This is a genomic window from Candidatus Pseudomonas adelgestsugas, from assembly GCF_004124255.1.
Taxonomy (GTDB): Bacteria; Pseudomonadota; Gammaproteobacteria; order Pseudomonadales; family Pseudomonadaceae; genus Aquipseudomonas; species Aquipseudomonas adelgestsugas.
This window is the reverse complement of sequence record NZ_CP026512.1, coordinates 865073-922743: the sequence shown is the minus strand read 5'-3', so window position 1 is coordinate 922743 and position 57671 is coordinate 865073. Positions and strand designations below refer to the sequence as shown.

36 protein-coding genes, 1 tRNA gene and 1 pseudogene (1 of these 38 cut by a window edge) are annotated in these 57671 nt (G+C 40.9%); 25 read left to right on the top strand and 13 right to left on the bottom strand.

What is annotated here, in order from left to right; translation table 11 throughout:
• Nucleotides 1-591 precede the first annotated feature (591 nt).
• The 5 genes from C3B55_RS02490 (at nt 592) to C3B55_RS02470 (ending at nt 17420) form a co-directional block, all read left to right on the top strand.
• Nucleotides 592-665 (top strand) — tRNA-Cys (locus C3B55_RS02490).
• Between the two features lie 6817 nt (nt 666-7482).
• The gene (locus C3B55_RS02485; protein ID WP_129211177.1) at nt 7483-8262 is read left to right on the top strand and encodes a sulfite exporter TauE/SafE family protein; all 780 of its coding nucleotides are present in this window, start codon (nt 7483-7485) and stop codon (nt 8260-8262) included.
• Between the two features lie 2823 nt (nt 8263-11085).
• Nucleotides 11086-12672 (top strand): peptide chain release factor 3, encoded by a 1587-nt coding sequence (locus tag C3B55_RS02480; protein WP_129211893.1) that lies wholly within the window; start codon nt 11086-11088, stop codon nt 12670-12672.
• 2559 nt (nt 12673-15231) lie between these two features.
• Nucleotides 15232-15570, top strand: a complete 339-nt coding sequence (locus tag C3B55_RS02475) for a hypothetical protein (protein WP_457912694.1) — start codon at nt 15232-15234, stop codon at nt 15568-15570.
• 122 nt (nt 15571-15692) lie between these two features.
• Nucleotides 15693-17420, top strand: coding sequence for an ABC transporter ATP-binding protein/permease (locus C3B55_RS02470; protein ID WP_129211175.1), 1728 nt, complete (start codon nt 15693-15695; stop codon nt 17418-17420).
• A gap of 174 nt (nt 17421-17594) precedes the next feature.
• Here the strand turns inward: C3B55_RS02470 and C3B55_RS02465 are convergent, their stop codons facing one another.
• Entirely contained in the window at nt 17595-18011 is a 417-nt protein-coding gene (locus C3B55_RS02465) for a Z-ring associated ZapG family protein (RefSeq protein ID WP_129211173.1), read from the bottom strand.
• A gap of 733 nt (nt 18012-18744) precedes the next feature.
• Between C3B55_RS02465 and C3B55_RS02460 the strand changes: the two genes are divergently transcribed.
• The 5 genes from C3B55_RS02460 to C3B55_RS02440 all read left to right on the top strand — a co-directional run bounded on the left by C3B55_RS02460 (nt 18745) and on the right by C3B55_RS02440 (nt 25427).
• Complete coding sequence (locus C3B55_RS02460; protein WP_129211171.1) at nt 18745-20115, top strand: tryptophan--tRNA ligase; 1371 nt, start codon at nt 18745-18747, stop codon at nt 20113-20115.
• 61 nt (nt 20116-20176) lie between these two features.
• Complete coding sequence (gene zapE / locus C3B55_RS02455) at nt 20177-21271, top strand: cell division protein ZapE (RefSeq protein WP_129211169.1); 1095 nt, start codon at nt 20177-20179, stop codon at nt 21269-21271.
• A 754-nt stretch (nt 21272-22025) separates the two neighbouring features.
• Complete coding sequence (gene rplM, locus C3B55_RS02450; protein ID WP_129211166.1) at nt 22026-22454, top strand: 50S ribosomal protein L13; 429 nt, start codon at nt 22026-22028, stop codon at nt 22452-22454.
• Between the two features lie 14 nt (nt 22455-22468).
• Nucleotides 22469-22861, top strand: a complete 393-nt coding sequence (gene rpsI / locus C3B55_RS02445) for a 30S ribosomal protein S9 (protein WP_129211164.1) — start codon at nt 22469-22471, stop codon at nt 22859-22861.
• A 2125-nt stretch (nt 22862-24986) separates the two neighbouring features.
• The gene (locus C3B55_RS02440; protein ID WP_129211162.1) at nt 24987-25427 is read left to right on the top strand and encodes a ClpXP protease specificity-enhancing factor; all 441 of its coding nucleotides are present in this window, start codon (nt 24987-24989) and stop codon (nt 25425-25427) included.
• A gap of 3165 nt (nt 25428-28592) precedes the next feature.
• Here C3B55_RS02440 and gatB read toward each other — a convergent pair.
• Genes gatB through gatC form a run of 3 tightly spaced genes read right to left on the bottom strand, consistent with a single transcriptional unit; the run spans nt 28593 to nt 31804 of the window.
• On the bottom strand, nt 28593-30038 hold the full coding sequence (gene gatB / locus C3B55_RS02435; protein ID WP_129211160.1) for an Asp-tRNA(Asn)/Glu-tRNA(Gln) amidotransferase subunit GatB: 1446 nt from the start codon (nt 30036-30038) through the stop codon (nt 28593-28595).
• A gap of 10 nt (nt 30039-30048) precedes the next feature.
• A complete protein-coding gene (gene gatA, locus C3B55_RS02430) occupies nt 30049-31500 on the bottom strand; it encodes an Asp-tRNA(Asn)/Glu-tRNA(Gln) amidotransferase subunit GatA (RefSeq protein ID WP_129211158.1) in 1452 nt (483 codons plus the stop codon).
• Between the two features lie 16 nt (nt 31501-31516).
• Nucleotides 31517-31804 (bottom strand): Asp-tRNA(Asn)/Glu-tRNA(Gln) amidotransferase subunit GatC, encoded by a 288-nt coding sequence (gene gatC, locus C3B55_RS02425; RefSeq protein WP_129211156.1) that lies wholly within the window; start codon nt 31802-31804, stop codon nt 31517-31519.
• Nucleotides 31805-32011: 207 nt separating this feature from the next.
• Here gatC and C3B55_RS02420 point away from each other — a divergent pair, with 207 nt between their 5' ends.
• From C3B55_RS02420 to pmbA, 7 genes and pseudogenes are all read left to right on the top strand, one after another.
• Nucleotides 32012-33049 carry a rod shape-determining protein gene (locus tag C3B55_RS02420; RefSeq protein WP_129211154.1) on the top strand — a complete coding sequence of 346 codons (1038 nt, stop codon included), beginning with the start codon at nt 32012-32014 and terminating at the stop codon, nt 33047-33049.
• Between the two features lie 137 nt (nt 33050-33186).
• Nucleotides 33187-34168: pseudogene (mreC, locus tag C3B55_RS02415) on the top strand (rod shape-determining protein MreC).
• On the top strand, nt 34168-34656 hold the full coding sequence (gene mreD / locus C3B55_RS02410) for a rod shape-determining protein MreD (RefSeq protein ID WP_129211150.1): 489 nt from the start codon (nt 34168-34170) through the stop codon (nt 34654-34656). The pseudogene mreC and the gene mreD overlap by 1 nt, the downstream one beginning before the upstream one ends.
• Nucleotides 34657-35282: 626 nt before the next feature.
• Entirely contained in the window at nt 35283-36740 is a 1458-nt protein-coding gene (gene rng / locus C3B55_RS02405; protein WP_129211148.1) for a ribonuclease G, read from the top strand.
• A gap of 73 nt (nt 36741-36813) precedes the next feature.
• Nucleotides 36814-40617: a YhdP family protein gene (locus tag C3B55_RS02400; RefSeq protein ID WP_129211146.1), complete on the top strand. Its 3804-nt coding sequence runs from the start codon at nt 36814-36816 to the stop codon at nt 40615-40617.
• A gap of 713 nt (nt 40618-41330) precedes the next feature.
• Nucleotides 41331-42770, top strand: a complete 1440-nt coding sequence (tldD, locus tag C3B55_RS02395) for a metalloprotease TldD (RefSeq protein ID WP_129211144.1) — start codon at nt 41331-41333, stop codon at nt 42768-42770.
• Between the two features lie 435 nt (nt 42771-43205).
• Nucleotides 43206-44552, top strand: coding sequence for a metalloprotease PmbA (gene pmbA, locus C3B55_RS02390; RefSeq protein WP_129211142.1), 1347 nt, complete (start codon nt 43206-43208; stop codon nt 44550-44552).
• A gap of 864 nt (nt 44553-45416) precedes the next feature.
• Here the strand turns inward: pmbA and C3B55_RS04675 are convergent.
• The 9 genes from C3B55_RS04675 to C3B55_RS02345 form a co-directional block, all read right to left on the bottom strand.
• Nucleotides 45417-45548 carry a hypothetical protein gene (locus C3B55_RS04675; protein ID WP_457912693.1) on the bottom strand — a complete coding sequence of 44 codons (132 nt, stop codon included), beginning with the start codon at nt 45546-45548 and terminating at the stop codon, nt 45417-45419.
• A gap of 17 nt (nt 45549-45565) precedes the next feature.
• Nucleotides 45566-46423, bottom strand: coding sequence for an RNase adapter RapZ (gene rapZ, locus C3B55_RS02380; protein ID WP_129211140.1), 858 nt, complete (start codon nt 46421-46423; stop codon nt 45566-45568).
• Nucleotides 46424-46426: 3 nt separating this feature from the next.
• The gene (gene ptsN, locus C3B55_RS02375; protein WP_129211138.1) at nt 46427-46891 is read right to left on the bottom strand and encodes a PTS IIA-like nitrogen regulatory protein PtsN; all 465 of its coding nucleotides are present in this window, start codon (nt 46889-46891) and stop codon (nt 46427-46429) included.
• 12 nt (nt 46892-46903) lie between these two features.
• Nucleotides 46904-47044, bottom strand: a complete 141-nt coding sequence (locus C3B55_RS02370; RefSeq protein ID WP_457912698.1) for an HPF/RaiA family ribosome-associated protein — start codon at nt 47042-47044, stop codon at nt 46904-46906.
• 324 nt (nt 47045-47368) lie between these two features.
• Nucleotides 47369-47467 (bottom strand): hypothetical protein, encoded by a 99-nt coding sequence (locus C3B55_RS02365; protein WP_129211891.1) that lies wholly within the window; start codon nt 47465-47467, stop codon nt 47369-47371.
• A 1111-nt stretch (nt 47468-48578) separates the two neighbouring features.
• Entirely contained in the window at nt 48579-49304 is a 726-nt protein-coding gene (gene lptB / locus C3B55_RS02360; protein WP_129211134.1) for an LPS export ABC transporter ATP-binding protein, read from the bottom strand.
• Nucleotides 49304-49879, bottom strand: coding sequence for a lipopolysaccharide transport periplasmic protein LptA (lptA, locus tag C3B55_RS02355; RefSeq protein WP_129211132.1), 576 nt, complete (start codon nt 49877-49879; stop codon nt 49304-49306). Before lptA ends, lptB begins: the two co-directional genes overlap by 1 nt.
• The gene (gene lptC / locus C3B55_RS02350) at nt 49866-50438 is read right to left on the bottom strand and encodes an LPS export ABC transporter periplasmic protein LptC (RefSeq protein WP_129211130.1); all 573 of its coding nucleotides are present in this window, start codon (nt 50436-50438) and stop codon (nt 49866-49868) included. The genes lptA and lptC overlap by 14 nt, the downstream gene beginning before the upstream one ends.
• A gap of 552 nt (nt 50439-50990) precedes the next feature.
• On the bottom strand, nt 50991-51965 hold the full coding sequence (locus tag C3B55_RS02345) for a KpsF/GutQ family sugar-phosphate isomerase (protein ID WP_129211128.1): 975 nt from the start codon (nt 51963-51965) through the stop codon (nt 50991-50993).
• Nucleotides 51966-52266: 301 nt separating this feature from the next.
• On the opposite strand from C3B55_RS02345, the gene C3B55_RS02340 reads away from it, so the two are divergent.
• The 8 genes from C3B55_RS02340 to hisG form a co-directional block, all read left to right on the top strand.
• A complete protein-coding gene (locus C3B55_RS02340; protein ID WP_129211126.1) occupies nt 52267-53076 on the top strand; it encodes an ATP-binding cassette domain-containing protein in 810 nt (269 codons plus the stop codon).
• Nucleotides 53076-53873 carry a lipid asymmetry maintenance ABC transporter permease subunit MlaE gene (gene mlaE / locus C3B55_RS02335; RefSeq protein ID WP_129211124.1) on the top strand — a complete coding sequence of 266 codons (798 nt, stop codon included), beginning with the start codon at nt 53076-53078 and terminating at the stop codon, nt 53871-53873. The genes C3B55_RS02340 and mlaE overlap by 1 nt, the downstream gene beginning before the upstream one ends.
• The gene (gene mlaD / locus C3B55_RS02330) at nt 53873-54340 is read left to right on the top strand and encodes an outer membrane lipid asymmetry maintenance protein MlaD (RefSeq protein WP_129211122.1); all 468 of its coding nucleotides are present in this window, start codon (nt 53873-53875) and stop codon (nt 54338-54340) included. The genes mlaE and mlaD overlap by 1 nt, the downstream gene beginning before the upstream one ends.
• An 11-nt stretch (nt 54341-54351) precedes the next feature.
• On the top strand, nt 54352-54978 hold the full coding sequence (locus C3B55_RS02325) for an MlaC/ttg2D family ABC transporter substrate-binding protein (RefSeq protein WP_129211120.1): 627 nt from the start codon (nt 54352-54354) through the stop codon (nt 54976-54978).
• A 20-nt stretch (nt 54979-54998) separates the two neighbouring features.
• The gene (locus C3B55_RS02320) at nt 54999-55304 is read left to right on the top strand and encodes an STAS domain-containing protein (RefSeq protein WP_129211118.1); all 306 of its coding nucleotides are present in this window, start codon (nt 54999-55001) and stop codon (nt 55302-55304) included.
• Between the two features lie 124 nt (nt 55305-55428).
• Entirely contained in the window at nt 55429-55668 is a 240-nt protein-coding gene (locus tag C3B55_RS02315; protein WP_129211116.1) for a BolA family protein, read from the top strand.
• Nucleotides 55669-55691: 23 nt separating this feature from the next.
• Nucleotides 55692-56957, top strand: coding sequence for a UDP-N-acetylglucosamine 1-carboxyvinyltransferase (gene murA / locus C3B55_RS02310; RefSeq protein WP_129211114.1), 1266 nt, complete (start codon nt 55692-55694; stop codon nt 56955-56957).
• Nucleotides 56958-57129: 172 nt separating this feature from the next.
• A protein-coding gene (hisG, locus tag C3B55_RS02305; protein WP_129211112.1) for an ATP phosphoribosyltransferase crosses the window boundary here: on the top strand, nt 57130-57671 show its 5' portion. The gene runs 76 nt beyond the window's last position; 542 of the gene's 618 nt are visible here — the first part of the coding sequence; the start codon lies at nt 57130-57132; the stop codon falls past the right edge of the window.

Genomic DNA, 57671 nt, shown 5'->3' with positions numbered 1-57671 from the left:
CATTAGTACACAATCACCGTGTGCTATCAGCTCAAAAAACCTGCAAACCTCGGCATGCATCTTGTATGGCATCCTGAATGACTACATCACCTTGACCACCAATGACTATAAAAACATCAAGCTCTGTACATGAATATTTCAAGTATACCTAACGTCAGCATTGAGCTTCGCTCTAGTTACCTGTAAATCGTTATTTTTAGATAACTACGCCCACTTTTAACCACACGTTATGTATTTGTGGTCTTGTAATACAGGAATATCAAATCAAAAAGCATGCTAACGGCAGACCAAAAGAGTGGTCCGAGCAAAAAAAACTATGTTTACTGTCTTTTACTAAGATTATCGCTAAAGTTAACTGGCAGTATCAATGGTAGCATATAAAAAACTCACAAAGATATGTACCTGCTTGATATTCCAGTTAAATATTTTTTGCAATGAAGTATTGCAGACAAAAGCAAACACGTGTAATCTAACTTAGATTAAATACTGTAGGCAAGTTTAAAATTAAACCAATTGATTTTATGCAGGATTTATGGTTTCACACAATTTTTATGCAATAAGCGTAAAAATAAATACCCCCTAATCATTGCAGGCCGAGTAGCAAAATGGTCATGCAGCGGATTGCAAATCCGTTTATGCCGGTTCGATTCCGGCCTCGGCCTCCACTATTGGAAACCATGTAGATACTGATCTACAGGATTTTTATTGATTATTAAGTATAATGTATCCTGTTATCAGATTACAAACCAACTAGCTATGTAATTTGTAGAGATGATATTACGTTTTTGCTGGATCAATAAATTATTGTTAATAAAAAATTATATGTCAAAGTAGCTAGGTACTGTATACATTTGCTTTATTTCTGGCAGATAACTTTCGTCATACTCAAGATGACTTATAATTAAAGTACAAAAACATGCAGCTATAATTCAATACAGCAGATATAAATTGATTAGCGCTAATACATAGGCTATTATCTTATGTATTATAATTTGTATATTGATAATAATAAAAAAGATTGCTTCTTATAAGCACTTTTCGGGGACTTTCTTTAATGCGTCTAGTACTTTAATTTTATCTTGAAAAGATTATTGAAAACTTGACTTCTTGGTATCGCTGGCCTTTATCGCTAGGCGCATATGTAACGACTATTTCCTAAGAAGAAAGTTATTATTACCGTAATTAGTAAACGATCAGACAATCTTGAATATTGTAGCCCCTATCTAGCTATGTATAAGTTATTATGCATGTTGAGCTGCTTGACTGAACAAGCAGAAATCATTTCTTAAAAATTAAATTTTGGTATGTTGCGTCGTTTCTAGACACCTAAATCTACTGGCAGCAAATCTGCAATTTGCTTTGCAAGCAAATATGACGCAGTCAAATAAATAGTTCTATTTAGCATGTTTATGTGCTAAGGCTTATATAGAATTATATAATATAATAAGCATTATCTATATGTTTAGTTTTACCTAAAGCAAATTGCAATCCTGGGGATGGTGATTATTTTGTAGATATGCTGAACGCAGCAACCTGAAGCTCTATACTGGCTGTTTAGCAGTTAACTAAAATAAATTTATGGTATTAAACCAATAGGATAGATTGCGGATAACCATAATTATGGTGCTACTTTGGGCGGCTGCTAAGTTATTACTAAAGTAAAAACAGCGAGGAAATTTACCAGAACAGTGACAGTAAATAAAGGAATAATGTCACCTAATTAAAAAATATAAAGTGATGATAGTTATTAATTAATAGAGCTGGAAACATGATAGGTTGAACTATTATGCTAGCATCGCTTCAGAAGTGATAACAAAATTATGGCAGAAGAGTGTATAAGCATTTAATATGTTCGAACCGAAAAATTTTTGCATAACTAGAAAACTGTAATATGCGGTTATATCTAGAATAACCTGGATAGTATACTGGTTAACTTTTAACTAATTACCTAGCCAAGCAATGCAGTTTTATGTATGGGAGCGATCATCAATACTGACAACAATATGAGTTGAAACCGTGTTAATAGGTATAGTGTATCCCTCAGTACCCATGAAACTTTTTCAAGATCATTTGGATACTGCTAAACCTTAGAAATATATTGATTATAAAGAATTTATTCGTCAAAAAATAGTATTTTGACTTGATATACTGTAAAGCTTGATATTTGAGATACTATTTAGCTAATTTTTTTGGAATGCGTGAAGCATATTAAATAATTTCCAGATTGAATTTTATTCAAAGACATTTACTAGCAGTAGCATATTTCATATTTAAATAGTATAAATGAAAAATTAATACTTAATATGTTGTATCAGTTAAAGTCGGTCACAGTCTAGCTTCACGCGAAAGTATTTAGCTCTAAAATAATTAAGTGGTGATCACGAGCTACAGATACTTGTTTCATTATAAAAAATAATATACAGATGAATGATAATCGCCAAATGTCTATGTCTTATCTGAAGCATTTTGCTAATTTAGGCATGCCTTTTAATAATTTTAAATTATGATATACAAAGTGGAATATATCTCAGCAGTAGATTGAAATGAGTAGATTTTCTATAATTCCACGCTAACTTACCAGTTAATAGCGTAGACATTGATTGGTTAACTTTGGCAAGTTTAACAACCTTACTAGGTTTATCTGAAGCAATTAAACCTAAGAAAAAAATTTTTTGATCAAGATAATCGTATATACTGAGAGGTGACTATAACGTTAAATAAATGCCCTTGACAGATTCGACAACTAATTTTTCGTCATATATCAATATTGGCCTTAGTCGTTTTAATAAATATTGATGACATTACTTCTAGTATGCTGAGCAATGCTCATGCTCATACAGTCAACTGTGTCCGTATAGATTTATACAACTGACTTAATACAATAAAAAAGTAAATACAAACTAGCTGGTTAGCTCTATGCTTTGATGATCAGAATTATAGTTAGCAATACAAAGATGTGCTTAATTTAAGCCTGAAAGTGCTGTAGCTGTTGTCAAATTATTGCTATTTTACAACCGGTAAAACACATTCTGTTTTTGCAATTTTTTGTTAGCTAATATACTTTAGTCCGGTATTCAAAAAAAATACTGCGCATAGCATAATATGTATAAATGCTAAAGCTGATTGATAGCGTAGCAAAAAACTAGCGTCAGATTTATTTAGATAGCGGCACTCGGTATAAGCCTAAATAAATTTAATAAATACCATCCTAAATTTTTATCCATGTTCTTCCGTTGATAGCTTGAGCTTGAAGGTCAATTTTACTTAACTTGTAATTTTTACATTTATCTGTCAATATAATTGAAAAAATCTTTATCTAGCGCTATCAATTGTGTAACCCCAGGTATTAGTTGTTATGGTTGGCGTTATTTTATGCTGATTTCTTAAAACTATACGGTACACTCAGCTTAAAAGAGTGATATGGGTATTGATCTGCACTAGGTTATCCATTGACTAGTAAGCAGCTTTGATGAATTGTGTTTGTTTATCTAGCGCTAATATTCTGTTGAATATTAAAAAATCATATAAATACCATTTAGTCAGTAACGTGATCTATGATGATAGATGTTTGCATTTACGTATTAATTAATACGGTTAGTTTTAATGATGAGCTAAGCGTTTAAGGTTTATATTAAAGCATAGATAAATGAATGGTGGCTTGCATTTTTACTTAAGCTTGACCAGTTGATTATACTGCATAATGGATAGATACATATGCGTTTGCTAAGTTATTTAGCTGTGTAACTATCAATTTGCATGATATTATTTTATAATAGATATTATAGCTTCATTAGTAGATAACATAATCATTAAAATACATGGTAGAGTTTTTCCAAAATTATAATTGGAAGTAAACATTAAATAATTAATGGGTTTCTGAATAACTAAATTATGAAATGTAAGTACTGCATACCACATGATGCATAAATTATCACAAGAGTATAAAACATGTGACTGACTCATGCTTATAACCTATACCACTGCATCTATAAGATGCATAATTAGTAGAGTCTAGAAAGACACTTTATATAATCAAGATTAAGCTAAATAACTGAAAATTTTTACAAAAAAAACTAGATTACTGTTGTTGACTGTTGTGAATTGTGGAGAGCATCCTGTTACTAATGTCGATTTTCTGCGTTAAGGTATTATCATTAAAATAATTTTATTTTCTCCATTGAAACAAGTAGTGCTGATCGGTTACTACTGCAACGACTGTTGCTGGTTTATTCAATATGCAAAACATTCTTGCCATCTACATTAGATGGGCAATTTTAACCTTGTGAAGTTTAGCAAGGTTGCGTTAATCGCATAATGCGCTATACTGCTCATTTAGCGGTTACTAAATGAGGCGGCTAACCTAACTAGTCTGGCAACGCTTATAGCAAGATGCCTACGGATTTGTCTGGCGTTACTAAGTACACGGAGCGCCACTTTGTGGGTGGCTTACCGCTATACAAATATGTGAAGAGTACCTATAACGCCCTTCAGATGCATAAAACTTTAAAGATCGTTTAGTTCAAAGTACGCTCAATGTCTCTTTAAAATACACCGTCTCAAGTCTATACAGACTACCAAGATTACTCTAAGGTTAAATTAAAATGGCTGAGCTTAGACTCAGCCAAGCAATAGGCAGCGAAACTGAAACACCAGCGGTGTCAGCGATTAAACAGTTTTATAAAAATATTTTATTAAACTGCCTTTACTTGAGGTAGGGCAGCGTCTGCCTGGCTACTACTTGACAGAAGCGCAGTCTGATTCAGCTCTACTGTTTGGCGTATCGCTAAACATGACTGAAGCTGATATTTACGTCCACATAACTTGCAATTAGCTGTTCTAAATCTGTCGATAAATGTAAAACCTGCACGCTTATTATTGGGCCCATATTCTTGATGTACCCTTAAGTGGCCATGTAATGGTTTCTATAAGCGTTATAGATAGTCATCATATGTTTTCAATGTTTGAGTTGAAAACATGAAAGGTTTGTACTTGCATCGACGATGCAACCGTCCCTCCACCCCCGTATCCGGAGTTTATCTGGCAATGCCGACCAGCCACCACATACTATATTTTTTTATTTGGTAGAGAAGCAGTTTGCGTGCTAGCAGGTCATACGAAGAATGGTATAAGCGTGAATGCGGCTATTAGCGCGACTAGATACATTAGAGTGCTATTTGGCTACATGAATTATGATTAAAGATGATCTTTAGCTGTTTCGATATGTATTAATAGACCGTGTTCGTGGTATAATAGTTTTGAGGCACTGCTTGATATATGATATAGACGTCAGGTTTTTACATCATTACTTTGCAATATATTATTACAGCCTAGCTCAATTTGTTTTTTATAATTAATAGCTAGCTATTAATTTAGTAGCCGACCAAATTGTTTGTATTAGCATTATGTGGTGATGTAACAGTGGTTGCAAGATAACTATACAGATGTTTCATATCCATAAATTAGGCACTTTGCGCGCATTACTCATGCAGTTTTAGGTCACACTGACATATTAACAACATACAACCTAACCTAGTCTAGGTTGTATGTACTTGCTGGACTTACCTTAAGCCCCTTGCTCTAGAGTTTGACTCGCCTGCTATTCAGCATTATCTATGCACGATTACATGCTATCTGTAACTGCTAAATAGTTAATTTCTGTCTACTCTGCGTTTAAATAGGAGTAGGTGCACCAGGTTTCCTCGGTGGAGCTGCCAGACTAGCAAAGCAGTAATAACTATGTACTGTAACACTGAAATTATCAGGCGTTTTTTGGCTGATCCAATAAGCTTAACGGAGGCGCTTTAAATACTAGGCAGTTGGCTAAACAAATTACGTAATCATTATAAACCTTAGCATTGCTGAATTTCCATTCGCATTGCTGCGATCAATACTTATTAATATGCAATCCTACATAAATACATATTAAAGACTAACTACAATATTAGTTAATTTCATTTTACTGATGGCGAAACTAATCAGTTATGGCCAAATTTTTTGGTTGTTCGGAAAAAGGTAGGTAGCGTATTAAGCTACACTGCTTAGCAGTGTAGTAAATTTATATTTCGAATCCTTAAGGGAGTTAACAATATTGCACTAAGCAATATTCAATATATTGCGAAATATTTCGGCAAACCATGTACATATCCATTAAAACACCCAAGGTGTAGCGACTAACTCCTAAATATGTTATTCTTTAGTGCGGCCTTATTTAGGTAAGCACGTGCTAGCAATAAAGCTTAAATATAGTTTTATCTCGCAATACTATTATTTTAGAATACTAAGGCGATAGCCTATTATCTATCAGGCTATCGCAGCAGCATCTTTATAGATTTAAGTTAAGTTTCGAATGATGTTTATAAAGAGCCAAGATATGTATATACTAGTAATTTACTCGCGCACCTATACTGTTTATTTAGGTAGATGGTTACATGCTGGCAGATAAATGTCATGATTAAAAAGTTTTAGGCAAAATCATGGTTGCCGTCGTAAGGACCAGATAAAGGCTACGATTTATAATTGCTAATGCTACCGTATTAGCATGGCTACATGAGCTCAGCTATTTCGCTTAAACAATACAGTCAGTTAGTGCTTTACAACATTATGAGCCATTTTAGCGTTAGTATATTCGGTACTTGGCGCTATATTACGTTTAAAGTCTATCCACTGGTATATAGCATTACTAATTATACTTTTGCCTATAACCTAAATTGCATTGACAAATTGATAGGAATGGCCGCCTTGCCTTCGATAGTCCTACTGCCAAAATTAGGTATTGGTGATTTTAAATCATTTTTTTGGATTGCCAGGTTGGCAATGAGCAAGCATGGTTTGTCTTCGCGGTTAACTATGTACAGTTTTAAAGATTACGAAGATCTAGTTTATGCTAGAATGATGCTGTTAGCTTGTGCTGCAACAGCTGTCGATGTTTATGCATGAATGAAAACGGTATAATCACTATAAAACAGCATTCACAATCTAACTGATTGGATAAAGTGATTAGAAATCATCACACAATGACGCATACCATACCATGTCAAATTAAAGACTAGCGGTGACTAGTATTCACATGTCCGCCTAACAAGTATTTAGTTATCTTGATCATTATCTACGCTCAAGATTAGCTATTGGTATCAATTTTATGGTCGAGTATTTGTCTATGTCAAAAATGACTTGTTTTCTTTATCAATGTGTGTATAGATTTCATGCATATCTCATAAATTATTTCCTATCGGTTAGCTCTAGCGCAGCTATGCATATAGTAAAAAGAATGCAGTAACCGCATAACTACACATGCTTATTTATACCAATCTAACTTTGTGCTGATGTTACAATGTAACTTTCATTATTAAAAGTCAGCGCACGCCTGCTATTTTCGCCTGACAGGAAAATATAAAGTCATACTAGAATTAATATAAGTCTTTTAGAAAAGATCGCTATTCTGCGGCTAGAAATTTATAAAACCATGGGGTAGCTTTGAGGAGTATGGGTAATTTTAGTTTTGTAATTGCTGGCCTAATCGTCGGTTTTATCGTCGGCATGACTGGTGTGGGCGGAGGGTCTTTGATGACGCCTATTCTGTTATGGCTGGGTATTAACCCAGCTACCGCTGTTGGTACTGATCTATTGTACGCTGCCATCACTAAATCAGGCGGTGCGTTAGTGCATAGCAAAAATAAAAATATCGACTGGACCATTACTGGGTGGCTTACCTTGGGTAGTATACCAGCAGTACTGCTGACTTTGTGGTGCTTTGCTTGCTTGCATACTGACACTAGTGCGATCAATGTAGTGATCAAGCAGGCGCTTGGCCTTGTGTTGTTACTGACTGCCATGGCAATTCTATTCAAGAAAAGCCTGTTGATATTTGCTAAACGCTACGCTAATGATGATTACTACATGAGCCAGCGTAATCTTAATGCACTAACATCAGTCACTGGTGCTATTCTTGGAATTATGGTTGCATTGACATCTATAGGCGCTGGAGCTCTTGGTACCGTAGTATTGTTTATCTTGTATCCATTTTTGGCTACACGACGTTTGGTCGGCACCGAGATTGCCCATGCTGTGCCTCTAACCCTAGTAGCCGGCTTGGGCCATGCTAGTATGGGTAATATGAACTGGCACCTGCTTAGCTTTTTACTTATAGGGTCATTACCAGGAATTTATTTTGGTAGTCATATGACCGAGAAGGTTCCTGATGAGGTATTGCGTCCATGTTTGGCGATTATGTTAATGGTCATTGGGTATAAGCTAGTGTTCTAGATATTTTTATATATATTGCTGTGAGCATATATGTATGCTCAATCTTATTTTAGCGATACCAAACCTAAACAACACAGTATGCTTCGATCTAAACCACTTTAGTTTCACTAAATCCGTATTAATTTGCGTCTGACGCAGCAAGCACTTCAACACAACCTTGAGGTACAGACAGCCGAGTCCTACGCTAGTCTTAAAGTAAAGCAGCATTAAGTAAAACAGTATTGAGCAACCGTAATTAGAAATTGATTCATCAGTTCTGGTAGCCAATCAATTAATCACCAATAGTCGGTCTATTAGTAGCGTGCTATCAGTGATTCACAGTAGTGCCTGATTAGATTAGTGTACTAGTGTTGAACTACGGCTGAGGCTACTTGTTTGAGTAAACTAAGTCTTAATTTAGTGGTGACTATTAATGATAATGTACGCAATCTTCTATTGAAGAAATTACATAAATTATTTATTATTTGCGCAGTGGTATAGACACAGAAATAAAGATCATAAGCTTCATGCTATAGCGTGGTTAACAGCACAATTAGCTAGCCAGGAAAGTATAGCAAGCCACAGAAAATATTATCCAGTGGTTATATTTATAACCGTCGATTATAAACTAATAAATTACCGCAGATATAAAGCATGCAATACTTCTTTGTCATATGATATAGAATAGAATATTATCGTAATTAACCGATACGGTAAATATGTTGCTTAGGAACAAAAGCTAATAATGGGCAGTTGTCAATTCCAGATATCAAACTAAAATAGTTCATCTAGATGTTGCTTAGTGCAAGACATGTATATAGGCACACTTTTTAGTGTGTGGTGTATTTCTTAATGATGTGTTACGCATGTAGCTAGCGTAGACCTACGCCAAAGTAGGCGCTTAACTTGCATCAGTTGAACAACTAGCACTAGTTTTATGTGCTAGCTTCGACCAGTAGTAAGGTGTTGATCTTGCTTAGCTTATTCAGCTAAAACGTTCTAGATATGGCGTAGAATAATTGCACCAGTCATAAATTACATGGTCTGTATGACATCTGGTATATTTAGTTTTTTTGATACCACTTCAAGTAGAAGTTATTGGTTAGTATTATATGCATACATAATACCTAGAGCCAGGCAGGGCCTCGCCGCCTATGCGAAATTAAAGCTAAGTTTCAACGTACTCTGTAGCCCATTCAATGCTGCCAGTGAACGGTATAGATAATATACCATAGCCAAGCGGATGCGCTTGAAGGCAGACAGTGCTACTGTAATTAAAATTGACGCTGAGTTAAGATACCGAGGCGCGCAGTTTTTGGCTTGTCTACTGAAAATCTTGAAAGGCTAGCCTAGCGCTAGTGCGCCTATTAAGGCTGGCTGTCTTGTAGGTAATAATGTTAAGGTTGTATTGTAAGTAAGTCGATGCGATACCGCTGATCAGTAGCTCATAGAAGTTGCATAGCAAGCACATGGTAGAGCATGCCATCGAAACCATGGGTGGACTTGACGTTCTTTACATCTAACAAACCTGTGCGCTATCTCAGTCAGCCTGCTAAGTAGCCTATTCTGCTTAGATAATACAAATGATACCCATAAGACCTTGCTTGAATATCTCTAAGCCTGACTTATAAAAGTGTCGCAACCAAGATTTGCGCTGTGCTATCAGCAGCTATGCAGTGCTTAAGACCCTCAATAGCTATCTGTCGCTTAACTAACAAGGTATGCGCATTAATCCTAGCCCACAGCCCATAACGTGTATATACGGCTGACATAAAAGTTGAGCTATTGCTAAACTCTAGAGCCAGATCTAGATTTCTAGGTAGCGAACCAACAATCTACTATTGCATGGTGGTTAGCCTAAGGATATCGCCGCCACATTAGGTATCGCTATTGACCAAGTATATATCTAAACTTAGCAAGTGTTTGATTGTCCTTTATATTAGTGAATCTTCTGATACTAAATGCCAGTGACTGCGCGATGCGATTAACAATAAGAGTGATGCTTATAAAGTTTGAGCGAACATAACAAATCAAAAGTTATTAGCAGGATTTGTATTATCAACCAAATAATGTCAGACAATTAAAAAATTGATAAATAAAGTTATCGTTCGGCTACAGCAAATTAAAAACAATCTAAGCCACCGCCATGCAAAAGAAATGCGTTGTGTAACTTATTAGCATTTTGACCTTAGTAGTGTAAGTCAGGCTATTTTGCTTATGATATATAGCATACCATTGCTGCTCAATGTTGTTTAGCGGTTGCCTGCTATAAGCGCACCATCGATGTAGGCATTAATAAACCACGGCCGGGTCAGTTACCAAGGAAAAAATTTGCTTCGTAGTGTTCTTGGTATGCTCCTGGCTGTGTAATGCCAAATTATGGGAGAGCATTTATGCAGGTTGCTTAGCTTTGCGAACAATCGCTAGTTGCAGAGAATAATCGTTATAGCAGCTAGGTAGTGCAATACGAAATAGCATTTGAATCGGCTTTATAACTATGCCGGTAATGTCTTTTCAGTAAAACTGAAACGTTTTTAAGGCATTTATAGATGTTGCGCATAAATAGGTAGCATAGAAGCAAAGATAGCGCGAAAATGACTAAGAAATTAATGATGTCGATAACGCTAGTTGTGCTAAAAATCTAAGTGCAACCTTGTTAAGTTAAATTGCTAATATGTTATGCTTCATACGAGTGCGTTAACATGAAATATATGTCTATACTTTTTAAAACATTCTATATTTAGCGATATTTAGCTATATTAAATCCTTGTAAGATGTGGTTTTTTCGTGTTGGGTTTATGCTATGCTCGCAGCACTTTTAATTTATCTGTCGGGCGATTTTCCATGACTCACCAAGCTGCCGAAGTCGCGAAACGTCGCACCTTTGCTATTATTTCTCACCCTGATGCCGGTAAAACTACATTAACCGAGAAACTCCTGCTAACAGGTAAGGCAATTGCTGTGGCTGGTGCGGTTAAATCTCGTAAGTCTGACCGTTATGCTATCTCTGACTGGATGGCCATAGAAAAACAACGAGGTATTTCAATTACCACGTCAGTCATGCAGTTTCCATATCGTGACCACATAGTTAATCTGCTCGACACTCCTGGTCATGAGGACTTCTCCGAAGATACCTATCGTACTTTAGCAGCGGTCGACTCAGCCTTGATGGTCCTTGACGGAGGTAAAGGTGTTGAGTTGTGCTCTATAGCGTTAACAGACGTATGCCGTATGCGTGACACGCCAATCGTCAGCTTCATCAATAAACTTGACCGAAATATTCGCGATCCAATCGAATTATTAGATGAAATAGAAGCTATCCTCAAAATTAAGGCTGCACCAATCACCTGGCCGATTGGTTGCTACCGCGACTTTAAGGGTGTGTATCACCTCGCTGACGACAATATTATTGTCTACACTGCTAACCACGATCATCATAAGAATACTAAAACTGAGCTTATAGAAAAACTAGACTCAGATAGAGCCCGTGCTTACCTGGCCGAAGAATACGACAATTTTGTTGAACAACTGAAACTAGTCCAGGGTGCTTGCCATGAATTCAACCAGCAAGAATTTCTTAATGGTCAACTGACCCCAGTATTCTTCGGGACTGCTTTGGGTAATTTCGGCATTGACCACGTACTTAATGCCCTTGTAGACTGGGCACCGGGGCCGCTAGCTCGTTTCGCTAACGAGCGCACCGTGGATCCAGTTGAAGGAAAATTCACTGGCGTTGTATTTAAGATACAAGCAAACATGAACCCTAAACATCGCGACCGTATCGCCTTCATACGCATTTGTTCCGGCAGATACAGAAAAGGTATGAAGATGCGTAACGTTCGCACTGGCAAATACGTACGTATAAGTGATGCTCTGACGTTCTTCTCCTCCGAGCGTGAACAGCTCGAAGAAGCTTATGCTGGTGACATTATCGGCCTGCATAACCACGGCACCATACAGATTGGTGATACTTTTACTGAAGGCGAAAAGCTGGGCTTCACCGGTATTCTGAGCTTCGCTCCAGAGCTATTTCGCCTTGTACGCTTACGTGACCCGCTAAAATCTAAGCAGCTACGCCAATGTCTGCTGCAACTGACAGAAGAGGGTGCTACTCAGGTATTCTTTTCAGAGGGTAGCAATAATATCATCCTTGGCGCAGTAGGTATGCTACAGTTAGATGTGATCGCAAGCCGCATGAAAGAGGAATATAAAGTCGAATGCTTCTATGAGCCAATCACCGTATACTCAGCGCGCCGGATTGATTGCAGAGACAAAAAGAAGTTGGAAGAATTATCCAGCAAGGTTATAGAAAACCTTGCAATCGACGGTAGTGGTCACTTGACCTACTTAGCTCCTACTAGAGTCAATCTAGCACAAATGGAAAAACTTTGGCCAGATGTAAAATTTCTAGCAGCACTTGAGCGTTACTAAAATATAATTAATACATAAAATTGCGAAGCAATCACAGCTTTGCAATTTTATGTAGCTATATTGCTAACCCCATAAATAGTAGGTTAGCAAATAAGTAGTATTGGTAAAAATTGTGCATTGAGCTTAGTATTTTAACTATTATACTAACTTACTAGCAAATAAGAATGCAACCGTGTATACAGCTCAGCACGCCATTTACATGGCCGATGGATGGAGCTCAAGACTATCTGCGCTAAACCTGCAGCTTAAGGCGTTAGTAAATGCAGAAACGCTATCATGGAATCACATAAAGCCAAGTAAACTAAACATGAAGAATGAGATCGACTTAGATAGCTGGAAGCCAAAGTCTAGCCAGCACTAATAGACAACACAGAAATCTTTATGATGATATCAAAACATTGATACTTTATGAATGCAGTAGCGTAAACCTGAGATTGTATCTATCCTAACTCGCACCGAAGATCTAAAATCGATGCACGTGTTTAATTAATTGGACAGAGATCGTATAAGATTATCTTGAAACGTTTGCTGCTGCCAAGAATCTTGGCGGTCTTACAGCTAAGTTTTTTGTCTGCATGGATTAGCACTGCTGTGTAGAGTCACCCCCCCTATTGGATATGTGGTGATGAAGACGGCACACGTAATTAGTTTGCAATTGGTTAAGATCAAGGAGAAACTTAATGGTAAGGATAAATGGTACCAAGTAGAACGGTAAACAGCAACACCCATTAAATGTGGTTATTACCATCTATGAAGGGAATAAACTATGCCTGGGCAACCATGAATCAAAATCTTACCTATTGAATTGAAGTACAATCCGGCGCTAGAGGCGGTATAATTTATTTAATAACTCAGCCAATAAGTAAATTGTGACCTACAATAGTATATTATTGCTACAACTTCCTTGTAGCTAGACTACTTACAGTAGAAGTTTAGCTGCAACACTGTCATTGCTTTTTCAGTGCATGACGCCAAATGCAAGATAGTGATAGATGAGCATATAGGCAACATAGAGCTCCTGCTGGAGCTCTATAGAAGATTTGGCAGACCAAAGGAGTACGGATAAATACATCATAAGGTCGTTCCATTAAGTATTACAAATATTTTATGTGATAAAAGTAATCATGACGCGTGCCATGGGCGATGCAGTAGCTATTATATGGTTTCCTGATTTAATCAGGTAGAGGCAATACACAAAACGATTTTTTCTGGTTAAGGTTCCGCTATTGTGGAATAATTACTCTCTTGCATATATAAATATGCATCACGATAGTTATTTATAATCTCTAGTGTCTAGTGACTAACTATTAGTATTGAGGTTTAAATTGATAGCCTTTTGGCTCGTGCTCTCTTAGGGCCAGTGACTACCACGGTTACCATGTGTAGAGGTTGATGATTATCTTGTGGAGCTAGCTTATAGCTTAGCTCGACGCTCAGAAGCATCTGCTTTATAGTTCAGCCATGACTGCAAAATGCAGAGAAGCAGATAGCATCTGCACTGTGAATACAACAAGATATGGTATGTTATTGAGATATTCGTGTTCGGTATAACTGACAGATTGTAGTCGCATGTTCTGAAGATTTACATATTTGCCACAGACTATAAGGTGGACACCAATAAACAAGTTGTGTTTTCAGTTTGTACCAAAGAGCTATACATGACATATCAACAAGTCTGATACGTTTATAGTTTTACTGATTAGTCTGTTAATGCCTATCAAGCAAACTTATACTTGCCACAGTAAAATAGCTTCCACGACACGCTAAAATCTTTGTGATTCGATGCTCATCTGCACTATCGGTACTAGTTGCACGCATGGTTTAGCGACGTTAGACTTGCCTATTAGTTCTACTTGTTGCCGCCACTATAGCTATAACTTTAAGCAAGCCTCACGTTTTCGATCTAGCCGCGCGCTTTTACTACTATCTGCTTGCGCGCTACATAGTTAATTATGAAACCGGAATATAGACTTATAGATGCGCAGCGCGTGTAATCTATGTATTAGCAATATGCTACTGTATTTTTACAGTAGCCACAATACTTTTTTCGCTGATTATTTTTTATGCCACTGACCATCGACGCCATAACCTTACTATAGGAATACCTAGAAGCACTGATTAGCATTGCCATGAAGCGCTGTACACTACATTAATGTTAACGTAGTTCAGTTGCAAACTTTTTTATCACCAGCGCAAACTTGCAGAGCTAAAGGATTTGGCTAAGCTTTCCAATGTCTATATCGCGTCCATCACTTTTTTCGCGGCACGCAAAGTAGGAGGTGGCTGCTTGCTGCCAAAAAACTGTTAAGGATAGCAGTCACTGACTATCGCCAGCTAGACAACCGACACCACTAAAAACCAACTGTATCTGAACTGGATTAATACTAGTTACTATTTTAGCCTGTTGAGTAAACACTTCGGACTACGCCTATTTGTTTTGAGTAGAGTTAGCGTGACATATGCGGACGTCTCAGTAAAGCCACCCCCTGTTGTCAAAAAACAAAGTGGGTGACACGCCTCCTAGCTACGTCTACCCTGTTACCACATGAGGAGAGATTAATGAGTTATGAGATCCAAGTAGAAGGCGAAACATCGCCCAAACTATTGCTGGTAAATGACAGCGCTACCTTTACCTATGTGATAGCAAGCACTATAAGTCGTCGCAGCTTTCTTATATATGCAGTAGGTTCGACCGAAGAAAACTTTATCTTTGCCCGGACTGACCGGCCAGGTTACATCGTACTCAATACTCTGGTACTGACAAACGCAATGTCTGTAAGACACCTATGGTGGGAGCACATACAACGCGCATTAACCAAGAACAGAATCATATCTCTGCCATCGTTACTGTTAATGTTTTGGGAATGCGCTAGCATATTTTGCAGCACAAGTTATTGACGCGTCCAGTACAGTTACTAAATAAACTTTAAATAAACTACCTCCAGCTACACAGAGCCCCAAATCGATCATTTATGATTAATTTAAATTCCTATCATTTTGCTTAACGAGTTTACTAAATAATGAATGAGAACGCTACGTATTTTGAAATCAACGATGCTGTGCATTGGCATTTTTTTCACCGAACCTGGGCAATGATCACCCCTTATTGGCGTGGTGAAGAAAAAGGTACAGCCTGGTTGTTGTTAGCCGCAGTAGTTGGTCTTTCGCTATTCAGCGTAGCTGTCTCTGTATGGATTACCCACTGGTATAAAGATTTCTACAATGCTTTAGAGAAGAAAGACACTGTCGCATTTTGGCAGCTGATCGTTTATTTCGGTGGAATTGCTACTATAGCAATTTTAGGTGCAGTATATCGCCTCAATTTAACCCAGATGCTGACGATTCGCTGGCGCGCCTGGCTAACCGAAAAACACTTTGCGCGCTGGCTCTCCAATAAAAACTACTATCAGTTAGAGCAGGGTGGTTATACTGACAATCCAGACCAAAGGATTTCCGAAGATCTCAACAACTTCACTTCCAGTACATTGAGCCTTGGGCTAGGCTTGCTGCGTAACGTAATTAGCCTTATATCGTTCTCGATCATTCTATGGAGTGTCTCTGGCAGCATTGAAGTGTGTGGGATTATTATCCCTGGCTACATGTTTTGGTGTGCGCTACTCTATGCAGCCGTGGGCAGTTGGTTAACACATTTGATAGGCCGATGCCTGATCAGCTTGAGCAACCAACAACAACGCTGTGAAGCTGACCTGCGTTTTTCCATGGTGCGGGTACGTGAGAATGCTGAAAGCATTGCTTTATATAACGGTGAACCGAATGAAAAACAACGTTTAAGTACACACTGCAACAAAGTTTGGCATAACTTTTGGGAGATTATGAAAGTATCTAAGCGCTTGACTTTTTTTACTGCTGGTTACAGCCAGATAGCAATTATCTTCCCATTTATGGTTGCTGCACCACGTTACTTTACTGGCCAAATTAAGCTTGGCGAGCTTATGCAAATCAACTCAGCGTTTAGCAACGTACAGGAGAACTTTAGCTGGTTTATCAGCGCGTACTCAGAGCTGGCTTCATGGCGTGCGACTAGTGATCGTTTACTTAGCTTCCATCAAGCTATGAGTGATAACGAGCAACGTACTCCAGCTATCGATGTCTACCCAGAGGCTGAACGGTTAATAGTAAAGAACTTAGGAATGCACCTTGGTGACGGCCGACGTTTGCTGACCAACGCCGGTATGACGGTAGAACCTGGTCAGCGTGTGATGCTCAGCGGGCGTTCTGGCAGTGGTAAAAGTACACTCCTACGCGCAATGGGTCATTTATGGCCATTAGGCCATGGCAGTATTCGCCTGCCTGCAGCGCGTTATCTATTCTTGCCACAAAAACCATATTTACCTATTGGTCCATTAAAGTCTGTACTGAGTTATCCGCAAGACGACAGTGTATATCCAGACGAACGTTATAAACAGGTCCTTGCAACCTGCCGCCTGCCGCATCTAGTTATGCGCCTGGACGAAGCCAACCACTGGCAACACATACTTTCGCCTGGCGAACAGCAGCGCTTAGCATTTACACGTGCGCTGTTGTTTGCGCCGCAATGGCTATACATTGACGAAGCCACCTCAGCGATGGATGAAGAAGATGAAGCGACGCTGTATCAGGCATTGATCGATGAATTACCTGGGTTGAGCATTGTAAGTGTCGGGCACCGCAGTAGCCTTAAGCGCTTCCATGGGCGGCATATACGGATAGAGAGTGGGTTACTACAAGAGAGTCGCAATACGTTTTAACATAGGAGCTGACTTGCCCGTAATGGGGCTATGTCAGTAATGGGCGTCTACACAGGTAGACCACTATCGCAGGCAAGCCTGTTCTTATATTTAAATAACGCTATCTGCTTAATTAGTAAACAAAAGACGCGACTAATTATCAGCTCAATATAGATTTCAGTGCCTGAACATGGCTTATTTCTTAAAACCATAATATTCATCTAACATGCCTAAGGAGTTTGGTACTTTAGGCGCATAGTCACGTGGTGGTGTAAGGCGATCTAGTATGGTTTTTTGTGCATCGAAATCCAACGTAGCCAGTAAGCGCTGATGGGTACTGTCGTCAATGGCAAGGCGGGCAGCGCCATCAGTAAGGTGGTCCTGCACTTCCTGGTAGCCCTTGATGAGTTTCTTGACCATAGTTGCAGTGCAAGTGAAATGGGTCACAACCTCGTTTTGATAACTATCAAAACGTTCCTGGATATCGTCCAGCTGACGCTTTGTACGGTTAGGCGCAGCATTCGGCAGCAGGCGAGCAATCAGGAATCCAATAGCAACACCAGCGAACATGGCAAGAATTAGCAATAACCAAAATAAGAACGAGTGTTCCACGAGTCATTCCTCAATTATAATAGACTTTATCTTACGTTAATGACTCTGATCTGCGCTGTATACCTTGCTTAAACTACCAATGATGCTATTAATAAACTATTTAGCTAAACGAGTCTACAATCTAAGAGATAACTTAGTTCACTTCTTGTTTATGAATGTAAACCTAGTGTTGATTAATAGCCCAGTTAGTTAATTAGAAGTCTTATACTTGGATTACTCTGAACTGCGTAGCTTAGTGCTACGCTACAACCCAAACTAGGCGCAGAGTTAGGTATGGAATCAAGTCATGTCAAACACACAATATGCCACACATGATGCAGATGTAATTACTGTTCATAGTAAATGAAAGTTACTAAAGCTAACACAATCTAATTGTGTAACAACATCCTAAGTTACCAAGAAGCTTGCTCTATGTATTGCTGTCGGTGGTTATGTCGCAGAAAACTTCAGTCAGCGCTTAGAAAGCCAATGGCAAAAATTGCGTGTGCACAATATATGGTCAGTGATACTCTTGTATAATGCTAAGGTGACACTTACTATTTAATGTTTCCGGAAACCTGTAAGTCGGTTAATTAAAGACTTTTACTACTTTTAGTCACCTCATTCAAAAGCTTATTATAAAGTTGCTAAAAAGTAGTAAAGCACAGACAATTTTTTGGTAGGCTCGATTGTTAAAAAGATCTAGTGCTACTAGACCTTTTTAACTGATAGCAATCTCATTAAGCATGCACCCATGACGATTCGTACTCATATCCTTACCGGTATCACTACAACTGGGACTCCACACTTAGGCAACTATGCCGGCGTAATTCGTCCAGCAATAATCGCTAGTCAAGACGCTAACACTGACTCTTTTTACTTTCTAGCCGATTATCATGCTCTGATAAAATGTAATGACCCGCAGCGTACCAAAAACTCGCGTATGCAAATTGCAGCTACCTGGCTAGCCTGTGGATTAGATGTAAATAAGGTAACCTTTTATCGCCAATCAGACATTCCGGAAATCCTTGAGCTCACATGGCTGCTGACCTGTATCGCGTCTAAGGGTTTGCTCAACCGCGCCCATGCTTACAAGGCGTCTGTGGATAGGAACATCGAAAACGGCGAAGATCAGGACGCTGGAATTAGTATGGGCTTATACAGTTACCCTGTATTGATGGCAGCGGATATCCTAATGTTTAATGCACACAAAGTGCTAGTTGGGCGCGACCAAATCCAGCATATAGAAATGGCTCGCGATATCGGTCAGCGTTTCAATCATTTATTCGGTAAAGGTAAAGAATGTTTTACTATACCCGAAGCGTTAATCGAAAATAGTGTAGCTACTTTGCCTGGCTTAGATGGTCGAAAAATGTCTAAGAGCTACGGTAACACCATACCGTTATTTACCGGCGCCAAAGATATGATGGATGCGATTTTACGGATAGTCACTGACTCTAGTGCCCCTGGTAAAGCAAAGAATCCAGACAGCTCACACTTATTCACCTTATTCCAAGCGTTTGCTAGTAAAACACAAAAAGAAGAGTTTCGAGCTGAACTACTGCAAGGCCTAAGCTGGAGTGAAGCAAAGAACCGTCTATTCCAACTGCTGGACTGCCACTTAGGTGAAGCCCGTGAGCGCTATCACCAACTGATGTCACGCCCTTCAGATATGGAGGACTTTCTGTTGCTTGGCGCTAAGAAAGCTCGTGCGGTAGCGATACCATTTCTTGCTGAAATACGTGAAGCTGTGGGTATATGCTCTTTCGTTAAGCAAACCGTCATACCGATAGAAGCCAAACGAAACCCTATTAAAGTTGCACATTTTGTAAGTTTTCGCGAAAATGACGGCAGCTTCCGCTTTCGCCTGTTAGCCGCTGATGGTGAGCAACTGCTGCTGTCGTGCAAATTTGTCGACGGCAAAGCGGCTAACGCTGGAATAAAACACTTGCAAAGTGGTAACACACTGGATTTACGCATTGAGGCTACAACTTTTAGCGTATGGTTAAGCGATGTAATGGTGGCTTGCAGTGCAACATTCGCTGATAACACGTCACGTGATATGGCTATCACCTCTCTACGTGTTGCATTAGCTTCTATCGAAAATTACCAAGCCAAGAATTAATCACCATAAGCCACAGCTATCGCTGCTGATAGCCAGTTTTTATTGCCTTGCTAACGCAATTATGACGCCTATAGAACGATATCAATCCGATCTAAAACGCCCTGATTTTTTTCATGATGCTGGACAGGAAAATGCGGTGCGTCATCTTCAGCGATTATATGACAATCTGGTCGTGGATTCACAGAACAAGCCATGGATGCCTAGCAAGCTATTTAGTAAAAAATACCATGCGCCAATTAAAGGCCTGTACTTCTGGGGTGGCGTGGGCCGTGGCAAAACCTATTTAGTCGATACGTTCTTTGAGGTACTACCTTTTAAGGAAAAAGTGCACACGCACTTTCATGGTTTCATGAAGCGCGTGCATGAAGAGATGAAGACACTGTCTGGCGTGAAAAACCCGCTTACTATTATCGCCAAGCAATTTTCCAAAGAAGCGCGAGTGATTTGTTTTGATGAATTTTTTATCTCTGATATCACTGACGCCATGATTATTGGCACTATAATGGAAGAGCTATTCAAAAACGGCGTGACATTAGTCGTCACTTCAAACATCATGCCTGACATCCTATATAAGGATGGTTTGCAACGCACGCGCTTCCTGCCTACAATTGCATTGATTAAACAGAATACCGAGATCATTAACGTCGACAGCGGCGTCGACTATCGCCTGCGTAACCTCGAGCAGGTTAAGCTATTCTACTTTCCGCTTAATAAAGCAGCACATGAAAGTCTAAAAAAAAGCTTCCATACGCTCACGCTAGAATGCACTAAAACTGTGAAAAATGACAAGCTAATAATCGAAAACCGTGAAATTATCGCACGACGTACTTGTAGTAATGTGTCTTGGTTCGAGTTCCGTCAGCTGTGTGACGGCCCTCGTAGCCAGAATGACTATATCGAATTAGGTAAAATTTTTCATGCGGTAATCTTAAGTGGCGTAGAGCAGATGAGCATTACCACTGACGACATTGCGCGACGTTTTATAAACATGGTTGATGAGTTTTACAACCGTAATGTCAAACTGATTATATCGGCTGAAGTAGAGCTCAAGGAGCTCTACACTGGTGGTCGCTTGAACTTCGAATTTCAGCGTACTCTCAGCCGACTACTAGAAATGCAATCCAATGAGTTCCTGTTGCGCAGGCATAAGCCATAAATGATATATTTGAAATGAACAGGTCTGCATCGCTACATGCCTGTTCATATGTAACCTAAAAACAAATTAAAATTATATATTAAGAGATAACTTACCTATGCTATAGGTACGTAGAGATCAATTATAGCGCAAGATTCGAATAATTTTTTTCTAAATTGCTTCAATTCTCTCCAAAAATTTTGGATAGTTCTGGATCAGTATTAGCAATATTACTGTTCAACTTATCTATATTTATAGAGCTAGTATAGTGCTACTAGTCATAAACAATTATTGCACAACTAACCACCAATGCTATCTGCACCTGACGCATACTATATGTTATAGCCAGTGTTATATAATGACTGTACACAAATTTTCGACTGCTGATTGAAGTAGTTAGCTGAAATGGCTATACACCGTCAGATGCCATGCTACAATATGTTTATTATATTGCGGTTGTGCGTGCAGGCATCATTACTGATGTACGCAATGGAGTTGTCATAACCAGTAATCTCGCCTATGTTTAATCAGTTTAGTCTAGATTTGACGGAATATTTCAGGAAAGTCATCATAAAAGGTTGATTTTTTTTACAATCTACATAATTATGCGTCTGTTTTTTTGCAGTGGAAGTAGTGTGCTAACTGTTAACAAGTCCTGCAGTTGAAATATCGAGACAACCTTATCTTACAAGATAGCGTACATACCTGTATACCTTTAGCTCGTTAACGCGCGCACTTATGTAGCATTACATGGCAATTTCTGAGGCTATTAAAAATGATAACTTTTACTGCAAAACCAAAAACAGTTCAACGCGATTGGTTTGTAGTCAATGCTGCTGGCCAGACTCTAGGTCGTCTGGCAACCAAAGTTGCTATCCATCTACGTGGCAAGCACAAGCCTGAATATACCCCTCACATTGACACTGGTGACTATATTATAGTAATTAATGCTAAACAGATTCGTTTAACTGGCAATAAAGCAAAACACAAAATGTATTATCGCCACTCTGGTTTTCCAGGCGGTATCAAGTCCTCTAACTTCGAAGGGCTAATTGCTAAAAAGCCTGAAGCTCCGATAGAAATTGCAGTCAAGGGCATGCTACCTCGCGGCCCACTTGGTCGCGATATGCTTCGTAAGCTGAGAGTCTATGCTGGCACTGTACACCCTCATGCTGCTCAGCAGCCACAAGCACTTAAGTTGTAACGGAATAGTTAATCATGCCGACGATTCAAAATTACGGCACTGGCCGTCGCAAAACCGCAACTGCTCGCGTTTTCCTACGCCCAGGTACCGGTAATATCTTGATTAATAACCGCTCTTTAGACAACTTCTTTGGACGTGAAACTGCCCATATGATAGTTCGTCAACCATTAGAGCTAACTGATACACTTGAAAAGTTTGACATATATGTCACTGTCATTGGTGGTGGAGTCAGTGGCCAAGCTGGTGCAATTCGCCACGGTATCACTCGAGCTCTGATGCAGTATGACAAAACTTTACGTGGAGCCCTACGCAAGGCTAGCTTCGTAACTCGCGATGCTCGTGAGGTTGAGCGTAAGAAAGTTGGTCTACGTAAATCGCGTAAGTGTCCACAATACTCTAAGCGTTAATTTGACCTATATTCTATAACAATGCCAAACTTCGTGTAAAGTCAGGCATTGTGATTGCCTGAAATATATACTTTAATCTTATCAAGAAAACTTGCTGTATTAGTGGATATTCTATTACTTAAGTCGTCTAATCATGGTTTTCAGGTGCCAATACAAAAGCTATTGATGTACCAGTAAGTATGCGTAGATGCATAAGTATATTGGTTATTGCTAGCAAGATTGGCTCGTGCTGGTAGTACAATGACTACTTACACTGGATTATTCGGTTTTTATCATTAGTTGTACTGATAAAACTCTTAAGAATATAAAAAACTGAAGGTCAACCGACTGCTTTAGATTAAAAAATATTTTTTGACCCATCTACCATAGATAAAATAATCTACTTTATAAAGCCGGCACTCCTATTGTATATCAGTATTTATGTTTACTCTTGTGCGCACTAACCTGCTGCCTAAAAAATTGCTTATGGCCTACCATGATAAGAATTAGGTCAGTGGCTATCCATATACCATTATTTACTTGCTATTATTTCAGCTTCTACCTCCACGGTAGAACTTGCAAGGCATAATTATTTGCACTTAAAATGTACCAGTATTATAGCCCGCATCACTCAATAGAGAAAAAGCCTAATAAACAAGTTCATACATCGTGTAAGTGTGGTGTGCCTCCTGATTAATAAAATACAAAAAAACATACCAATAAATATGACGAGTAAAATAATTGAATCTCTTTAATTCGCTAATCATTACTATGATTGATGTAATAAATCGTCAGCTATGTGTAAGACGCATGATAATTAACGCTTAAATCGACGCTACGGTGTTCCTTACAATCATCTAATATGCACATATTTTGCAGTCAACTAATATGGATTACACTAAAATATTCGTACTCTGATACAAATTATTTTGTATTTCATTTGAAAGCTTAAGTATACCAGTTACGTTTACCAGCAATCCATGAACAGACTTTGCTGTCTTTAGTCTCCGCTTTTTTATACTTTACTTATTTTATTAAGATATTATCCTCAATTGGTCTCAGTAAGACCAAATAGATTTTAAAAATGATGGTATATGTTTAGTAAAATAATTAAGTGATTTTTATACTAGCATTTGCCATCGAGGTATCATGCTACTGGAAAAGTTGATATCGATAGTTTTATCAGACTGCTGTTCAAAATAGATTAAATATGCATATCTAACTACTATGCAAACTGTTACAACACTGCATTTTAATATAACAAGCTTGCTGCCTATAATTTTAGCGGCCCTACAAGAATATCGGCATACAAACTTGCAGAATACTGAGATTTAGTACGGTGTGGCACTGACTAGTTTGATAAATAGATCACAAATCTAGTGATCTTTCTGCATTACTCCAGCTGATCCCAAAAATTGTAGCTTTGGCACATCAGTACGTATATGTTGTCATATCTAAACTTATTTTAGTATTTGCTAATCTAAGAAAAAGCATATATTGGAAATATATGAGAGGAAAACTGCTACAAGAGTAACTAATTAATCAGACCGTTGCACTCGATAAATATTCCTAATAAGGATATATTCAGCTTACAAAAAGTATTAATGCTAAGATCATTAGTGTATAAAATAATTGCTATCCACCAAAACCGATAGCAAATCTGCCTGATATGGTTGATCGTGACTTATCTTTGTAAAAAATTAACCGTAGTAATAAAATATCTATTAAATACTACTAGTAAAGTGCTACTTTTAGTGACGAGTATCTTCAGTAACGAGTGTTAAACCAGCTACCTACTAATCAGCTATATTTGGCATGATTAGTGCAGATTGGTGAATCTGATTCTAGATACATGCAGTAAAGAAGCTGTGTGCCTAGTGTGAGCACGTAAAGAATTGCACAAAGTCTGATCAGTGCTCTGCCGCTATTTGCTAATAAACCTTGTTTCCTTTAGCAAGGAAACAAGGTAGGCTGATAGCTATCTTATTACTTATACCATGGGTTTTCCAAAGCCTAGCATATAATTGTCACGGCTAGTTAAATTGTTACTGGATTATATGGAGTGCCAATTTGTGCGTTAGACTTTCCAGGTTGACCTGTCTGCATTGTATAATGCTATATGCACTAAAGCTTAAAGGAGCAGCTGATGAACTCTATCAGACCATATTTAGTTCGCGCACTCTATGAGTGGATCATAGAAAACCATTGTACTCCTTATATGCTAGTAAACTCTACCTTCCCTAAGGTAGATGTGCCGCAGAGCTCTGCCATTGACGGGCAGATCGTGTTGAATATATCAACAAATGCTGTACGCTACCTGCATATAGGCAATGAAGCGGTAAGCTTTGAAGGATGCTTTAGCGGTGTGCCGCATAAGCTATTCGTGCCAATTAGAGCTATCCTTGGAATTTATATTCGAGAAAATAGCTATGGCATGTTGTTCGATCTGGAGTTACCTTTTGAGGATAACGAATCGATTCGAAGTAAAGACAGTGATAATTTGTCAATACCCAAATCCAAGCTTTCACACCAAAACGACGGGCCTAGTCTAAAAGTAATCAGACCGAATTTCAAAATAGTGAAATAAGCGGCTCATATCTTCTGGTAGACTATAAATATGTCTAGACCAGTACTACGGTATTACTTATATAAACAATATATTAAACTTTACAACATACAGTTATGGTGTTATGGATATATTATAATGTGCACGCAAGTTTACGGAGCAAGATAATTCATAGTAAAAAACACTAATACTGCACATAGTAATCACTATACATATGCTGCAACCCTGCCCATAAATGAGTCGCTGTATATTCCAAAGTAAATTTATGGCAACAAACTCAAGCACAGTGGTATACTTACCTACTGAGCTAACTTTCATGAGAGCACACGAAAATCCATGCTACGCTTTTTGGATACAAATTCATGCTTGCAATCATAGGCGTCAGGACAGGTTAAAACGCATCACAGTACAACATAAAGTTTTGGTAGCCCATGGATTTATTTAGCTACTGTAATGCCATTACATAATGTGCTTACAATTCTATAGTTGCGCATCAATCTAGCGATTGAGTTAACTAACCTCTTGTCATGCATCATGCCGTATATCTATTGCATGCATCTTGCTTGACTAATACCGACTAGCAGTATTGTTATTGGTTTGCCTAAGCTATAAACACGAAGAAATTTACTTGGCTATTGTTCTGCCTGGCTTTGGACGTGGTACGAGTAGCCATACAATTACATTAAATCAATAGTCTTGAACAGAACGCTCTGTTTACAGAATAGAAGCGTAGCGACTTTAGATATAGTGCAAGAACTAGGTTTATTAATTGATAGGTTTGTAATTAATTACCTATGGCATTAGGTAATCTGAAAGTAAATTTACTGTCTTAATTAATTATGTATGAAGCAGCTTATTAGCAAGTCTACTATTATAGCATAAACCACTACGATAAATTACTTGCGTTGCAAGCTCAAGCTTGCTGGAGAAAAAATATATTAGCTAAAAGTGACTAGAAAAGTATGTCTGGCGCAAGTCAATTTTGCAGACTAGTTCTTTGTGCCTAACTAATTATTCTGCAACTGCCTGTTGTAGTGCTAGCTGTAATAACACAATCCAGTTTAGGTGGCGCGCACTTATGAGCTATAGTTCTTGACGTTGTCCGTCACTATCTTGAAGCCAGAGCAACAACAAAATTAATGCTTATACAGAGAGCCACTATTACTAGTAATACGTTTTAATTTTTCAGATAATATACCAACCCATAGACTCTACGTAGTTATTTGTTTTCTGTGCTTTCCTGAGTAGCTAGTTGCTTCTTTTTTAACAACTAGCGAGGATTTTTATCCTTGTCAGAAAAGCTAACAGCACCGCTAAATAAATGTATGATTGCTACAAAGAGTTATACAAGATTAGTTAAAAGGATTTAATAAATAAAAAACTTAAATAAGGATACCATATGTATTATGGTCAAAGGAATCACTTAACCATAGATAAACACGAGGCATTATTTAGTATGTGTTTTTAGCTTACTTCATAAGTAATTAATAAAATTACCGAAACGTCTTTAGCGCAAAAAACCATATTATTATCACTCATGGCAACATTGTTATTTATTGTATGCCGTATGATTAGCAACTCATGCTGGTGTTACAAGCTCAAAACCTAATATGCTGACTCTTTGCTATACTGTAGAATATTGTACTTGACAAGTACATCAAATATACAATTGTCTGAAATATCAATGATATCATTTCTTGCATTAAGAATGCTGTTGCAACGGTTAACCCACACTAGCCTACTAACTACAAAATTATTTATTTTGTCACATACAAGGGCTATAAATGCGTCTATGTACTCCTCAGCGGCGCTTAAATGCATTTCGAACACTATAATACACTTTTACTAGACGACCGCTAAGGACAATTACTACCACTGGTAGTAAGATTACCGACAACTTACTTTTGTCTTGCCTCGATATCAGCAACCGCAAGATGTAATTATATCTTAACTATACTTTATAGATAGCGTATCAAGTCATCACTTGACAATAAAAACTAGGTCAGCACGCTGCCCATGATCATACTGCTACTAAATATAAAGATTTAGTCGAGCTGGTCGATAAGCAAATTCCTTAGTCAATTATCAACAGGCTAGCTTAGCAATCAGCAGCCTTGCATATCAGGCATGGCTGTATGTCTTATGTAAAATATTTTATTAATTATATTATAAATAATGAATGATCGATATTGGGTATTGCAATAATGATAACTAGTTAGAGCTGTCTAATATCATCATTAGCGAATATATATCAGATTGATATAGCAAAAGTAACGTAACAAGTAATACTGTTCATGCTGCAAGCTGCAAGTCTATGTACAGCTAACTTTTAGCATTTAGGTTTATTATAACGCCTCGAATAAAGTCTGCAGTAAAATCAACTGTGATCAGAGATGAAGCGCCCACTCTTTCGCTTACTCTAGAAGCTGATCAGACCATTACCGAGGATATCAGTACAGGTAACCAGCACCGATAACATCTTGAAGTTCTTTGCCGGTGAATGTCTATATTTTTCGGGTTATTACATGCTACTGATACACCATAGTATTCATATAGTAGTCATTTATAAAACATTTAACGTGTTCGCCATAATAACTATGCAAAGCTTGTCAATCCTTAGGAGAGCATAAAAATTACCAATAATCTAATTGGACCTATGGCAACTACGATAATGATCATGTTGGCTTTATGAAAGCACCTAGCTACACCGTTGGTGTGGCTAGCAGTAACACAACATCAACAATCAGTGTTAGTGCTTCATTGTCAGACATGACCTACGATACTCAACATACCCAAATGTTCAGCAGCTTTGTGATGAAATATTCATCAAATTATTGCTGGTACGTATAGGCTGTGATCATTGATTTATGGTATCACTGGTTTATTGTTATCGAGATTAATTTCTTCAACCTTTGACACCTAAAGGAAGCTGCTAATGGGTGGCGTTAAATTTAGACATTCATAGCGAATAGTTTAATCGCTATGATATTTAGTCTTGTATTTTAACAGACGGTACCAACTTTATCATAACCTTATAGAGCCAAATGAGGCTGTTGACGCAATCAGCTAACAGAAAGGACATAACTAGGAAATATGGTAGACGCTTTATTTAAGATTTTCTAAAAAATTATGAACGCAGGAGATAGCTCCCATAACTAGCCAGTTCCTGTAGACAGCTAGTCGCTATCAGTCTTCTAGCTTGTCTTTCAGCAGTTTATTTACTTGTTGCGGGTTAACTTTTCCTTTAGAGGCTTGCATTGCTTGACCTACAAAAAAGTTAAAAATCTTACTGCGTTTAGATTTATCTGCTACACGGTACTGTTTAACCTGTTCGACGTTAACTGTTAGAATGTCGTCAAGTATAACTAAAATAACACTACTATCAGTAACCTGATTAAGTTTGCGCTTCTCAATGATATCATCAGCGCTACCTTCATCTGCAGCTATTGCTTCAAACACAGTCTTAGCAATTTTGCCGGAGAGGGTATTGTCCTTAATACGCAAAAGCATGCAGCCCAGTTGCTTCGCAGTAATCGGAGCATCGTCAATTCTTAAACCCTGTTTATTCAACAGGGCACCAAGTTCAACCATCACCCAGTTAGCTGACAACTTAGCGTCACCGGCAATGCTCACGACTTCTTCAAAGTAATTAGCTTGCTGACAACTTGAAGTTAATACGCGGGCATCATAGGCCGACAGGCCAAACTGTTTCTGGAATCGCCTGAGTTTCTGCTGAGGTAATTCAGGCAATCTGGCGCGAATATCTTCAAGAAATGAATCTTCCAGTATTACTGGTAACAAATCTGGGTCTGGGAAGTAACGGTAGTCATTAGCTTCCTCTTTGTTACGCATTGCGCGGGTTTTGTCTTTGCTTATGTCGTACAGGCGCGTTTGCTGGATTACTTTATTGCCGTCTTTGATTAGTTTAATCTGGCGACGTACCTCGCTATTGATAGCTTTTTCTATAAAACGAAATGAATTAATATTTTTGATCTCACAGCGTGCGCTAAACTCAATCTGACCTTTTGGACGGATCGATACATTGCAGTCGCAACGTAGAGAGCCTTGAGCCATATTACCATTACAAATACCTAGATAGCGCACTAGTGTGTGAACAGTCGTAACGTAGGCTACAGCTTCTTTAGCACTACGCATGTCTGGCTCGGATACTATCTCCAATAGTGGCATGCCGGCACGGTTCAGGTCTATGCCAGTCACACTGGGGAATGCTTCATGTAAGCTTTTACCAGTGTCTTCTTCCAGGTGCGCACGAGTAATACCGACACGCTTGATAGTACAGTCTTCTAGTTGAATATCAAGATAACCATTGCCGACGATTGGTAATTCCATTTGGCTAATCTGGTAGCCCTTAGGTAGGTCGGGATAGAAGTAGTTTTTACGTGTAAATACGTTATACTGGCCTATTTTAGCGTTAATTGCCAAGCCAAACATCACCGCCATACGAACCGCTTCTTGGTTCAGTATTGGCAATACACCAGGCATACCCAAGTCTACCAAACTAGCCTGAGTGTTGGGCTCAGAACCAAACGTCGTAGCACTACCAGAGAAAATCTTCGATTGGGTAGCAAGCTGAGCATGAATCTCCAGCCCGATAATAACTTCCCATTGCATAATGGTTTCCTTAAAACCCAGTAGGGGTGCGAGTATGCCAGTCGGTATTCTGCTGGTACTGGTGGGCTATATTAAGCAAGCGACTTTCCTGGAAATACGGGGCCAGCAATTGCACACCAACCGGTAAACCATCAATAAAACCTGCTGGCATGGACAAGCCAGGCAAGCCTGTAAGGTTAGCGTTAATGGTATAGAGATCTTCTAGATATTCAGTCATTGGATTGCTGATCTTGGCGCCGATTTTCCAGGCTAAGTTTGGTGTGGTTGGACCAATAATTACGTCGACTTCTTTAAAAGCAGCCATAAAGTCATTTTTAATCATGCGACGGATTTTTTGTGCCTTAATGTAATACGCGTTGTAGTATCCAGCTGACAATACGTAGATACCAACCATAATTCGACGTTGCACCTCAGCACCGAAACCTTCGCTACGAGAGCGTTTGTATAAGTCTTCGAGGTCTTTTGGATTTTCGCAACGATAGCCAAAACGCACTCCATCGAAGCGTGACAAGTTAGACGAGGCCTCTGCTAATGCGATCACGTAATACGCAATAATTGCGTACTGGCTGCTCGGTAAATTGATGTCTTTAATCACAGCGCCAAGCTTTTCTAACTCTTTGATGCTATTATGTACTAATTCAGCGATACGCGGATCAAGGTCAGCACCTAAATATTCCTTAGGGACGCCAATACGTAAACCTTTGAGCGAGACATTGAGGCTAACATTATTGTCTGGCATCGGCTCATCGATACTAGTGGAATCTTGTTTATCAAAACCTGCCATACCTTGTAATAAAGTTGCACAGTCTTCAGCTGTGCGTGCTAGCGGACCACCCTGATCTAGGCTAGAAGCATAGGCAATCATCCCCCAGCGGGAAACGCGACCGTAGGTCGGCTTCAAACCGGTAAGGTTAGTAAAAGCGGCAGGCTGACGAATAGAACCGCCAGTATCAGTAGCCGTAGTTGCCGGAAGGAAGCGCGCAGCAACGGCGGCAGCTGAACCACCTGACGAGCCGCCAGGCACGTACTGTAAATTCCATGGGTTTTTTACCGCGCCGTAGTAGCTTGACTCGCTAGCTGAGCCCATGGCAAATTCATCCATGTTAGTCTTACCCAAGGTCACAGCCCCTGCTGCCGCTAGTTTGAGCACTACGGTAGCATCATAAGGTGCTTTAAAGTTGTCAAGCATCTTCGAGCCGCAGCTAGTGCGAATACCTTTGGTACAGAACAGGTCTTTGTGGGCGATCGGAACACCGAGTAATGCGCTATTTTCGCCGTTAGCGCGACGTGTATCAGCTGCCCTAGCCTGATCAATAGCCAGTTCTTCAGTTATACTGATGAAACTGTTTACCTTGTGATCAAGTTCAGTGATACGTATAAGTAAGGTTTTGATCAACTCTTCAGAAGAAAACTTTTTGTCAGCAAGACCGCGAGCAATCTCGGCTAGAGTCATATTATGCATTACGGGTTCCTTCTCTTTAGTCGATAACTTTCGGAACCAAGTACAAGCCTTTTTCTACTGCTGGCGCAATAGCCTGGTAGGACGCACGATTATTTTGCTCAGTTACAACGTCTACGCATAGGCGCTGCCTGGATTCTAGTGGGTGAGCCAAAGGCTCTATGCTGCCAGTATCTATATCTTGTATTTGGTTGACTAGCCTAAGAATGCTATTTAGGGCTGCGGTGGTCTGTGAAAGATAAGTATAATTCAGGCCAAGCGAAGCTAGATGCGCGATTCTTTCTACGTCTGAATGATCGAGCGTCATGTGGCTCTCCAGTAAAAAAATAATACAGATAGCATCTGCGTGCTAGATTAGCAAAAACTATCGCATTTCTACGGTTACATGGTTGTGATTATAGTTTCATGCATAGGCAGCTAGCCAATCTAGCACATTAGTGCGTTGCCCAAAATCCATGTCGTTGTTAGAATAATTAGCACTTTTTACCCATGCGTTACCTCGGGTCACTTCCCAATGTTCAAGAAACTGCGTGGCATGTTTTCCAGCGATCTTTCAATTGATCTAGGTACTGCCAACACCCTGATTTACGTGCGTGAGCGCGGTATTGTTCTGAATGAGCCATCAGTTGTAGCTATTCGGACCCATGGTAATCAGAAAAGTGTCGTTGCTGTTGGAACCGAGGCCAAGCGTATGCTTGGCCGTACACCAAGCAATATCGCTGCCATTCGTCCAATGAAAGACGGTGTGATTGCTGATTTCAGTGTCTGCGAGAAGATGCTGCAATACTTTATTCATAAAGCTCATGAAAATAGTTTCTTGCAACCTAGTCCGCGTGTCCTCATCTGCGTTCCGTGTAAATCCACCCAGGTGGAACGTCGTGCTATCCGTGAATCAGCCTTAGGTGCCGGCGCCAGGGAAGTATTCTTAATCGAAGAGCCTATGGCTGCAGCTATAGGCGCTGGCTTGCCAGTTGAAGAAGCGCATGGCTCAATGGTAGTGGATATAGGTGGTGGTACCACTGAAATTGCTTTAATTTCATTGAATGGTGTAGTGTATGCTGAGTCTGTGCGCGTAGGTGGCGATCGCTTCGATGAAGCTATCATCACTTATGTACGCCGTAACTACGGCAACTTGATCGGCGAATCTACTGCTGAACGCATCAAGCAAGAAATTGGTGCTGCTTATCAGGGTAGTGAAGTTCGTGAGGTAGATGTTCGCGGTCGCAATCTAGCCGAAGGCGTTCCACGTGCCTTCACCTTGAACTCTAATGAAGCACTAGAAGCTCTGCAAGAGTCCTTAGCGACTATCGTTCAGGCTGTAAGGAGCGTCCTAGAGCAATCACCTCCTGAACTGGCTTCTGATATCGCCGAGCGTGGTTTAGTACTGACCGGTGGTGGTGCCTTGCTGCGTGACCTAGACAAGCTTTTAGCCCAAGAAACCAGCCTACCAGTGATCGTCGCCGAAGACCCGCTGACATGCGTAGCTCGTGGCGGTGGTCGTGCACTCGAGATGATGGATAAACACACTATGGACCTGCTCTCTAGCGAATAAAATCGCTCAATATGCAAGTGTTTCGCACGTAGGTTGCACTTTACAAAGCAGCTTATTTAGTGCTTATCCTATTGAATGAAAAATATTGGCCCAGGAGGAAGCGACTTATTAATTTGCTTTTTGCTAAAAACTCGTCATTGAGCATACGTTTATTAGTGCTGGTAATGCTTTTAATCACACTAATGTTTATCGATGCCCGCTTTACACTGCTTAAGCCAGTACGCAACCAAATGGCGCTGGTGCTTATGCAAACTTACTGGATAACTGACCTGCCGCAACGTCTCTACCACAGCGTGGCTAACCAGTTTGGCAGTCGTACTGAGCTGGTTGCTGAGAATGCAAAACTCAAGACAGAAAACCTGCTACTACAGGGGCGTATACAAAAGCTTGCAGCCATTACCGAGCAGAACGTTCAACTGCGCGAGTTGCTTAAATCTTCCGCACTCGTCAACGAAAAAGTCGAAGTGGCCGAGTTAATTGGGATAGATCCGAATCCATTCACCCATCGCATTATCCTTAATAAGGGTGAACGAGATGGTGTGGTGCTTGGGCAGCCGGTACTCGATGCTCGTGGCCTAATAGGCCAAGTAGTTGAGTTGATGCCTTATACTTCACGGGTGCTATTGCTGACGGATACTACTCATAGTATTCCAGTACAAGTTAATCGCAATGGTTTGCGTGCGATTGCTAGCGGCACTGGTAATCCGGAACGCCTAGAGCTACGACATGTAGCTGACACTGCCGACATCCAGGAAGGCGACCTGCTAGTTAGCTCTGGTTTAGGTCAACGATTCCCGGCTGGCTACCCAGTTGCAACTGTCAATGAAGTCATCCACTATTCCGGTCAGCCATTCGCTATTATTCGCGCTATACCAACTGCCGCCATAAACAGTAGCCGTTACCTGTTACTAGTATACAGTGACAACTGTGCTACAGAAGAACGCATCAACTACGCATCCCAAGCAAAGGGAATAGAAGACCAGCCAAACAACACTTGCGCAAAACATTCCGATCATAGCACTGCAACTGATATTGGTTGGCCCACCTGCATCTACTATCATACCGACCGCTCGGCCAGCTGCGGTAGCCCAAGCAACTAAACAGTTGAGGGAAAGTTAATGGCATATACTAATTCGCGAAACAGCTGCATTGTCTGGCTAAACTTTGTCATTGGATTGTTGCTCAGCGTGTCGCCGCTACCGCAATTTATGGAAATCTTACGACCACTTTGGCTTGCTTTGTTGTTGGCTTTCTGGTCTTTGATTATGCCGCATACAGTCGGATTAATTACAGCAATGTGCCTAGGCTTAGCTGAAGACATACTCTACGGCACGCTTCTTGGTCAAAATGCATTACTTCTTACCATAGCTATTTTCTTGATGCAGTCGTTACAGCAGCGCTTACGTATGTTCTTTATGTGGCAGCAGTGTTTAATGATTTTAGTAATCTTCGGTTTGATGCAGTTAGTGCAATTTTGGCTCAGTGCCTTAACTGGTAATCGCCAGCCAACCTTGGCGCTGATGTTGCCAGCATTAATCAGTGCATTGCTATGGCCATGCATAAGTTTTAGTTTGCGTGGATTACGCCGTCGATATAAATTCAATTGAATTGATTGCGAGGCTTTGCCTGATTATATCGAACTCTACAAAAAGTCTGTAATTAATTTACTTGATCTGATTTTGACACTACCTAAATAGCATAAACCTCTTATATAAGATAGGTGTGCCTTGTACCGTTATTAGCATAACCATTCATGAAACTTCCTATGATCAATAAACTGCCATTGCCTGTGTCGAACGCCTAGCGTGCGATAAGGCAAAAGCTGGTTTTACTTGTGTACACAAACATAGCGTGATAACTGTGTGCTGAGTACAGATATGGCTCTAATCATAGACGGTCAACTCCTTAGTAAATTGATAATTTAAGTGAACGTTTTAGCGATGTTTCTGTCCAGCATAGCTATACCTAAATGGATAATAGCAAACCCCTAAACAAGGCAAAAGCTATGCTATCTATAGGTTTAGTTATTTGTTTATCTTTGAGCTTAATAACGGCTGTTATGCCACAAGTAATAGGTTTGTCTGTATGCAAGACCGCATAATCGCTTTATTGATTAATTCGTCATACCCCTGCTTGGTAACACTTTACTGTGCCTTGAATGCTTAACTACAGCGCCAAATAGCTTAAGCGATCTATCACTATTTGTAAAAAAATGCCTGAACGAGACCAAGTCATGAGTGAAGAGATTTTGATCAATATCACACCGATGGAATCACGCGTAGCAGTAGTAGAAAACGGTATTTTACAAGAAGTGCACGTCGAACGCACCAGGAAGCGCGGGATCGTTGGTAATATATATAAGGGTAAAGTCGTACGTGTACTGCCGGGGATGCAGGCTGCATTCATCGACATCGGTCTGGACCGAGCAGCGTTTATCCATGCATCGGAAATTTTCTTGTGTGATGGTTCCGCAGAGGCAAGTATTAGCGTCTTAGTGCACGAATGGCAAAACATAGTAGTGCAAGTTATCAGGGATGAGATTGGTTCCAAAGGTGCACGGCTAACTACACAACTGTCGATTCCTTCACGTTATCTAGTTTACATGCCGCGTACTACCCACGTAGGTATTTCCTTAAAGATTGAAGCCGAAGCGGAGCGTGAACGCTTGAAACAAATAGTCAGCGAATACATAGCTGCTGAGAACATTAAGGAGATGGGCGGTTTTATTTTACGCACGGCAGCTGAAGGTGCTAGTGCCACTGAAATCCTGATGGATATCCGCTATTTACGCAGGCTTTGGGACCAGATAGATGCGCAGACCAAAACAATTAGCGCACCAAGCGTTATCTATGAGGACCTTTGCTTGGCGCTGCGTGCCTTGCGCGATCTGGTCAGTCCGAAGATTAAGAAAATCCGTATCGACTCACGTGAAACCTTCGAACGCGCCACGCAATTTGTTGCTGAGCTGATGCCGGAAATTGCCGATCGATTAGAGCATTACCATGGCGAACGGCCAATTTTCGATTTATATGGTGTCGAAGATGAAATCCAGAAAGCTTTAGAACACAAGGTACTACTGAAATCTGGTGGCTACCTTGTAGTAGACCAGGCCGAAGCTATGACCACTATTGACGTCAATACTGGTACGTTCGTTGGCTATCGCAACCTAGAAGAGACTATCTTCAAGACCAATTTAGAGGCAGCCACATCTATATCACGTCAGCTACGTCTACGCAACCTTGGCGGAATAATTATCATCGACTTCATTGATATGGAAGAGAAAGAACATCAGCGCCAAGTACTTCGCACCCTTGAAAAACAGATGGAGCGAGATCACGCCAAGACTAATATCATTAGCATTACCGAGCTTGGCTTAGTACAGATGACCCGTAAACGCACCCGAGAAAGCCTTGAACAGGTACTATGCGAGCCTTGTAGCAGTTGCCATGGACGCGGTAAGTTGAAAACCCCAGAAACAGTTTGCTACGAGATTTTTCACGAAATCTTACGGGAAGCACGCGCCTATCAGGCCAAAGGCTATAAAGTACTGGCTAGCCAGAAAGTTGTCGATCGGTTAATGGACGAAGAGTCCAGTAACTTCGCTGAACTAGAGAATTTTATTAAGCGCACAATTTCTTTTCAGGTCGAAACTATATATTCTCAAGAACAATATGATGTGGTACTGCTCTAATGCTAAATAGCATTCTTTATTCACGACCAACATATCAAAATATATCGTTCACCTGCCTTGAGAATCGCCTGACATGAAGCGTCTAATACGCTTTTTTGTTACCTGGATTCATTGTGGCTTAAACTTGTGTGCCTTGCTGCTAGTATTAGCGGCAGTGTACGTTAGTCTAGGTCGTGAATTAGTTTTACTAGTAGCTGAGTATCGTACTGAAATTGAAGTCAAAGCCCAGACTATAATGAAAATGCCTGTTTATATCAGTAGCCTGGAAGGACGATGGCGCGGTTTTATGCCTATATTACTAGCACACAATGTGGTAATTGGCACAGGCAATAACGCTTTGCGTATAAATCATAGCGAAGTCATGCTAGATATTTGGGCTAGCTTGATAGCTCGCGAAATACGTATCGCTAACCTGGAAGTCAGCGGCTTACAAGTGGTCGTTAAAGAGGGCAATAACAACTACTGGTCTCTACAAGGTTTACCAGTGCAAGACGACCAATCGCTGGATTTAGAGCGGTTACTTACACATATGCATATTGTAAAGCACGTATCTTTGCTTGATAGCCAGGTGACTTTACAGCCACATAGTCAAGAGTCACTGACTATGACGCACGTTGGATTCAGCTTTAATGCTGATACTGCACGTCAACGATTGGATGCTTGTTTGATCCTACCGGACGGTCAGCCTCTCTCTCTAAGCATACATGGCCGTATTCGTGATAGCGGGTGGAAAGATAGCGAAATCGAAGCATACCTGAACTTACCCCAAAGCGACTGGGCTAAGTGGATTCCGGCTAGACTAGCCAAGCAGTGGAGGATTACCCAGTTTAACGCTAGTGGCGAGTTCTGGTTCAACTGGAGCCATGGCATCGTCCAAAGTGCTGTAGTACATCTCAATTCTTCGCAAGTGAAAGGCAGTTATGCTGACCGACAACCTGTGCATATCGAAAACCTGGCACTGACTGTTAACTTAAAACGAAGTGACAATGGTCTAAATATACTATTTGATTCGCTGGCGATGAACATTGGTAGTATCCGCTTAGAGTCACATTTACAATTACAGCAAAGCCTTGCGACTAATAAAAATCTAGAAGTCTGGACACTTCAAACTAATCGTCTTGACCTGAACCTAATCACTATCCTACTAAAAATTTTAGCACCATTACCAGATGACTTTATTAAGACTATCGAACACCTGAACGCCACTGGCGTGCTACACAATGTGCTGGTGAACTTCTGCCCACAAGATACTACTGATCATAAAGTTAGCTTCGCTGCTAACCTGGAGCAAATCAGCTTTGATGCCTATTTTGGTGTACCAGCTGTACGTAATATGTCTGGAAGCATTAACGGTGATTTAGGTCATGGTGAGCTGCAGATAGACAGCAAAGACTTTGCCTTGCATCTGTATCCAATGTTCGCTAAGCCATGGCAGTATATTCAGGCTCATGCGTGCTTAACATGGAACTTAGATAAAGCAGGTATTACACTGGTTGCCCCATATATCAAGATGCTTAGCGAAGAAGGTAAGCTTGCTGCAAGCTTCCTAATTAACCTGCATTTAGACCATACCAAGGAAGACTATATGGATCTAAAGGTTAACATGGTAGATAGTGATGAGCGTTTCACTTCCAAATATTTACCGGTGATGCTTGGCCAGTCATTGACTGAATGGTTGCATATGGCAAATTTTAAAGGTGCAGTGGATCAAGCTTTCTTTCGGTACAAGGGTTCGTTGAACCATGACCCGTTGTCTGTAGTGCGCAATATCAGCCTGTTTTTTAGGGTACATAACGCCGAGCTTGCATTCCAACCAGGTTGGCCATATGCAAGAAAGATTAATGGTGAAGTGTTTATCGAGAAAGGCGGTTTACATATACTGGCCAATACAGGCCAAATACTTAACACTAAGATCAAAGATGTGCACGTAAGTATTCCCTACGTAAAAACTGGTAAAGATAACCATCTATTAATTACCGGTAAATTTGAGGGCGGCCTTGGTGATGGATTGAGAATCCTTCAAGATACGCCAATAGGCACTAACTCGATCTTCGCTGACTGGAAAGGCGATGGTGATCTGCAAGGCACACTGGACCTAGATATTCCCTTGATCAAGGATATTAATCCAAATATAGCAATAAACTTTCATATTGACAAGGCTAGACTGCAACTAGCCAAGCCAGCCATGAACTTAACTCAGCTTAAAGGTGACTTCCGTTTCGACAGTAGCAAGGGTTTGAACAGTACAAATATTTCAGCCAAAGCGTTTGGTCGCCAGATCACTGTGCAGATCCTGCCTGATGGCAAGCCTAACAATATGAGTACATGCATAATCGCTAAAGGCTGGATTGCAGTCAAGCAGTTAGCGAACTGGCTAGAAATCAAACATCCATTACCGATATCTGGTGATATCTCGTATAAAATGCGAATGACTTTGGATGGTGCCGATAGCCAACTGATAATAAGCTCCAGTATGAAAGGTGTTATGGTAGACTTGCCGGCACCCTTTGGTATGCCCTCTAATCATGGTCGCTACAGTGTATTCCGTATGACTTTACAAGGCCTTGAGCGACGTTACTGGTTTGATTATGGTAATCTGGCGAGCTTTGCGTTTGCTTCACCACAGGATAAATTCAATGATGGGCGTGGGGAGCTGTTTATCGGTGATGGCAATGTTGTACTACCAGTAACTAAAGGCTTGCGTGTTCGCGGTATACTGTCGGAGCTAAACATTGACCCATGGAAAAAACTACTCAGCCATTACGCTTGCAACGACTCAGGTGATAGCTTTAAGCAATTGTTCAGTAGCGCTGACTTAATGATAGCCAAGCTAACTGGCTTTGGCTCCAACCTCGATCAGGTCAACTTACAACTGAATCGCAAAACAGATTCTTGGAGTTTACAGTTAGATAGCCAGCAGGCCAAGGGCACGGTTACCATACCGGACGCTAAAGACGTACCGGTTGCGGTAAACATGCAATACGTGAAACTGCCGATAGCGAACCAGACGATACAGTTTGATGAAAACGCGCCAGATCCATTAGTAGATATTGACCCCAAGAGCATCTTTGCGCTGGATATCTCTATCAATCAACTGTTCCAAGGGCAGACACTAGTAGGTACTTGGTCGTTCAAGGTTAAACCAACCGCTAAAGGCGTAGTTTTCAATAATATAAACTTAGGCCTTAAGGGTCTACAGCTCAAAGGCACTGGTGGCTGGGAAGGGGCGCCGGGTACCAATAGTAGCTGGTATAATGGACGCTTAAATGGTCAAAACATTGCTGACGTACTCAAAGGATGGGGCTTTACACCAATCATAACCAGCGCAGACTTCTATTTAGATGTAATAGGTCGCTGGCCTGGTTCGCCAGTATGGGTTAGCCTTAAACGCTTTTCCGGTAGTCTAGATGCGTTGCTTAGCAAAGGTCAGTTTGTTGAAGTGGAAGGCGGCGCTAAAGCTCTGCGGGTATTTGGCTTGCTTAACTTAAACTCTATCGGCCGACGATTACGCCTAGATTTTTCAGACTTACTAGGAAAAGGCCTAAGCTATGATCTGGTTAAAGGCTCACTATCTGCTAGCAATGGCGTACTTGTAACCCGTGAGCCTATTACTATTACGGGACCATCAGCTAACCTGGAACTTAATAGCGCTCTCGATCTAGTAGCTGACCGTGTCGACGCAAAGCTGTTAGTTATGTTGCCAGTAACTAACAACCTACCAATTGCAGCGCTGATTGTTGGTGCTCCAGCCATTAGCGGCGCATTATTCCTAATCGATCAGTTAGCTGGTGATCGTATTGCACGCTTTGTGAGCGTGCAATACAAGGTTCATGGATCATGGAAGAATCCAAAAATAACTTTTGACAAGCCATTTTAAATCACTAGGTAGAAAGTATTTAGAGTTACAAGTATCTGAATGCTTATTTCATGAGTGTTAACTTAAGTCTTTTGTAGTTATTCAATCGTTGCTCAATCTGCTATAGTTAGCTAACAGCTCCTAACTACAATATAGATTAAGCTACAGGTTTAGAGTAGAGGATAAATTCTCTATACAGCAAACTATGCACAACCGTACATTATAAATAGTTACTGGCAACTGTACTTTCGCCGCATAGAGATTATCCTAACATCAAGTCTATCAACGACTAAACTACTAGTCCAGTTGCTGATTATGACAGCTTATTATCAGCTATAATAAGCTACACTTATTTTATATCCATGCAGCAAATACTAAGCAGGTCGCTTAGATCTAACGATGTGTTACAATATTATTCATTAAAATTGTGCTGAGCTACACTCAGTGAGGCTAAATTGATATTGTATCACAGGCCTTGCTACATAAATGATATTTCACTCAAGACAGTATACATTTCATACAACTAGCAACTATTTTCTTAAAGTGGTAATTTTGTGATCCATGGAGTCTGCTTGTTAATACGACAGAATCAAGGCTAAGCAGTCTTGCTATCTAAAAACGATAGCAGTGAAAAGACGTCTGCACATGCACGCATACCTGGCAGCCAATGATCAACATATCTTGTTAATACACTTAACAGACTACTGCGGAATAATTAATTTAAGGTTAAACCTATGAGAGAGTTGTTGCCCTTAGTCAGCGAACATCTTCTGGAACCAGGTGGAGTGACTATCGAAAACCTACAAACTGTGCTTGGAGATCTTTCTGGGCCTGACATCGATGCTGCTGACTTGTATTTCCAAGGCCAAATTTCAGAATCGTGGATCCTCGAAGACGGCATTGTGAAAGAAGGCAGCTTCAACCTCGACCAGGGCGTAGGTGTACGCGCGCAATCAGGTGAAAAAACTGGTTTTGCGTATAGCAACGCAATCACCATCGAAGCTCTTGGCCTTGCTATTCGTACTGCGCGCTCAATTTCACGTGCTGGCCAAAACGGTACGGTGCAGGTATTTAGCAATCATGGTATTACTCAGTTATATGCATATAATAACCCTTTAGAAGTGATCAGCTATACTGGAAAAGTAAACTTGCTCAAGCGTATAGATGCAGCTACTCGAGCTCTTGATCCACGGATCAAACAAGTCATCGTGAGTATGACTGGTTTATGGGAGCATATTCTAGTAGCATCTCTTGATGGCGGACTAACAGCAGATATACGGCCGTTAGTGCGTTTCAATATCAGTGTAATAGTTGAACAGCAAGGTCGCCGCGAGCACGGTAGACATGGCGGTGGAGGACGTACTGACTACCGTTACTTCCTAACCGAGGATCGGGCTATGAGTTATGCCCGGGAAGCATTGCGTCAGGCATTGATTAATCTTGAAGCTATTCCAGCACCGGCTGGTACCTTACCAGTGGTGCTAGGTTCTGGCTGGCCTGGTGTATTACTACACGAAGCCGTAGGCCATGGCTTAGAAGGTGATTTTAACCGCAAAGGCAGTTCTGCATATAGCGGACGTATTGGTGAAACAGTCGTATCTAAGCTGTGCACAATTGTCGATGATGGTACAATAGCTTGCTGTCGTGGTTCATTGAGTATCGATGATGAAGGTACGCCAACTGAACGCACTACGTTAATCGAAAATGGTGTACTGAAGGGCTATATGCAAGATAAACTGAATGCCCGCCTGATGGGCGTAGCGCTTACCGGTAATGGCCGGCGCGAGTCTTATGCGCACTTGCCTATGCCGCGTATGACTAACACCTACATGCTCAGTGGCGAAAGCGATCCGGCAGAAATTATCGCTTCAGTTAAACGCGGTATTTACTGCGCTAATCTTGGCGGTGGCCAAGTAGATATCACTAGTGGCAAGTTTGTATTTTCTACCAGCGAGGCCTACCTACTCGAAGACGGTAAAGTTACCGCACCAATTAAAGGAGCGATGCTGATTGGTAATGGTCCTGAAGTCATGAGTAAAGTGTTGATGGTTGGTAATGACTTATCATTAGACAGTGGTGTAGGCACGTGCAGTAAAGATGGGCAGTTACTGCCAGTCGGTGTCGGTCAGCCAACTGTGAAGATTGACACCATTACTGTAGGTGGCACGGTTTAGTAAAATCTAAAACTTCCAATAGCAGTGACTATCTACCACTCGTGGAGTATGATCTACGTTAGTTAAATACTATTCGTACTTACGTAACTGTTGACAAATAGCAATATCCAGTTAATTAAACAATGCTAGAACCGTATCATGATTCCTTAATCATGCTTTAATTTGCTAATAAATATTGGTTTGCTATTGATGATAGATATTTGCATAGAATGTATAAAGGTACGCCCGCTAATACTTGACACATGTCATCGAGCATTAGCAATTTTACAATTAAGTAGTTCTTTAGTATTTAGGCATTCAAAAACTAGTCGTAAAGATTTGACTATGATGGCAGTCCGCAAAATAGCTTCTATGATAACTCATCTAAACCAGTTTATCAGGTCTGATTGCTTTAATAGCTTGAAAATGCAACAAAGAATTTGAGTAGAGAAAATTATGAGTGCAGACCAAAGCGTTGGTCCTCAAGCATTACCAGCGCTACAAGAAAAAGTCGAATATATTCTTGCCGAGGCTAAACGCCAAGGAGCTAGCGCCTGCGAAGTGGCAGTGTCGCTAGAACAGGGGCTGTCTACATCGGTACGCCAGCAGGCAGTCGAAACCGTCGAATTTAACCGAAATCAGGGTTTTAGCATTAGCTTGTATATAGGTCAGCGTAAAGGCTCAGCTAGTACCTCTACTGGCGGACTAAAAGCAATGAGTGAGACTGTCGCTGCTGCGCTAGCAATTGCTAAGCATACATCCGAAGATGAAAGTTCTGGCTTGGCCAATCAAAATTTGATGGCTAAAGAATTACAGGATTTTAATCTTTTCCATGCCTGGAATATCACACCAGAGCAGGCTATCGAAAAAGCGCTTATCTGTGAAGCAGCTGCATTTGATGCCGATGCCCGCATTAAAAACTCTGATGGCACTATTTTAAGTACGCATCAAGGCTGCCGTGTATATGGCAACAGCCATGGATTTATTGGAGGTTATGCTTCCACTTGTTATCATATGAGTTGTGTCATGATCGCTGAAGCCAATGGTCAGATGCAGCGCGATTATTGGTATGATATGAATCTACAGGGTGAGTTATTGGCTGATCCTGTCAGCATTGGCCGGCGGGCGGCACAACGTGCAGTGAATCGTTTAGGTGCCCATGCAGTACCCACGTGTAAAGTACCTGTGCTATTTTCAGCAGAAATAGCCGGTGGGTTGTTCAGTAGTTTTCTTGAAGCTATCTCTGGTAGTAATCTGTATCGTAAGTCTTCGTTCCTTGAAGGCACAATCGACAAAATACTATTTCCCGAATGGTTAACTATTGATGAACGTCCTTGTCTAATGCGTACCATGGGTAGCTCTGCGTTTGACGGTGATGGACTAGCTACTTATGCTAAACCGTTTGTCGAGAAAGGCAAGCTAGTATCCTATGTATTGGATACTTATGCTGGTCGTAAGCTTGGCCTACCAAGCACAGCTAATGCTGGTGGCGTTCATAATCTCTTTGTTACCCATAGTGACGAAGACCAAATGGCGTTGTTACGTCGCATGGGCAGTGGTCTACTAGTAACCGAGTTAATGGGCAGTGGTTTAAATATGGCTACTGGTGATTATTCACGCGGCGCTGTAGGTTTCTGGGTAGAAAATGGCGAGATTCAATTTGCCGTTCAAGAAGTAACGATTGCCGGCAATATGCACGATATGTTCAAACAAATCATTGCAGTGGGTAATGATCTGGAGCTGCGTAGTAACATTCGAACAGGTTCAGTGCTAATTGAACAAATGACAGTTGCCGGTAGTTGATGTAGTGTGGGATAACCTTCAAATTACAAGGCTCTATTTCTTAAATGAGAGAGAACAAATAATGAGTTTTATTATGCACAATAATCCGTACCTAGAAAGTTGACGATAAATAATTCGTCAACTCTAATGTCAACTAGAACCAAATAAACATCACTAAATTCAATATTACCTAAAAGTACATGCTTGATATACTGTATTATTAATCACAAGCAAACAATTGTCGAAATTTGATTCCGCCTTACAATCTTCAGCAGGCATTGAAATATTCTTATCCGGCAATTAAAAAACCTGCGAATTAATACTTAGCATTGCTATTTCTGACTTATTGCAAAATTTCCTGTAAGCAATTTTCGTATAGAACGCAACAGCCAGCAACTGAAAGGTCTCAGCAGGGCAAATTCACTAGAAATAAAAACTATGCATGTTTGATACCATTGCCCATAAACCTGGCAGTAGTTGGTGTTGGCCAGCTCTTATGCCGGCAAAAAACTGCTGCACTCATAGTCTGGCTTTATTGCCTTACTGGACTACATTAGCAGTTGGCAAGGTAAGATGTTAACTGGTGGTAGCTATCATAAACTAATCTATTAATTAGTTTATGATAGTCATAAAATCTTGCTGGTTTAAAATTATTGAATCATGCGCAATGTAATCAAAACAATTATAATTACATATAGAAAATGCTATTTTTTAACCTTATCTAAATCTCTAAAAGACAGTTGACTCACCATCGTCAAAGTAGTTATTAATCAATCTAACTAGCGCATCTATCGCTACCTGATCTTACTAGTCTTCTGTCTTCAAGTGAATATTGGTGCACTTTCCGACAGCTACTATAAAATCGTAGCTATGATGCTTTTACTATCAACCATGAATTCCTGGGTGCACCAAGCACTGATCTGGCAATGGAACCGCCTTTGCAACTACGACAAATTGAGCTAAAGCGCGAGCGTGCAGGCTAAGTTTGTTTAGAATGTCAATTTTTAATGTAGGCAATCACATTAGTATTCCTTTCAACTAAGATCTCGATGGCGAACTTGCACGTTCTTTAGTGACTGTTGCAGCACATGACCAAGGCGTTCAGCCAGGTATACGGAGCGATGATAACCACCAGTGCAGCCAATAGCAATTGTGACATAAGCCCTGTTGCTTGTGGTAAAGCGCGGTAACCATTTTAGCAGATACTTAGAGATGTCCTGAAACATTTCCTCAACATCCAGTTGTTCCGCTAAGTACTTGGCTACTGGCTGATCCAGGCCAGACTGATCGCGTAACTCTGGCTTCCAGTAAGGATTTGGTAAACAACGCACATCAAAGACTAAGTTGGCATCCACTGGAATGCCACGTTTAAAACCAAATGATTCAATCAAAAATTCTGTACTTGGCTCAGGCTGATGCAGTAGGTGCAACTTCATAGCGTTGTACAGTTGGTAGAGGTTTAGGTTAGTAGTGTTGATCTTAAGGCCAGCGAGATCAATAATTGGCCCTAGCAGTACAGTCTCATCCTCGATCGCTTCAGCTAAAGAGCGATGCGGGCTGCCAAGAGGATGGCGACGACGAGTTTCAGAAAAACGCTTGAGCAGCGTCTCTTCATCAGCATCCAAGTACAACACATCACAATGAATATGCTTAGCCCGTACTTCTTCTAGTAGCTGTGGAAATCGCTCAAGGTGGCCTGGCAGGTTGCGGGCGTCAATCGATACGGCAATCAATAATTGTGTTAGTTCAGTATTGATCATGGCGCGTTCCACTAACTCTGGTAACAAACCAGCAGGTAGGTTGTCGATACAATAAAAACCGTTATCCTCAAGCACGTTGAGGGCAGTGCTTTTACCCGAGCCAGAGCGGCCGCTAACAATGATCAAGCGCATGGACTACTGCCCGTTTTGTTCGTCTAGGACAACCTGATAAAGCGCCTCATTACTGCTGGCACTACGTAGTTTGTCACGTACTTCCTTACGGTCAAGCATGCTAGCAATCTGCTTCAACAGTTCTAAATGTACATCGATGTAGGCTTGTGGAACTAACAAAACGAATAGTAAATCAACTGGGATGCAATCAATTGCGTCAAAATCGATAGGTTTATCCATGTGCAGCAGCGCGCTGACTGGCCACTCACAACCCTGCAGGCGACAGTGAGGGATAGCGATACCATTACCAAAACCAGTAGAACCTAGTTTTTCGCGTGCGATCAGCGACTCATACACAATTTGCTCAGCTAGATCAGGTACTTCACGGCTGATCAGTTTAGCAATTTCTTCAATAGCTTTCTTTTTACTGCTACCAGGCACATTCATAAGAGAGCGACTGAGTGGCAGAATAGTTTCAAGTCGAATCATAGGTGGCGAGTATTAGCGGCCGATGCCTTGAAAGAAGGCTTTGCTGCTTTCCTTGTGTTTTTTTAAGTGACGATCAAGATTGCTAGTCAAGGCATCAACTGATGCATACATATCTTTATGCTCAGTACTTGCGACTACTTTGTTAACGGAAATCTTAAAAGTTTTTTAATTTTTCGTTAAAGCTTATCAAGCATTCATAGTAGACGTGCACATTAGTAATTATATCAAAATGACCTTTAGGTAATTTTGAAGTGTTTGCTAGACATATTTGTGCAATAAATAGGTAACTTCTAGATGTTGCCTGCTTAATGTAGGCTGATATATAATTTCTATTGCGTGACCAGAGTAAACAAAGCTTTAAATAAAATTATTTGCCTTGAAAGTTTTATGACTAGCACGTCACATAAAACGCTTTCAATTTCTGAAAAGCGAGATCCTGATGGTTCCCAGAACTTGGCGGAAGTTCGCTGTGCTGCTTTAAATACCTTGCACCTCTAGTACACCAGTGATCTTACTATCACTCAACAGCTTTTTCTGATTTTCTGCACTAACTAGCTTTTTGATGATTGCTAATATCGCTGTATACTAGCATTTTGCCGCTTTTATAGTTGCTATAAGTAGCTGGAGACCAAGTATTGCAAATAATAAACACCTTGTATTATGGGTAGGTATTTATAAGTTTCTGCATATATTTAGGCAGGTAACTACTTTATGAAAGTTTCATTACGACCTGACAACCTATTGATGAAGGTGTGTGTTTCATACAATACATGGCTCACGCCTGCTAGGCTAACTAGTAGGCGTGACATAGATTTATAATTTTATACATAGCTAGAGTTTTTTACCTTGCGACAATCACACTAGGCATAACATATTCGGCTCAGTCAGATTAAATTTGCAATTTATTTCTATGGTTTTAGAACTCTACATTAGGAGAAAGAATTCTTTGACAGGTCATCTTTCTGCGCTTCATGAAGCTTATTAATTAGCTGTAGCCAAGTTCGACTGGCAAGGTCGTCATAGTTCAGTGATAGGTAACTTACTTTGGCGAACCACAGAGTCTTGGTAAGCAACTAAAGCAGTTGCTGGATAAAGGTACTCGTCAAGGATGTGCGAGCAGTAAAATGCCTCTCTTAGCCATCATTACTTAGTATGTTGCTGACGCTAGTTTTATAACCGTCTTCTTAAACGGTATCACCGTGAAGTTCTTTTAGAATGTTTTCACTGTATTCGCCACCATTAAGGTTATCTTCCATGCTGGTAGCTTATAATAATGGGAGGGTTTTCTAAACTTTATAGTTGATTGTTTGTTTAATTGTTATTCGTCAGTAGGTCTATATTATCAAAATAGGCGTCTTCTTTCTATTGTTCTGACATCAAATTAAACTCCTAAATCTCCTGTTGCAGGTTCAGAGTCAACAATTAAATCAAGAGGTTAGACTGCTGTGGCAGCTTGCATTATCGTAAACCGCTGCACAATGCTCAATGCTGACAATGACTTTATCACATGTGATAATCGCCTTAGTTTGCCAGCAAACTAAGGCGATCCATAAATCTTACGTTTAAAATAAATTATATGCTTAATATCTTTAATATTAAAACTTATACCTAGAACGCAATAACAGCAAAATACTGAAGCTCTTATTGAGCTGCTGACGCCATTGGGCATCCCTTGATATTACCTTGTTCATAGGTGGAACTCGTTACCTAGATACACTGCCTTAACCAGTTCATTAGATAAAATAGTGGCGGAATTACCCTCTGCAATCAGCTTTCCGTCATTGATTATATAGGCAGTTTCACAGATATCAAGAGTTTCACGCACATTGTGATCAGTGATCAATACACCTATGCCCCTGGCCGCAAGGTGATGAATAATTTGCTTAATATCATAGACCGATATTGGGTCAACACCAGCGAATGGTTCATCTAGCAGGATGAACTTTGGCGCGTTAGCTAGACTACGAGCAATTTCTACACGGCGACGCTCACCACCAGACAGACTCATGCCAAGATTAGAGCGAATATAGTTAATATGAAATTCTTGTAATAGACTTTCTAGCTCTTTGCGACGACCGTCACGATTAAGCTCCTTGCGGGTCTCCAGGATAGCCATAATGTTATCGGATACTGATAATTTACGGAATATCGACGCCTCCTGGGGAAGATAGCCAATACCGGCCCGTGCACGACCGTGCATTGGTTGATCGCTAACGTCTAAGTCGTCGATCAATATACGACCATAATCTGCTTTGACTAGGCCAACAATAATATAAAAGCAAGTGGTCTTACCAGCGCCATTAGGGCCGAGCAAGCCAACAATCTGACCGCTGCTAATAGATAAACTAACATCGCGTAAAACATCGCGACTTTTATAAGATTTAGCCAAATGCTGGCTCTTCAGGGTTGCCATTAATCCACCTTATTCGTATCTGGTTTGAGCGCATGCAGGGAGACGCCATCTTTCTGCTTTGACTGGATAACCATATCGATTTGCGGCCTTGGTGTACTGATCTTGATACCAGTAGCACGTCCGGCCTGAGCGATTTGTTTTACGGTGTCGTAAGTGATTTTTTCACTGTCAGTCGTGTTGCCATCACTGCTAACAACCCTGGCCTGATCGATCAAGATAATGCGGTTTTGCTGGGCAAGATACTGAATAATCCTACCGTAGCCTTTCATTGGAGTCTGATCTGACGCTGATTGCTGCTGCTCGAAGTAAGCAAGATTGCCTACCGCAGTCACGACGTCGATTTCGCCAGCCATCGTACGCGTGAACGTTACGGTATTGCCAGTAATTTTCATCGAACCTTGAGTAATAATTACAGCGCCAGTGTATGTTGCAACGCCTTGTTTGTTATCCAACTGCGCATTATCAGCTTGAATGTAGATCGATTGTTGGCTGTCGCTCGGTAGAGCACAGATAATTACACTTTCTAGTGCTGCGCAAAGACCGAGTAAAATATGGAGTATATTAACGAACTTCATACTTTCCTTGAACGTTAGATAGCAAATCTAGACTACTATTTTTTAAATAAGCTTTCATTCCTTTACCAATCAATACACTGCCACCAAAATCAATTCTAACGTCTTGCTCAGTCTGCGCATATTGCTGTTGCAGGAAAACAGTCATACTACTGCTAGTAATAATAATGTTATGGTTCTTTTGGTCGGTACGTGCAACTCGCACTAACTCGATCAATTCTACCTGGGTACCATCAGGTTTAATTTCGCCATGCTGACTAGTAACATGCCACGGAAATTCAGTGCCGCGGTAAAGCTTCATGTCCGGGTTAGTCAGCAAAGAAATCTTAGAGTCTTTTAAATGCTCGACCTTATCCGAGGTCATCTCGTACTGAACCTTGCCATCCGGCAAAAACTGCATGCTGTAAGCATGAGTTACATAATAGTCGATAACGTTTTCATCAATATGCGCAACATGGTTATCGAAAAAGAGCTCTGGACTGATATTCAAGTATCTCACCACTACAAAAAGCGCTATACTGATCCCAGGTAACAGGAAGTTGAGAATCTTTTTACTTAGCATAAAACACTCTATGAGTAGGCGGCTTAAGCCGCTTCAAGACTGCCTCAGGCAGGCAAAATTAATTCATAAAGCCATCGCAAAGGCAGCATTATTAAATGCCATGCGCAATAAGTGGTACCCACTCAGCATTTTCACAAATAAACGCTGTAACATTTACGACAGTCATATGTCTTAGGCCCACCAGGTGCATGACCGGTAAGCCACACAAATCCTTACCTTAAGAGAGCAGGATCTGCCTATAGCTTCAATTAATTAGCTATGATAGCTTATCCAGAACTTTACTCTAGCAGCTATATATGATAGTATAGGCATAGCAAACCACTCATGGTTGCGTACAAGCACTCGACAACTGATGTCTTTTGGTTGCTAACCATAGTAGTTGCATATCAGCGTCCATCAACATTGGAATGTGATGGACGCTGATGGTATTGAAAATCTTGAATTTGCTGCCATCCTCGAACAAGTACATACAACTACCAGTTTAACATGCGATTAACGTCAAAAAATCGCCAGCCTAATGTTTTGATTGCGTCGCAACAAATTATTGGTTATTTACAGCACTCCAGCACGTAATAAATCGTGCATATTCAGGACGCCAATTGGACAGTTGTCACTATTAACCACTACTAGTGCGCTAATCTTATATTCTTCCATGATCTTCAGCGCTTCTGTTACAAGCATCTCAGCATGAGCGGTCTTACCATGTGGCGTCATAACCGCATCAACGATTGCTGTGTGAATGTCAATATGGCGGTCTAGGGACCGGCGCAAATCGCCATCAGTAAATACCCCGGCTAAACGCCCATTAGCATCAATGATCACCGTCATGCCCAGACTCTTACAGGTCATTTCTATCAACGCGTCCCTCAATAAAGTACCGAGCCTAACGTGAGGTAATTCATTGCCAGAATGCATAACATTTTCCACTTTAAGCAGTAGACTACGACCTAACGTGCCACCAGGGTGCAAGAATGCAAAATCTTGCGCGGTAAAGCCACGAGCTTCTAATAGTGCTACGGCTAGAGCATCACCCATGACTAAGGCGGTAGTAGTGGAGGAAGTAGGAGCTAGGTTCAGCGGACATGCTTCGTAAGCTACACGCACATTCAAATTCACTTCAGCAGCCTTAGTCAACATGGATTCCTGGTTTCCGCTAAGGCTTATCAACTTGATGCCTAATCGCTTGATCAGAGGTAATAAGGTTACAATTTCACTGGTCATACCAGAGTTTGATATGGCCAGGATTATATCATCCTTAGCAATCATACCCATATCGCCGTGGCTAGCTTCAGCTGGGTGCACAAAAAAAGCCATTGTCCCGGTGCTTGCTAAGGTAGCGGCAATCTTGTTGCCAACATGGCTAGATTTACCCATACCAACCACGACAACGCGCCCTTTGCTAGCTAGAATCATCTCACAAGCACGTACGAAATCTGCGTCAATATGAACTAGCAAACCTTCTACAGCTTTCAATTCAAGACGGATGGTACGTTGTGCAGATCGAATAAGGTTGCTAGATTGGCTCATGTTAAAAATTAATAACCCGATGAAAATGCAGCGATTATAACTAAAATGATAAATTTCATTACGCTAGTTCGTAAGGCTTTACTATGAAGATATTTAAGATTAATACCAGTTGACGATTTTTACTCTGTTCAGAATCTGAACAAGCGCTTATTAGGCCTTTGGGGCTTTGTATCAGCAGTGATATAATTCGTCACCAGTTTAGCGCTCTTGCACTATGTTGCTAACATTTGCATACCTACTACAAATGTTAGCTGTAAATAAAATGCCTGAGTGACAGACTAATACCCCCTAAGGAGATTAGATGAGTGTTAATAACGCCTACGCAGTTGAGCTAAAAGGCCTTACCTTTAAGCGTAGTTCACGCAGCATCTTTAATAATGTCGAGATTCGTATTCCTCGTGGTAAAGTCACTGGCATTATGGGGCCTTCTGGTTGCGGTAAGACAACTCTGTTGTGCCTGATGAGCATGCAGTTGTGTCCTAGCGCTGGTGAAGTATGGGTTAACGGCCAGAACTTACTGACACTATCGCGAAGCGATCTATTCAATGCACGTAAGCATATTGGCGTGCTATTCCAGAGCGGCGCCCTATTCACTGATCTTGACGTTTTTGAAAACGTGGCATTTCCGCTACGGGTGCATACCCGACTTTCTGATGAAATGATTCGTGACATTGTGCTACTCAAACTACATGCTGTAGGCCTTCGTGGCACTATTGACCTAATGCCTGAAGAGTTGTCTGGTGGCATGAAGCGTCGCGTCGCCTTGGCGCGGGCCATTGCCCTAGATCCGCAAATTCTTATGTATGATGAGCCGTTTGTAGGTCAGGACCCAATCGCAATGGGGGTGCTGGTTCGCCTGATCCGCCTGCTTAGCGATACATTGGGAATTACTAGTATTATAGTATCTCACGACTTAGCCGAAACTGCGAGCATTGCCGACTATCTTTATGTAGTCGGCAATGGCTTAGTGCTTGGGCATGGTACACCTGAAGAACTAATGAACGCTGACAACCCACATATTCGTCAATTCATGACCGGCGATCCAGATGGCCCAGTACCTTTTCATTTTCCAGCAGCGGACTACTGCTCAGATCTTCTGGGGAAGCGCTGATGAGAAAGACATCCATACTTGAACAGGTTCGCCTTTTCGGTCGCTCCGGTCTCGACTTGGTAAAAGTATTGGGGCGTTCAATAATTTTCCTGTTTTATACGTTATTTGGACGTAACAATACGTGTAGTAATTTTAGCATGCTAATCAAACAGCTACATTCAGTAGGCGTAATGTCTATGGTCATCATCATAGTTTCCGGAATATTTATTGGTATGGTGTTAGCATTACAGGGGTTCAATATCCTTTCCAGTTATGGTTCCGAGCGTGCAGTAGGACAAATGGTCGCCTTAACGCTGCTGCGTGAACTTGGTCCAGTAGTGACTGCTTTGCTATTTGCAGGGCGTGCAGGTTCCGCCTTAACTGCCGAAATAGGTAACATGAAATCTACCGAGCAACTGTCTAGCCTAGAAATGCTCGGCGTAGACCCGCTCAAATATATTATTGCTCCACGTCTATTAGCTGGCCTCATCTCCCTTCCACTACTGACAATGATTTTTAGCGTCATGGGCATCTGGGGTGGCGCATGGGTAGCGATTGATTGGTTAGGCGTCTATGACGGCTCCTACTGGGGTAACATGCAAAACAGTGTAACCTTCAGTGGTGACGTGTGTAATGGCATTATTAATAGCATTGTTTTTGCCTTTGTAGTGACTTGGATTGCCGTATTTCAAGGATATAACTGTGAACCAACTTCAGAAAAGATTAGTCACGCCACTACTAAAACTGTCGTGTACGCCTCGCTAGCTGTCCTAGGACTTGACTTTATTTTGACTGCTTTGATGTTTGGAGGTTTTTGATGAAGAATTGCACTGTAGAAATCAGTGTAGGCCTTTTTTTACTAGCTGGTATCCTGTCTTTGCTACTGCTTGCTCTGCGAGTCAGCGGCCCTATGACTAGCCATACTGCAGATGCTTATAAACTTTATGTGTATTTTAATAATATTGCCGGTTTAACGGTCAGAGCTAAAGTGACTATGGCCGGCGTAACTATAGGCAAGGTTACGGCAATCGATCTGGATCACGACAGCTTTACAGGCCGAGTAACTATGCACATCGACAACAAAGTAGATAATTTGCCAACTGACTCCACTGCATCTATCTTAACTGCCGGCCTTTTAGGCGAGAAGTATATAGATATCAGCGTTGGTGGCGAACCATCCTTACTCAAGGATGGTTCGATAATTCATAACACACAGTCTGCATTGGTGCTTGAGGATTTAATCAGTAAATTTTTATTTAATACGGTCCATAAAGACAATAAATAAGGAATCTGTTCATGATCTCCATCTTAAAAAGTGGTCTTCTGATACTGTTGGCAGTGTTACCACTAACATCAAAAGCAGCTGGTTCTGCACATGATCTAGTACAAGATATTACGAACAAAATGTTAGCTGATCTAGCTGCTCACAAAGAGCAGTATAAGCAAAACCCAACCAAGTTTTATGATGCATTAAATGCCATTATTGGTTCTGTGATTGATGCCGAAGGCATTTCTCGCAGTATTATGACAGTCAAGTATTCATGTAAGGCTACGCCTGCACAAATGAAAACTTTCCAGGAAAACTTTAAAAAGAGTTTATTTCAGTTTTATGGTAATGCCCTATTGGAGTACAATGACCAACGTATTAACATTACTTCAGCTGTAGATGAATCTATTAACCGCACTAGCGTTAATATGACTGTTAAAGCTAATAATGGTATTATTTACCCTGTTCAGTACACGATGGAAAAGATTAACGGCGAGTGGAAACTGCGTAACGTGATCATCAACGGTATTAATATAGGGAAGCTGTTCCGCGATCAGTTCGTTGACGCAATGCAGCGCAATAACAACGACTTAAATAAAACCATTAATAGCTGGACCAGTGAAATAGCTAAGGCTACAGCAGAAACTAAAAAATAAACTACAAAGAAGTTTGCACAATGACTGAGTCAGCTATTCGACTTAATAACGCTGGCGAGTTGTTCATTAGTGGCGCATTAGATTACCACACGGCGCCTGACTTGCGTAAACAAGGTCAAACGCTAATTCACAGTAGTAGTGTAACTACACTAGTGATTGATTGCTCGGCAGTGACTAGATCTAGCAGTGTTGGCTTGTCGTTGCTGCTATGTTTTATGAGAGATGCCGGAGCAGTTAAGAAGCAAGTTAAAATTCGTGCATTGCCAGAAGATATGCGTGAAATTGCCCAGGTTTCCGGTATTACTGAGTTGTTGACATATCCTTAATTCACTTTACTGAACTAAACCACCCACCACTAAATTATAGTTCCACCATGTATAAGTTCACATGGTGGAATACTTTTATATAGTCTACGACTAAGTGTTCACCAGGAAACAATAAAGGTTAAATATGCAGATCTTAGAAATTAAAAACTTGCTTGAAGGAAATCTCCCAGAAACACACATAGAGGTTGAAGGCGTAGGGTGTAATTTCCAGCTTAATGTGATTAGCGATGAGCTGGCATTATTAAGCCCGGTAAAACGTCAACAACAGATCTATGCTCATTTGAACCAATGGATTACCGATGGCCGCATCCATGCTGTCACTATGAAATTTTTCAGCCGCGCGGCCTGGGCTAAGCGCACCTAAGCTTCAAATACATCGAGATCCTTATGGATAAATTGATTATTACTGGTGGTGCTCGTCTTGATGGCGAAATACGTATTTCCGGTGCCAAAAATGCTGCCTTACCGATTTTAGCAGCGACCCTGCTATGCGATGGGCCAGTCGCTGTGTCTAATCTACCACACCTGCATGACATAACTACTATGATCGAACTATTCGGTCGCATGGGCATTGAGCCTGTGATCGATGAGAAGCTGGCTATAGAAATTGACCCACGCACTATTAAAACTCTGATTGCTCCGTACGAGCTAGTGAAAACAATGCGTGCGTCGATTCTAGTGCTGGGCCCAATGGTTGCGCGTTTCGGTGAAGCTGAAGTTGCTTTACCTGGTGGTTGCGCCATTGGTTCACGTCCAGTAGACCTACACATCCATGGTCTTCAAGCAATGGGCGTAGTTATTAATGTAGTCGGTGGCTACATTAAGGCTAAAGCACCAAAAGGCAGATTACGTAGCGCTAATTTCTTTTTTGATACCGTCAGTGTGACCGGCACAGAGAACATAATGATGGCAGCTGCTCTAGCTAGCGGCCGTAGCATACTGCAAAACACTGCACGAGAGCCGGAAGTAGTCGACCTAGCTAACTTCCTGATTGCTATGGGCGCCCATATCCAAGGTGCAGGCACAGACACCATTACTATAGATGGTGTTAAATGCCTGCATTCTGCCAGCTACAAAGTGATGCCGGATCGCATTGAGACTGGTACTTACTTAGTTGCCACTGCAGTCACAGGTGGTCATATCAAAATTAAGAACACTGATCCAACCATTTTAGAAGCTGTCCTAGAAAAGCTGCGTGAGGCTGGCGCAGAAATTGTTACTAGCAAAGATAAAATCGAGTTGAGCATGCACGGTAAACGACCAAAATCTGTTAACGTTCGTACTGCTCCATATCCAGCGTTCCCGACAGACATGCAGGCGCAGTTCATTTCCTTAAACGCTATCGCCCAAGGTACTGGCACTGTAATCGAAACTATCTTCGAAAACCGCTTTATGCACGTACATGAACTGCACCGCATGGGCGCTAGAATCCAGGTCGAGGGCAATACAGCGATCGTAACCGGTATTAATAAGCTAAAGGGTGCGCCAGTCATGGCTACCGACTTGCGTGCTTCGGCCAGCCTAGTGATTTCAGCGTTATGCGCTGACGGCGATACTTTAATCGACCGCATCTACCACATAGACCGTGGTTATGAGTGCATCGAAGAAAAACTGCAGATGCTCGGTGCTAAAATTCGGCGCATACCTGGCTAACCTTAACTACACTAGAATCATAGACCGTTAACCTGGAGTATTTCAGCACATTGTTGTTGATGTATCTAGGCTGTATTTGTTTCAAATTAAGGCTGTAATGGTCTCAATCTTTGTCTAGCGCATTAGCGCAGTTTATAACAAATAATCGCCTAATGAAGGACTTGCATTTCCCATGTTGACCATCGCACTATCCAAGGGCCGTATCTTTGATGACGCTTTGCCACTTCTGGCTGAAGCTAACATCGTGCCTATCGAGAATCAGAACAAGAGCCGCAAACTAATTATCCCTACGACCCAAGACGATGTACGCTTACTGATCGTACGCGCTACAGACGTGCCAACCTACGTTGAACATGGTGCAGCTGACCTCGGTATTGCAGGTAAGGACGTGCTAATGGAATACGGCAGCCTGAATTTATACGAGATATTAGATCTGCGTATCGCCATGTGTAAGCTAATGACTGCTGGTCGTATAGGGCACACTAAACCCAAAGGTCGCCTGCGAGTAGCTACTAAGTTCGTCAAAGTTGCTAAACGCTACTACGTCGAGCACGGTAGTCAGGTTGACATTATGAAGCTCTACGGCTCAATGGAGCTAGCTCCTTTACTAGGTCTGGCTGACAAGATCATTGACGTGGTTGACACCGGTAATACCCTGCTAGCCAATGGCCTTGAACCACAGGACTTGGTTGCTAATATTAGCTCTTATCTGAT

Coding starts and splice junctions, on each gene's coding strand:
- C3B55_RS02485 (WP_129211177.1), top strand. CDS start 7,483: ATGGGTAATTTTAGTTTTGTAATTGCTGGCCTAATCGTCGGTTTTATC.
- C3B55_RS02480 (WP_129211893.1), top strand. CDS start 11,086: ATGACTCACCAAGCTGCCGAAGTCGCGAAACGTCGCACCTTTGCTATT.
- C3B55_RS02475 (WP_457912694.1), top strand. CDS start 15,232: ATGAGTTATGAGATCCAAGTAGAAGGCGAAACATCGCCCAAACTATTG.
- C3B55_RS02470 (WP_129211175.1), top strand. CDS start 15,693: ATGAATGAGAACGCTACGTATTTTGAAATCAACGATGCTGTGCATTGG.
- C3B55_RS02460 (WP_129211171.1), top strand. CDS start 18,745: ATGACGATTCGTACTCATATCCTTACCGGTATCACTACAACTGGGACT.
- zapE (WP_129211169.1), top strand. CDS start 20,177: ATGACGCCTATAGAACGATATCAATCCGATCTAAAACGCCCTGATTTT.
- rplM (WP_129211166.1), top strand. CDS start 22,026: ATGATAACTTTTACTGCAAAACCAAAAACAGTTCAACGCGATTGGTTT.
- rpsI (WP_129211164.1), top strand. CDS start 22,469: ATGCCGACGATTCAAAATTACGGCACTGGCCGTCGCAAAACCGCAACT.
- C3B55_RS02440 (WP_129211162.1), top strand. CDS start 24,987: ATGAACTCTATCAGACCATATTTAGTTCGCGCACTCTATGAGTGGATC.
- gatB (WP_129211160.1), bottom strand. CDS start 30,038: ATGCAATGGGAAGTTATTATCGGGCTGGAGATTCATGCTCAGCTTGCT.
- gatA (WP_129211158.1), bottom strand. CDS start 31,500: ATGCATAATATGACTCTAGCCGAGATTGCTCGCGGTCTTGCTGACAAA.
- gatC (WP_129211156.1), bottom strand. CDS start 31,804: ATGACGCTCGATCATTCAGACGTAGAAAGAATCGCGCATCTAGCTTCG.
- C3B55_RS02420 (WP_129211154.1), top strand. CDS start 32,012: ATGTTCAAGAAACTGCGTGGCATGTTTTCCAGCGATCTTTCAATTGAT.
- mreD (WP_129211150.1), top strand. CDS start 34,168: ATGGCATATACTAATTCGCGAAACAGCTGCATTGTCTGGCTAAACTTT.
- rng (WP_129211148.1), top strand. CDS start 35,283: ATGAGTGAAGAGATTTTGATCAATATCACACCGATGGAATCACGCGTA.
- C3B55_RS02400 (WP_129211146.1), top strand. CDS start 36,814: ATGAAGCGTCTAATACGCTTTTTTGTTACCTGGATTCATTGTGGCTTA.
- tldD (WP_129211144.1), top strand. CDS start 41,331: ATGAGAGAGTTGTTGCCCTTAGTCAGCGAACATCTTCTGGAACCAGGT.
- pmbA (WP_129211142.1), top strand. CDS start 43,206: ATGAGTGCAGACCAAAGCGTTGGTCCTCAAGCATTACCAGCGCTACAA.
- rapZ (WP_129211140.1), bottom strand. CDS start 46,423: ATGCGCTTGATCATTGTTAGCGGCCGCTCTGGCTCGGGTAAAAGCACT.
- ptsN (WP_129211138.1), bottom strand. CDS start 46,891: ATGATTCGACTTGAAACTATTCTGCCACTCAGTCGCTCTCTTATGAAT.
- lptB (WP_129211134.1), bottom strand. CDS start 49,304: ATGGCAACCCTGAAGAGCCAGCATTTGGCTAAATCTTATAAAAGTCGC.
- lptA (WP_129211132.1), bottom strand. CDS start 49,879: ATGAAGTTCGTTAATATACTCCATATTTTACTCGGTCTTTGCGCAGCA.
- lptC (WP_129211130.1), bottom strand. CDS start 50,438: ATGCTAAGTAAAAAGATTCTCAACTTCCTGTTACCTGGGATCAGTATA.
- C3B55_RS02345 (WP_129211128.1), bottom strand. CDS start 51,965: ATGAGCCAATCTAGCAACCTTATTCGATCTGCACAACGTACCATCCGT.
- C3B55_RS02340 (WP_129211126.1), top strand. CDS start 52,267: ATGAGTGTTAATAACGCCTACGCAGTTGAGCTAAAAGGCCTTACCTTT.
- mlaE (WP_129211124.1), top strand. CDS start 53,076: ATGAGAAAGACATCCATACTTGAACAGGTTCGCCTTTTCGGTCGCTCC.
- mlaD (WP_129211122.1), top strand. CDS start 53,873: ATGAAGAATTGCACTGTAGAAATCAGTGTAGGCCTTTTTTTACTAGCT.
- C3B55_RS02325 (WP_129211120.1), top strand. CDS start 54,352: ATGATCTCCATCTTAAAAAGTGGTCTTCTGATACTGTTGGCAGTGTTA.
- C3B55_RS02320 (WP_129211118.1), top strand. CDS start 54,999: ATGACTGAGTCAGCTATTCGACTTAATAACGCTGGCGAGTTGTTCATT.
- C3B55_RS02315 (WP_129211116.1), top strand. CDS start 55,429: ATGCAGATCTTAGAAATTAAAAACTTGCTTGAAGGAAATCTCCCAGAA.
- murA (WP_129211114.1), top strand. CDS start 55,692: ATGGATAAATTGATTATTACTGGTGGTGCTCGTCTTGATGGCGAAATA.